This is a genomic window from Chryseobacterium sp. SIMBA_029 (assembly GCF_046535275.1).
Classification (GTDB): domain Bacteria; phylum Bacteroidota; class Bacteroidia; order Flavobacteriales; family Weeksellaceae; genus Chryseobacterium.
Genome location: NZ_JAWRXA010000015.1, coordinates 57,672 through 114,155 on the forward strand (window position 1 = coordinate 57,672; position 56,484 = coordinate 114,155).

At 36.3% G+C, this 56,484-nt stretch carries 51 protein-coding genes; 22 read left to right on the forward strand and 29 right to left on the reverse strand.

Annotated elements, in window-relative coordinates; all coding sequences use genetic code 11:
- Positions 1-158 precede the first annotated feature (158 nt).
- The 3 genes from SB679_RS21715 to SB679_RS21725 are packed head-to-tail and all read left to right on the forward strand — an operon-like array spanning position 159 to position 2,170.
- Positions 159-701: a phage tail protein gene (locus SB679_RS21715; RefSeq protein ID WP_410704388.1), complete on the forward strand. Its 543-nt coding sequence runs from the start codon at positions 159-161 to the stop codon at positions 699-701.
- 55 nt (positions 702-756) lie between these two features.
- Positions 757-1,299: a phage tail protein gene (locus SB679_RS21720; protein WP_317741796.1), complete on the forward strand. Its 543-nt coding sequence runs from the start codon at positions 757-759 to the stop codon at positions 1,297-1,299.
- A gap of 34 nt (positions 1,300-1,333) precedes the next feature.
- The gene (locus SB679_RS21725) at positions 1,334-2,170 is read left to right on the forward strand and encodes a T9SS type A sorting domain-containing protein (RefSeq protein WP_410704389.1); all 837 of its coding nucleotides are present in this window, start codon (positions 1,334-1,336) and stop codon (positions 2,168-2,170) included.
- A gap of 219 nt (positions 2,171-2,389) precedes the next feature.
- On the opposite strand, the gene SB679_RS21730 is transcribed toward SB679_RS21725, so the two are convergent.
- The 21 genes from SB679_RS21730 to SB679_RS21830 all read right to left on the reverse strand — a co-directional run bounded on the left by SB679_RS21730 (position 2,390) and on the right by SB679_RS21830 (position 23,513).
- A complete protein-coding gene (locus tag SB679_RS21730) occupies positions 2,390-5,059 on the reverse strand; it encodes a DEAD/DEAH box helicase family protein (protein WP_410704390.1) in 2,670 nt (889 codons plus the stop codon).
- Positions 5,060-5,131: 72 nt separating this feature from the next.
- Positions 5,132-5,830 (reverse strand): SMUG2 DNA glycosylase family protein, encoded by a 699-nt coding sequence (locus tag SB679_RS21735; protein WP_410704391.1) that lies wholly within the window; start codon positions 5,828-5,830, stop codon positions 5,132-5,134.
- Positions 5,831-5,832: 2 nt separating this feature from the next.
- Positions 5,833-6,618 (reverse strand): DUF4241 domain-containing protein, encoded by a 786-nt coding sequence (locus tag SB679_RS21740; protein WP_410704392.1) that lies wholly within the window; start codon positions 6,616-6,618, stop codon positions 5,833-5,835.
- Between the two features lie 50 nt (positions 6,619-6,668).
- Positions 6,669-7,205, reverse strand: coding sequence for an SMI1/KNR4 family protein (locus tag SB679_RS21745; RefSeq protein ID WP_410704393.1), 537 nt, complete (start codon positions 7,203-7,205; stop codon positions 6,669-6,671).
- Positions 7,206-7,363: 158 nt separating this feature from the next.
- Complete coding sequence (gene paaZ, locus SB679_RS21750) at positions 7,364-9,859, reverse strand: phenylacetic acid degradation bifunctional protein PaaZ (protein ID WP_410704394.1); 2,496 nt, start codon at positions 9,857-9,859, stop codon at positions 7,364-7,366.
- A 123-nt stretch (positions 9,860-9,982) separates the two neighbouring features.
- Positions 9,983-10,810 (reverse strand): alpha/beta hydrolase, encoded by an 828-nt coding sequence (locus SB679_RS21755; protein WP_410704395.1) that lies wholly within the window; start codon positions 10,808-10,810, stop codon positions 9,983-9,985.
- A gap of 269 nt (positions 10,811-11,079) precedes the next feature.
- Positions 11,080-11,673: a transferase hexapeptide repeat family protein gene (locus SB679_RS21760; protein WP_410704396.1), complete on the reverse strand. Its 594-nt coding sequence runs from the start codon at positions 11,671-11,673 to the stop codon at positions 11,080-11,082.
- Between the two features lie 128 nt (positions 11,674-11,801).
- A complete protein-coding gene (gene pcaF / locus SB679_RS21765; protein ID WP_410704397.1) occupies positions 11,802-13,007 on the reverse strand; it encodes a 3-oxoadipyl-CoA thiolase in 1,206 nt (401 codons plus the stop codon).
- Between the two features lie 82 nt (positions 13,008-13,089).
- Positions 13,090-13,503, reverse strand: coding sequence for a PaaI family thioesterase (locus SB679_RS21770; RefSeq protein WP_410704398.1), 414 nt, complete (start codon positions 13,501-13,503; stop codon positions 13,090-13,092).
- A gap of 1 nt (position 13,504) precedes the next feature.
- Positions 13,505-13,819 (reverse strand): hypothetical protein, encoded by a 315-nt coding sequence (locus SB679_RS21775; protein ID WP_410704399.1) that lies wholly within the window; start codon positions 13,817-13,819, stop codon positions 13,505-13,507.
- Between the two features lie 103 nt (positions 13,820-13,922).
- Positions 13,923-15,053: a 3-hydroxyacyl-CoA dehydrogenase NAD-binding domain-containing protein gene (locus SB679_RS21780; protein ID WP_410704400.1), complete on the reverse strand. Its 1,131-nt coding sequence runs from the start codon at positions 15,051-15,053 to the stop codon at positions 13,923-13,925.
- A gap of 132 nt (positions 15,054-15,185) precedes the next feature.
- Positions 15,186-15,986, reverse strand: coding sequence for an enoyl-CoA hydratase/isomerase family protein (locus SB679_RS21785; protein ID WP_410704401.1), 801 nt, complete (start codon positions 15,984-15,986; stop codon positions 15,186-15,188).
- 90 nt (positions 15,987-16,076) lie between these two features.
- Positions 16,077-16,541: a 1,2-phenylacetyl-CoA epoxidase subunit PaaD gene (gene paaD, locus SB679_RS21790; RefSeq protein WP_410704402.1), complete on the reverse strand. Its 465-nt coding sequence runs from the start codon at positions 16,539-16,541 to the stop codon at positions 16,077-16,079.
- A complete protein-coding gene (locus tag SB679_RS21795; RefSeq protein ID WP_410704403.1) occupies positions 16,534-17,217 on the reverse strand; it encodes a hypothetical protein in 684 nt (227 codons plus the stop codon). Before SB679_RS21795 ends, paaD begins: the two co-directional genes overlap by 8 nt.
- A 12-nt stretch (positions 17,218-17,229) precedes the next feature.
- A complete protein-coding gene (paaC, locus tag SB679_RS21800; RefSeq protein ID WP_410704404.1) occupies positions 17,230-17,979 on the reverse strand; it encodes a 1,2-phenylacetyl-CoA epoxidase subunit PaaC in 750 nt (249 codons plus the stop codon).
- A gap of 91 nt (positions 17,980-18,070) precedes the next feature.
- Entirely contained in the window at positions 18,071-18,352 is a 282-nt protein-coding gene (paaB, locus tag SB679_RS21805; protein WP_039364405.1) for a 1,2-phenylacetyl-CoA epoxidase subunit PaaB, read from the reverse strand.
- A 31-nt stretch (positions 18,353-18,383) separates the two neighbouring features.
- Entirely contained in the window at positions 18,384-19,106 is a 723-nt protein-coding gene (locus tag SB679_RS21810; protein WP_410704405.1) for a hypothetical protein, read from the reverse strand.
- A gap of 1 nt (position 19,107) precedes the next feature.
- The gene (paaA, locus tag SB679_RS21815) at positions 19,108-20,046 is read right to left on the reverse strand and encodes a 1,2-phenylacetyl-CoA epoxidase subunit PaaA (protein ID WP_410704406.1); all 939 of its coding nucleotides are present in this window, start codon (positions 20,044-20,046) and stop codon (positions 19,108-19,110) included.
- 74 nt (positions 20,047-20,120) lie between these two features.
- Complete coding sequence (locus SB679_RS21820; protein ID WP_410704407.1) at positions 20,121-21,206, reverse strand: 2Fe-2S iron-sulfur cluster-binding protein; 1,086 nt, start codon at positions 21,204-21,206, stop codon at positions 20,121-20,123.
- Complete coding sequence (locus tag SB679_RS21825; protein WP_410704408.1) at positions 21,203-22,522, reverse strand: phenylacetate--CoA ligase family protein; 1,320 nt, start codon at positions 22,520-22,522, stop codon at positions 21,203-21,205. The genes SB679_RS21820 and SB679_RS21825 overlap by 4 nt, the downstream gene beginning before the upstream one ends.
- Before the next feature lie 412 nt (positions 22,523-22,934).
- Complete coding sequence (locus SB679_RS21830) at positions 22,935-23,513, reverse strand: TetR/AcrR family transcriptional regulator (protein ID WP_410704409.1); 579 nt, start codon at positions 23,511-23,513, stop codon at positions 22,935-22,937.
- 529 nt (positions 23,514-24,042) lie between these two features.
- Here SB679_RS21830 and clpB point away from each other — a divergent pair.
- The 6 genes from clpB (at position 24,043) to SB679_RS21860 (ending at position 31,133) form a co-directional block, all read left to right on the forward strand.
- Positions 24,043-26,637 carry an ATP-dependent chaperone ClpB gene (gene clpB, locus SB679_RS21835; protein ID WP_410704410.1) on the forward strand — a complete coding sequence of 865 codons (2,595 nt, stop codon included), beginning with the start codon at positions 24,043-24,045 and terminating at the stop codon, positions 26,635-26,637.
- A 542-nt stretch (positions 26,638-27,179) separates the two neighbouring features.
- Positions 27,180-27,746: a hypothetical protein gene (locus SB679_RS21840; protein ID WP_410704411.1), complete on the forward strand. Its 567-nt coding sequence runs from the start codon at positions 27,180-27,182 to the stop codon at positions 27,744-27,746.
- 21 nt (positions 27,747-27,767) lie between these two features.
- Complete coding sequence (locus tag SB679_RS21845) at positions 27,768-28,412, forward strand: hypothetical protein (RefSeq protein WP_410704412.1); 645 nt, start codon at positions 27,768-27,770, stop codon at positions 28,410-28,412.
- Positions 28,391-29,176: a sensor histidine kinase gene (locus SB679_RS21850; RefSeq protein WP_410704413.1), complete on the forward strand. Its 786-nt coding sequence runs from the start codon at positions 28,391-28,393 to the stop codon at positions 29,174-29,176. Before SB679_RS21845 ends, SB679_RS21850 begins: the two co-directional genes overlap by 22 nt.
- Complete coding sequence (locus tag SB679_RS21855) at positions 29,173-29,811, forward strand: response regulator (RefSeq protein WP_410704414.1); 639 nt, start codon at positions 29,173-29,175, stop codon at positions 29,809-29,811. The genes SB679_RS21850 and SB679_RS21855 overlap by 4 nt, the downstream gene beginning before the upstream one ends.
- 314 nt (positions 29,812-30,125) lie before the next feature.
- The gene (locus SB679_RS21860; RefSeq protein WP_410704415.1) at positions 30,126-31,133 is read left to right on the forward strand and encodes a zinc metalloprotease; all 1,008 of its coding nucleotides are present in this window, start codon (positions 30,126-30,128) and stop codon (positions 31,131-31,133) included.
- 81 nt (positions 31,134-31,214) lie between these two features.
- Here SB679_RS21860 and SB679_RS21865 read toward each other — a convergent pair whose 3' ends face one another.
- From SB679_RS21865 to SB679_RS21875, 3 genes are all read right to left on the reverse strand, one after another.
- A complete protein-coding gene (locus SB679_RS21865) occupies positions 31,215-33,080 on the reverse strand; it encodes a M1 family metallopeptidase (protein ID WP_410704416.1) in 1,866 nt (621 codons plus the stop codon).
- Between the two features lie 101 nt (positions 33,081-33,181).
- The gene (locus SB679_RS21870; RefSeq protein ID WP_410704417.1) at positions 33,182-35,551 is read right to left on the reverse strand and encodes an outer membrane beta-barrel protein; all 2,370 of its coding nucleotides are present in this window, start codon (positions 35,549-35,551) and stop codon (positions 33,182-33,184) included.
- Positions 35,552-35,803: 252 nt separating this feature from the next.
- Positions 35,804-36,178 carry a GLPGLI family protein gene (locus tag SB679_RS21875; RefSeq protein ID WP_410704418.1) on the reverse strand — a complete coding sequence of 125 codons (375 nt, stop codon included), beginning with the start codon at positions 36,176-36,178 and terminating at the stop codon, positions 35,804-35,806.
- A gap of 268 nt (positions 36,179-36,446) precedes the next feature.
- Between SB679_RS21875 and SB679_RS21880 the strand changes: the two genes are divergently transcribed.
- Both SB679_RS21880 and SB679_RS21885 read left to right on the forward strand, forming a co-directional pair.
- Positions 36,447-37,688 (forward strand): sensor histidine kinase, encoded by a 1,242-nt coding sequence (locus SB679_RS21880; RefSeq protein ID WP_410704419.1) that lies wholly within the window; start codon positions 36,447-36,449, stop codon positions 37,686-37,688.
- Positions 37,678-38,364 carry a response regulator transcription factor gene (locus tag SB679_RS21885; protein ID WP_410704420.1) on the forward strand — a complete coding sequence of 229 codons (687 nt, stop codon included), beginning with the start codon at positions 37,678-37,680 and terminating at the stop codon, positions 38,362-38,364. Before SB679_RS21880 ends, SB679_RS21885 begins: the two co-directional genes overlap by 11 nt.
- 6 nt (positions 38,365-38,370) lie before the next feature.
- Here the strand turns inward: SB679_RS21885 and SB679_RS21890 are convergent, their stop codons facing one another.
- From SB679_RS21890 to SB679_RS21905, 4 genes are all read right to left on the reverse strand, one after another.
- Positions 38,371-39,198, reverse strand: a complete 828-nt coding sequence (locus SB679_RS21890; RefSeq protein ID WP_410704421.1) for an endonuclease/exonuclease/phosphatase family protein — start codon at positions 39,196-39,198, stop codon at positions 38,371-38,373.
- A gap of 99 nt (positions 39,199-39,297) precedes the next feature.
- Positions 39,298-41,496 (reverse strand): M1 family metallopeptidase, encoded by a 2,199-nt coding sequence (locus tag SB679_RS21895; RefSeq protein WP_410704422.1) that lies wholly within the window; start codon positions 41,494-41,496, stop codon positions 39,298-39,300.
- Positions 41,497-41,577: 81 nt separating this feature from the next.
- Entirely contained in the window at positions 41,578-42,459 is an 882-nt protein-coding gene (locus SB679_RS21900; protein ID WP_410704423.1) for an SDR family oxidoreductase, read from the reverse strand.
- 202 nt (positions 42,460-42,661) lie between these two features.
- Entirely contained in the window at positions 42,662-43,072 is a 411-nt protein-coding gene (locus SB679_RS21905) for a DUF1573 domain-containing protein (protein ID WP_410704424.1), read from the reverse strand.
- Positions 43,073-43,242: 170 nt separating this feature from the next.
- Here SB679_RS21905 and SB679_RS21910 point away from each other — a divergent pair, with 170 nt between their 5' ends.
- The 3 genes from SB679_RS21910 to SB679_RS21920 all read left to right on the forward strand — a co-directional run bounded on the left by SB679_RS21910 (position 43,243) and on the right by SB679_RS21920 (position 47,565).
- A complete protein-coding gene (locus SB679_RS21910; protein ID WP_410704425.1) occupies positions 43,243-44,490 on the forward strand; it encodes a sensor histidine kinase in 1,248 nt (415 codons plus the stop codon).
- A gap of 19 nt (positions 44,491-44,509) precedes the next feature.
- On the forward strand, positions 44,510-45,190 hold the full coding sequence (locus SB679_RS21915) for a response regulator transcription factor (RefSeq protein ID WP_410704426.1): 681 nt from the start codon (positions 44,510-44,512) through the stop codon (positions 45,188-45,190).
- 77 nt (positions 45,191-45,267) lie between these two features.
- Complete coding sequence (locus SB679_RS21920; protein ID WP_410704427.1) at positions 45,268-47,565, forward strand: GH92 family glycosyl hydrolase; 2,298 nt, start codon at positions 45,268-45,270, stop codon at positions 47,563-47,565.
- A 256-nt stretch (positions 47,566-47,821) separates the two neighbouring features.
- On the opposite strand, the gene SB679_RS21925 is transcribed toward SB679_RS21920, so the two are convergent.
- The gene (locus SB679_RS21925) at positions 47,822-49,159 is read right to left on the reverse strand and encodes a dihydroorotase (protein WP_410704428.1); all 1,338 of its coding nucleotides are present in this window, start codon (positions 49,157-49,159) and stop codon (positions 47,822-47,824) included.
- A gap of 150 nt (positions 49,160-49,309) precedes the next feature.
- On the opposite strand from SB679_RS21925, the gene SB679_RS21930 reads away from it, so the two are divergent.
- The 8 genes from SB679_RS21930 (at position 49,310) to ribA (ending at position 56,347) form a co-directional block, all read left to right on the forward strand.
- Positions 49,310-50,731, forward strand: a complete 1,422-nt coding sequence (locus tag SB679_RS21930) for a lipopolysaccharide biosynthesis protein (RefSeq protein ID WP_410704429.1) — start codon at positions 49,310-49,312, stop codon at positions 50,729-50,731.
- A 144-nt stretch (positions 50,732-50,875) separates the two neighbouring features.
- Positions 50,876-51,892, forward strand: coding sequence for a sugar phosphate nucleotidyltransferase (locus SB679_RS21935; RefSeq protein ID WP_410704430.1), 1,017 nt, complete (start codon positions 50,876-50,878; stop codon positions 51,890-51,892).
- A gap of 107 nt (positions 51,893-51,999) precedes the next feature.
- Positions 52,000-52,848 carry a DUF4292 domain-containing protein gene (locus tag SB679_RS21940; protein ID WP_410704431.1) on the forward strand — a complete coding sequence of 283 codons (849 nt, stop codon included), beginning with the start codon at positions 52,000-52,002 and terminating at the stop codon, positions 52,846-52,848.
- A complete protein-coding gene (locus tag SB679_RS21945) occupies positions 52,845-54,407 on the forward strand; it encodes a peptidoglycan DD-metalloendopeptidase family protein (RefSeq protein ID WP_410704432.1) in 1,563 nt (520 codons plus the stop codon). Before SB679_RS21940 ends, SB679_RS21945 begins: the two co-directional genes overlap by 4 nt.
- 29 nt (positions 54,408-54,436) lie before the next feature.
- A complete protein-coding gene (locus SB679_RS21950) occupies positions 54,437-54,649 on the forward strand; it encodes a twin-arginine translocase TatA/TatE family subunit (protein ID WP_410704433.1) in 213 nt (70 codons plus the stop codon).
- A 14-nt stretch (positions 54,650-54,663) separates the two neighbouring features.
- On the forward strand, positions 54,664-55,278 hold the full coding sequence (locus tag SB679_RS21955) for a DUF4254 domain-containing protein (RefSeq protein ID WP_410704434.1): 615 nt from the start codon (positions 54,664-54,666) through the stop codon (positions 55,276-55,278).
- Complete coding sequence (locus SB679_RS21960) at positions 55,275-55,733, forward strand: hypothetical protein (protein ID WP_034712803.1); 459 nt, start codon at positions 55,275-55,277, stop codon at positions 55,731-55,733. The genes SB679_RS21955 and SB679_RS21960 overlap by 4 nt, the downstream gene beginning before the upstream one ends.
- 17 nt (positions 55,734-55,750) lie before the next feature.
- Positions 55,751-56,347 carry a GTP cyclohydrolase II gene (gene ribA / locus SB679_RS21965; protein WP_410704435.1) on the forward strand — a complete coding sequence of 199 codons (597 nt, stop codon included), beginning with the start codon at positions 55,751-55,753 and terminating at the stop codon, positions 56,345-56,347.
- The last annotated feature ends 137 nt before the right edge of the window (positions 56,348-56,484 follow it).

A 56,484-nucleotide genomic window follows, 5' to 3' on the forward strand; every position in this document is an offset into this window, starting at 1 on the left:
TTCATCATCAGTATAAATACGGAAAGACCAATTTGGTATTTTCTACTCTACTACCGCCCTGTTTTATATTGTTCCTTTGACTTGTTAATAAAACCTAAAGGCGGAATCCGAAAAGCCAATATAAGAGTAGGAAATGTATAACTGAAAAAATATTTACCATGGACGAAATGATCGGAGTTATTAAATTATTTGCTGGCAACTTTGCACCCAAAGGTTACCTGATGTGCGATGGAAGTTTATTAGCTATTCAAAGCAATTCTGCACTTTTCTCAATTTTAGGGACTACCTATGGTGGCGACGGTGTAAGAAATTTTGCTTTACCCAATTTACAAGGACGTTATCCTATAGGAGCAGGAAATGTAAATGCAAATGAATATTATCCTTTAGGAACACAGGCGGGTACCACTCAGACAACTCTTAATCAGCAGAATCTACCCAGCTTCATCAGCCAAATAAAGGTTGCCAATACCAATGCCAATGCTGTAACCCCTTCTGCTACTTCATCAATTGCTATCACAGGAACCCCGAATGGTAGAGAATTCAATCCTGTACCTAGTTTTGTAGATGGTGATCCTAACACAACGATCAATGCAAAATCAGTTTCTTTTACAGGTCAGAATCTACCCATCAATAATATGCCTCCATACTTAGGATTAAATTATATCATCTGCATATCAGGTATTTATCCTTCAAGACCATAAATTTTGAAAACAACAACGTACTAAAAAAATTAACAACTGAAAAAACTATTTTATCATGGAAGAATTAATGGGCACAATCAAATTATTCGCAGGAAACTTTGCACCTAGAGGTTTTTTATTATGCAACGGAGCTTTATTAAGCATCGCAAACAATACTGCACTTTTTTCAATTTTAGGAACTACCTACGGTGGCGATGGTCAAACGACTTTTGCATTACCTAACCTTAACGGGCGCTATCCTATTGGATCAGGAAACTCAAGCACTGGAAAGTCATATGAACTTGGTGAAATGTCGGGTTCTGCACAAACAACACTACTTAATTCAAACTTACCAAGCTTTACAAGCCAGGTAAAAGTAGCCAACGTTAATGCTAATTCTACGACACCATCTGCCAATTCTTCTTTAGCCATTACAGGCATCCCAAACGGAAGAGAATTTAGTCCTATACCAAGTTATGTAGATGGTGATCCTGATACTGTAATTAATCCAAGATCTGTTTCCTTTATCGGTCAGAATTTGCCGATCAACAATATGCCTCCTTATTTAGGGCTAAACTACATTATTTGTGTAGAAGGTATTTATCCTTCAAGGCCATAAACAAGAATTTATAAACAACCTAAAAATTAAAATCATGAAAAGAACTACTTTTTTTACGATTTGTAGTCTGCTCATTTCCCTTTTCACCTTCGCGCAGACAAGTACAGAAGTATTCGAAACTGAATCCAGTGGAAGTACGAGTTTCACAGATAACGGCGTAATCTTTAATATCATTTCGCATAATGCTCCGGCTTCGCTTTTTGACATTGGAAACTTCGCCAACACAGGATGGAACGGTACAGCGAATGACAACAGATATATTGATAATACAGGAACTGCAACACTGGCCAATGCCAACGTTTCTTTTAGTATAAAAACCACTTCAAATTTGTTTAAAGTCAACAGATTCTGGGTGTTTTTAGCCAATTATCTTATTAACCAAAATGCTGCGGGTACGCTTACCATTACAGGTAAACTGTCTGGTGTCACTAAGTTTACCCAAACTAAAAGCAATGGCTTTGCAACATCTTTGGGAACTACCAACGGGTATACATTGATTGATCTGACCAACCTGAACGGGCAAAACTATTCGAACATTATTATTGATCAGCTTCAACTGACTATTGGTGGAGATTATCGTTATCTTGGTGTTGATGCCTTTACCTGGGTAAAAGATACGGGTGTAGTTTTAGCTACTGGCGAAACAAAAGCCTCATCGAAAACAATGAGTGTTTATCCTAATCCTACTAAAGGAGTCTTTACCATCAAAACGGATGAAAGCTCAAAGGCAGAAATGTATGATCAGACCGGAAAACTTGTGAAAACTCTGGAAGTAAAAAAGGGAGTGAATGAATCCAACATTACTGAATTACCGAAAGGAGTATATATTCTTAAAACCTTATCAGAATCTCATAAAATCATTAAAGATTAATACGAAGCATTTCATTGTAGCAGTCTGCTTTCTGAATAAATAAACAATAACCATGAAAACTTTATTCTCTCAATGAGCAGTCATGATATGAACAAAAATGCACTCAATGTTTCTACTGTATTATAAAAACGCTTGTAAACAGTATGAAAAAGATTCAGCTTCCCTGCGATTCTAATGCATAAATGATAAATCCCTTGATAATTTTCAAGGGATTTTATTTTATCTGGTCCATTTATGAATATGTTCAATTCTTGTATTTCTTTTCATCAAAGAATGGAACCTTAATTTCAGCAGTATTTTTCTTCCTTCTACAGTTCTCGTAAAAACCAACTCAGACTTTTCCATTAAATCATTCCAGGTTGCATTAAAAAATTCTGCACTTTTCTTGTTCTTCGCAAAGATTTCAGGAACCGGATAATAACTGCTTTGCCCTCTGAACAATGAATACACTTTTTGTTTAAGGAGATATCTGGGATTATCGACCGGAGCAATCAGCTCCTGCAAAGTTGTAATAAATTGTGACTGTTCATAATGAGTTCCACCTTGTAAATAGCAAACGGCTCTTCCTTCAGCATCTTTATTGCTTACCACAGATAAATTTTCTACAGGAGTCCGGATTACCCTTTCATTTACCAGGTTTTTCACAATTACATTCCCCAATATTACGATATTCTTTGTGATATTTTTATATTTAAAATATTGTCTTAGTGCTCTGTAAAATCTACCGCCATACACTGTAAATCCAACAAAGCCGAATATAAAACCAAACAAGGAAAAATGTAGTGTAGAATGTATGGATTTTGATGATCTGAAAATCCCCAGAAAAACATCCCACCAAAACATTACAAAAGAAGATATCAAAACCATTGAAAGGTTACCCATCATTTTATTGAGATATTTCATCTTCATCTGGCTGGCTTCACGCTGATTTTCGCCGGGAATTTGAATTTCTTCAATAAGAATATTACCTTTTGCCAATGCCGTCTGCCACCTGCTTCCGAGGTGATTTCTGCTATTAGCCAACATCAAGGTCTCCTTATTAATTATTTGTATTTCATCGCTGCTTTCAATGGTTTTGATATTGAGTCTTTCAAAGTTGTTTTCAATAGCAGGATTTCCATTATTTGAAATCCCTACGAAGGTTTTAAAACGCTTTTTCATGACATTGAGGTCTTCTCCCCCTGTTTGGCTTTTTTCATCAAAGCATATCAGGTGCCAGATATTACCTGTCTTAGAGGGTTCATCTTTTTGGGTTCTCATTACTCTTCCCCTCATCTGATTGGACAGGACAAAAGAACTTATAAAACTTGCCAACACCAGTGTATTCATTTTAGGCGCATCCCATCCCTCTCCTAACAGGGATTTTGTTCCTACTAAAATCTGAATTTCTCCTGACTGAAAAATTTCGGTAACAATGGACACAATATGATGACTTAACTGATCATTGCTGTGAATGATAAGATAATTCTCATCATAGGAAAGTGAAGAAACGGTAACGTTTGAAACCGAATTTTTACTGCAAAGCTCATCAAAAAGGGGTTTAGACAACTTGGGTATAATCACAATACTTCCTGTAAGTACTCCAATTTTTTTATCATTATGGTTTTCCCGTCTCAATTTTTCAAAAATAGAAATGGCACCTATTTTATCCAGTTCAAAATTATTTTGTTGTTCCGTACTGATGTATTCTTTTCTGATAAAATCAGTAAGAATCACCATTTTCAAATCTTCTTTCAGTGATGCATATTCGGAATCAGCAATATCTTTGATTCCCTGCAATTTTCCGATACTTGAATTTAAAGCCTGAACAAGATTTTTGTTAGTAAAAAAGCTCACTTTTTTATTTTCAATAAATCCATGCCTTCTCAACCTATTTTCAAGATCGAGACGGTGTTCCGAAACATCTGTTTCATTTAAAAACAAATAAAAATCGAGCAATTCTTCCAGCCAGAAAAAATCAAATTCGGGAATGTATTTTTGCTGATCGCCGATAATCTCAAAATGCAGATCTGGTATTTTCCTTCCTCTATCATTCAGATATATTAATACTGATGAATAAGACGACATATTTTCATAGATCCAATCCAGATGTCCTGCAGGATTCTGATACACAGGATGGGTTTCAATTGTTGTTAAAAGCAGCCCATCATTTTTAATCTCTTTAAAAAATTCGTCGGCATGGGTATAGTAGTATTCTATTTTCTTCTGCTCTTTTTCTGTAGGAAGGTTAAAATATACCAAATCTTGATGGGGACATAAATCTCCTTCAAGCATGAGTTCAGGAACCGAAATTTCCAGATCTACAGGACCGTTCAGTTGTATATACCGCTGCCATTCCAATGCAGAAATATCAAAAGGAGGGGTTGCAGTAAGGGCTACGATAGTTGGATTGATTTCACTTTTTATATCCATTAAACTTCTCCACCATGCATTTTTCAGGTGATGAGCCTCATCAAGAATAATAGTTCCCACTTTCTGTTTTTTAAGACTTTTCACAATTGCTGAGATTGTATTATTGGAAGAAATATCATCTGAATCTTCTTTACCATTATTACAGGCTGCATGCACACCCTGATAGGTGGTTACCGTCATAAAACCTGGATTTCTGATATCCGTAGATATCCATTCCGGAACGGCATCTGTACCCAAAAACAATTCGCAAAAACGCTGTATCCATTGATTCCTGATCGCCAAGGTAGGGGCTACGATTAATGAGGGCTTATTAAGTCTAAGCATAACTTCCAGTCCCAATACTGTTTTTCCTGAACCCGGTGGCGCCACAACATGCAGATGATTATCGGTAAGATAATCATTGAGATGACTGAGAAAGTTTTTCTGATAGGTCCGCCAGGGATATTTAAATGTTATGTTTTCAGGGAAAAAATTCATGATACAATTTAATAAAAAAGAGGTAATTCAATGGATAGAATTACCTCTTTTGTTATATTTAGATTTCAGGAGTTAAGATACTATGGCATTTTTTAAAGCCAGTACATACTTATCGATATACATTTGTTTTTCTTTCAGCTTATACTGCTGAATATATCTTGGATGTTCCAGAATAGTCATTCTTTCAAAAAGCTTTGCTTCTTTATTCAGTTTAGAGATGAATTCCGCATTCTTTTTTCCGAGAACAAACACCTCTGAGGTATCGAGATTTAAACTGACGTGATTCTTTAAAGAATCAATCATAAAATCTTTTACCGCTTCAAACAGCTTTTTATCGTCATAATAATTTGCATTGACTTCACCGTTTTTTGTTTTTCTTACAATAGCCAGCGGAAATGGTGAATTGATATAACAATCATTGTAAAATTCATCTGCACCCCCATATTCTGCAATCATATCATACATAAAGACGGAAGAAATTTCGTGGGTATGGGCTGATTTCATGGTAATTCCACAAACGCTTTCTAACCGTTTTGTATCGGTAAACGGAACTCCTGTAACTCCTGCTCCATGACGACTGGGATTAATTCCGATGATGAATCTTCTCTGATTGGAATCGTTATAATATTTTTGATAAAACTTCTGCATAACTTCCATCGTTTCCGGATTATCTACATAGGGATTTAATACCTGAAAACCTTCAGGTAGATCCCCTGCATATTCCAGATTTTCGTTAAACTGAACAACCTGATCAGCAAAAGTTTTATTCATACCTAGTCTTTAAGAAAAACGAAATCTTCAGGTTCATTGTTATCATCGTCATTTTCTTCTTCGTATTCTTCCTCATCGTCATCAGACAATGCCAGTTCAATATCAATAAACTGAATATACAACCCAGAGATCTGATCTTGTGCATCGTAAGCAAAATATACCGGATAAGCACCATCACCAAAACCACTTGCAAAGATTGGTATATGATAAGATGTGTTAGGAATCATCCAGTTGATCCAGTCTCCGAGATCTCTTTGATTGTCAGGGTGATCTTTATAGCTCTGTGCAAAAAGACCCGCAAAATAATCATCGTAGATATTATCCGCATTGATTTCTGTAAGGAATTTATCAAATGCAGGAAGCACAGTAACATCCGTAATACACGCCAATCCGGCGTCTACTGCAAATCCAAAATAATCACCTTCCCCCACTTCTTCAATGTCTTCGTTACCCAAGAGTGCTTCGCGATAAATAACGGGCTTTTCATCGGTAAACTGTACTTTGGCAACGGCATACCTGTCTCCCCATTCTTCTGATTTTACCACAGCAATCTTTACGGGAAAATCTCCTTTCGGAGTTTCAATGAAATAAGGTTTTTCTCCTGCATTCAAATAGACCAACGGATCTCTTACAATTACTTTTCCGGAAGGAAGGGAAACGTTTCCTATTTCCATCACTTCCATTTTTTGAGAAAGAATTTCCTCAGAGGTAAAATAAGATTCTAAATCTGTGGGACATACGAGAACATCTTTCTGTTCTTCCCATTTTTGCATCCAACTTTCGTTCATTGTTTTTTATTTTATGATTTGATGAATTAAGAGTTAAAAATACTGATTATTTAATCTAAATCAAATTCATCTTCGTCTTTTAATCCTTTAATGAAGGTTTCAAAATCTTTTGCCAGAAAGGTTTTCTTATAATCATCTTCCTGATCTACATGCACAACTTCAGGTTCTCCCTCTTTCCCGCATATGGAATAATCCAGCATCACCATATCGTGTCCTGCGGAAGGACAGTCGGCAATATACACTCCTGTATCCGGATATCCCCATTCATCCATCATAAACCGACTTCCAAGTTCGCCACAAAGAGAATATGTTTTTTCACGTCCAATCCCCATAATTCCGGTAATTGCGATGTGATCATCTGCCCAGGAAGTACTTTCAGCAGTAGGAAAACAGGATTTGTTTACTAAGCCGCCATTCTGATACCTCATCAACTCAATATAAGAAGCGGGAAGTTTATATCCCAGTTCACTTTCCACTGATGCAATCATTTCATCATTGGGGTAATCTTCAATATAATCTCTTACTGAATAGCTGCTTTCATTCCAGAAATTGGTAAAATCGAAGTCTTTGAAAAATTGTAATTCCATATTTTTTGTAAATAAATGAGATTCTGATATTAGTATTCCTGTAAAAGTACTTATCATTTTTAAGAAAAGCCTTTATTCAACTAAGATTTTATCAGGGACAACAAAAATCCCTTCCGGTAAAAACCAAAAGGGAGTATCAATTTATATTTTATTTTGAATTAAATCAATCCAAACTGCTCAAAATGATGGGTAAAATGCTTACTGTGCATTAATTCCCACATTTCTTTGTTTAATTTTCCAAAAACAAAATTCATATGTTCTGCCTGTGGATTTTCTTTATAATACACTGAAAATTTCTTCAAATTATCTATGAAAGACTGTTTTGCAGCTTCAAGATTTTTATGTCTTAATTCTAACAATTTTTCATCTTCCGCCAGAAAAGGAGCCGGGAAATCTTTCGGCATTTTTCTGTGATTATAAAGGGAATCCTGCCATTTTTCAAGCTGCTCTTCCGGAGTATAGCATTTTTCTGCTTCGGGTTCGCCTAAACTTACCAAAACGCCATGTTCCAAGTGCTCAATCATTTGCTGAGGAGACATTTTACCCCATTTTGCCGAAGTGTGATCTGTTAAACCGTTCAGAATTTTCTCAACAGCTTTTACTTTCAAATCGATAAATGGAGATTTCTTCGCTACCAATGTTAAGATCGTAGCTACACAAACTACTTCTTCACGCTGATTAACAACTTCAACCAGCCATTTTACCACTCCTGAAGGTATGTTTCTGCCTTTTACACCACGGTTTACCTTTTCTTTTGCCGTTAAGTATACCGTAATGGTATCCCCTGCGTATACCGGTTTAAAGAAATTACAATTTTCTAATCCATAATTGGCAATAACAGGGCCTTTTTTACCGGAAACAAATAATCCTGCCGCCGCTGAAAGGATGAAATATCCGTGTGCTACGGTTTTATCAAAAATAGTTCCTGTTAAACTTGTTGCATCTGTGTGGGCATAGAAATGATCCCATGAAACATTGGAGAAGTTAACGATATCTGCATCGGTAACTGTTCTTCCTGCCGTTTCTAATGAATCTCCGACTTCAACATCTTCAAAATATTTTTGGAAAGGATGTTTGTCTGCGAATTTTTTCTCTGCTCCCTGCTGATAAATTTTAGTAATCGCTGTCAGAACATCCGGTGATCCCTGAATCGCTGTTTTTTGAAGGAAGAAATGTAAGCCGTTCAATCCGCCCATTTCTTCTCCACCTCCTGCTCTACCAGGTCCTCCATGCATTAAAGTAGGAAGTGGCGAACCATGTCCTGTGCTTTCTTTTGCATTATCTCTGTTCAACACAAAGATTCTTCCGTGCTGGGAAGCCATTTTCCATGAAGTTTCAGCGATAAACTGGTCATCATGAGAAATGATAGAACCTACCAAACTTCCTTTTCCTCTTTTTGCCAGCGCAGCTGCTTCTTCGGCATCTTTATAAGGCATCAGAGTAGAAACGGGTCCGAAAGCCTCCACATCGTGAGAGATATTTTTTTCGAAAGGCTTGTCATTCAGGAATAATTTCGGACTCATAAATGCTCCGTTTTCGTAATCAGCATCTACTAATTCATGTTTTCCGTCGTATACAAGCTCTGTTTCGGTTTTTAAAATATTAACTTTTCTAAGAACTTCATCGTATTGTTGTTTTCCCACTAAAGATCCCATTCTGGTTTCTCTGCTTAATGGATTTCCTATTTTGGTTTGATCCAACGCTTTGGATAAGGCATTCTGAACGTCACCTATCAAATGTTCAGGAACGATAATTCTTCTGATCGCCGTACATTTCTGACCGGCCTTTGTTGTCATTTCCGTACGAACTTCTTTAATGAAGAGATCAAATTCAGGGGTTCCCGGTTTTGCATCTAATCCAAGAATGGAACAGTTCAGGGAATCGGCTTCCATATTGAAACGCACAGAATTTCCAGACACTGAAGGTAAAGATTTCAATTTTCTACCTGTCGTTGCAGAGCCTGTGAACAAGACAGAATCTCCATCCTGTACGTAATCCAGAATATTTCCGGGTTCACCGCAAACCAGTTGAAGGGCACCTTCAGGAAGGACTCCACTTTCAATCATATCCTGAAAAACAGCATTGGTTAAATAAGAACCGTAAGGAGATGGTTTTACAATACTTGGAACTCCCGCCAATAATGAAGTTGACAGCTTCTCCAGCATTCCCCAAACCGGAAAGTTATAGGCATTGATCTGTACAGAAACTCCTTCACTAGGAGTTAAAATATGAGTTCCCAGAAAAGTTCCGTTGGCAGAAATCTTCTGAGTTTCACCATCTACCCAAAACGGAGTATTCGGAAGCATTCTTTTTGCCAATCCGGAATAGGTGAAAAAGGTACCAAACCCTCCTTCAATATCTACCCATGAGTCTGCATGCGTAGCTCCTGTTTTATATGATAGTTCGTAATATTTTTTCTTTCTTTCTAAAAGATATAGTGCTACTTTTTTCAACATTTCTCCACGATCGTAGAACGTCATAGAAGAAAGGTTCTTGTACCCTATTGTTCTTCCATAATCAAGAGCCTGTTCAAAATTAAGGCCTTCTGTATCTGAAACAGCAACCTGCTCTCCCGTTACAGCATTGTATAAAGGAATTCCGTTTCCGGTACCTTCTACCCATTCTCCGTAGATATAGTTTTTTAATTTTTCCATAAAATATTTAATTTAACAATGTGTCCATCTAACAGTTTGGCAGTGAGTTACTCCTATAAACTTGACATGCAAGCACATAATGATTAGATTTTCACATTGATATATTGTTACATTTATTTATTTTTATTTCGGTTCTTTATAAGGAAACATTTTTACCAGTCCTTCATACAGACTTCTGTGAAGAATGGTTGCATGGTTATCACCTTCCATCATTTTATATTCTACCGTCCAGTTTTTCTTGTTCGAATTTTTAAGAATATCATAGATGGATTCTGCATCTTTTACCATCACAGGATGTTCGCCTTTTCCTACAGAAACATACACAAACTTTTTCGTGTCAGGACTTTTAGAAAGCAGCTGTTTTGCCTGTTTAATCAGACTTTGATCATCCCACCACAAACTTGGGCTTATGATGAAATAATTATTGAACATTTCAGGCTTTTTTAATAAAATTTCCGTTGCCAGAAGTCCACCCAAAGACTGTCCGAATATATAGGTATCTGCTGTTTTGTAATGACTTTCTACATAAGGTTTCAATTCTTTCTCAAGAAAGCTGATAAAGACATCAGAATGTCCTGTAGTAGGATAGTCTTTTTGTAAATCTTTTAAATCTGTATGGTAGGTAAAATCTCTTTTACGGTCTACGTTGGCTATTCCCACAACAATCGTCTCCGGCATAGCATACATTTGATTAAAGAACTGAACCAGTCCTGAAACATGGATAAAATCTTCATTCATGCTTCCATCCAGAAGATAGATTACGGGATATGATTTAGCTTTATCAAAACCCAAAGGAAGATAGATATTTAAAGTTCTCTCTTCTTTTAAGATCGTAGACTTTAAGGTGACTGTTTCCCCAATGGTAAGTGGTTTTACTGTTTCATTCTGCGCTAATACCATAAACTGAAATGCAAACAGAATACTGCAGAAAATTAGAAGTTTTTTAATCATACTTTATTTCATTTTTAATCTTTAAAAAACTATGAGCTTTTCTTTATGCTTTTAACCAGGTCTTTCCATGTTCTGTTGCCATTGCCTAAAACAAAATTTATAAAAAAAAATGTAAAGAACATGATTACATAGAGCATATAATCTTCATGATCATGTGTAAAAATAATTTTAAACAGATAATAAAGCACCAAATTTATAATCCCTAAAACTAAGGAACGTAAGAAGTTTCTTAAAGTAAATATATTTCCCATAAATTTCAGCAAGAGCAATTATTTCAAATCTGCCCAGATGCTATAATCCACCACTTTCGTAGGGATCTGTTCTACATATTCTGAAAACGGCTCGCACGAAAGAATGGCATCCTTCCCTTCTCTTGCCAATTCCTGATACAGTTTTGTACCCTGTGTTTTCCAATGAATCATATCATCAGAAACATCCCTGATAATTTTTGCCGGACTTCCAACAATTAATTTTCTTGGCCCACATGTAAAGTTGGCAGGAACAAAAGCTAATGCTCCAATGATGCATTCATCACCGATCACAGCTTTATCCATTACCACAGCATTCATTCCTACCAGACAGTTCTTCCCGATATGCCCGGAATGGATAATAGCACCATGCCCAATGTGTGCTGATTCTTCTAAAATAGTTTCAATATTGGGAAAAACGTGGAGTGTACAGTTTTCCTGAACATTGGCTCCGTCTTTTATAATAATTTTACCCCAGTCGCCACGGATGACCGCATTGGGACCAATATATACTTCTTCGCCTATTTCTACATTTCCAATGATTACGGCCTGCGGATGAATATAGGCCGATGGTTTTATGATAGGGCGAATCCCGTGATATGAGTAGATATTCATGAAATTTTATTAAAAATTTAATTTAACAATGTATCAATCTAACAGTTTACCAATTGAGATTCTTCACTTTGCTCAGAATGACAGGAATTGTTACATTGATACATTTTTAGATTGTTATAGTAAAAAAGCTATACTTTTTCAATTACCATTGCATAGCCTTGACCGACACCGATACAAAGCGTACATAATGCATATTTTTTATTCTGCTTTTGAAGCTCTATCGCTGCAGAACCAATGATTCTTGCTCCAGAAACTCCAAGAGGATGCCCAATCGCAATCGCTCCTCCATTTGGATTTATTCTTGCATCATCGTCTTTTAGTCCTAAGCTTCTTGTTACTGCCAATGATTGAGCTGCAAACGCTTCATTTAATTCGATAACATCCATATCTTCTAAAGACAGGTTTAATCTTTTTAAGAGTTTCTGTGTTGCTTCCACAGGTCCGATTCCCATAATTCTTGGCTCAACACCTGCTACCGAAGATCCTAAGATCTTAGCTTTTGGTTTTAATCCGTATTTTTTTACTGCTTCTTCACTTGCCAGGATCAATGCTGCTGCACCGTCGTTCATTCCTGAAGCATTTCCGGCTGTAACGGTTCCTTCTTTTCTGAAAGCAGGACGAAGTTTCCCTAATCCTTCCATAGAAGATGTTGGCTTGATAAATTCGTCTGTATCGAAAATTTTCGGTTCTCCTTTTTTCTGTGGGATTTCAACTTTTACAATTTCTTCCGCCAGTCTTCCGCTTTCCTGTGCTTTTGTAGCTTTCTGCTGAGACCAAAGCGCAAATTTATCCTGATCTTCTCTGCTGATCTGGTGCATATCCGCAAGGTTTTCAGCGGTATCTCCCATTCCGTCAACACCGTACAATTCTTTCATTTTGGGGTTGATAAAACGCCATCCGAAAGTGGTGTCAAATAGTTGGCTGTCTCTTCCGAAAGCGGCACTTGGTTTTGACATTACATACGGAGAACGCGTCATATGCTCTACTCCTCCTGCAATGTAAATTTCACCCTCCCCTGATGCAATCGATCTGAAAGCATTGGCTACAGCTGACATTCCTGAAGCACATAATCTGTTGACGGTTTCACCTCCTATTTTGTAAGGAAGTCCGGCCAGTAAAAGTCCCATTCTTGCAACATTACGGTTATCTTCTCCTGCCTGATTGGCACATCCGAAAATAACGTCTTCAATTTCCTCAACAGGAACTTCAGGGTTTCTTCCCACAATTTCTTTAAGGACAACCGCCGCCAGATCATCAGCTCTAACTTCTGATAATCCTCCCTGCAGTTTTGAAATAGGAGTTCTTATGTAATCTATGATGTATACGTTGTTCATTTTTATTAGATTTTTAGATGCTAGATTTCAGGTTTCAGACAAACAAGAATCTGTTATCTGACATCTGACGTCTATATATCTTTTATAGTTCTGTTACTTTTTTTCCGATTTTATAAACTGTCCCGACAAATTTTGCAATCAGTTCTTCATGTTGATTGGTAATATTGATGTCGTAAACAGCGGTTTTTCTTGTATTGTTTACCAGTTTACTTTCAGCTCTGAAAATATCGCCTTCTTTTCCGGCTTTGGTAAAACTGATGATACAGTTTAATGCTACTGCCGCCTCTCCAGAATTGTTGGACGAAAATGCTAATGCCGAATCTGCAAAAGCAAATGTAACTCCTCCGTGAACGGTTTTAAGGCCATTCAACATTTCCTGCCTGATGGGCATTTCTAGTAAACAATAATTTTCTTGTACTTCAATCATTTTGATATTCATCCACTGGGAAAAATAATCCTGATCGAACATATAGTCTGCAACTTGTCTTGGATTCATTTTACTCTATACTTGTTATTTCTTCATATAATTCTTCAACCAACTGATCATAAATACTCATGGTTTTACCAAGAATTACTTGTTCATAGGAAAGATTTTCTGAATTGGATGAATTTTCAATTGGATAAGGAGCGTTTAAGTCGATTCCGTTTTCATGGGCTAACCGTTTTACCAAGTCTTTATATTTTTCATTAAATTTCCCTAATAATCCAAGTCTCTCTTGATCATCACAGATCGAAGCAATTTCCTGAATTACATAGTTTTTTTCAATTAAAAGCCTTGTTTCCAGCTCAATTTTAAATTCATCTATATCCATTAATTTTAATCTAAAATTTAACATTGTAACTCTTTACCAATTGAGATTCTTCGTTTTCCTCAGAATGACAGTAAGATTGCTACATTGTTAGATTAGTATATTGTTACATTTTACGAAGTAAAGGGCTTTGCCTGTATCTTTCTTCCTGATATTCTTCGTAAAGGTTTTGCAGGGTTTCAGAGATTTTTGCATATCCGATTTCTTTTCCCCAGCTTAATAATCCTTTTGGATAGTTTACTCCTTTCTGCATTGCCAGTTCCAGGTCTTCATCATTGGCAACTCCCAGTCTTTTTGCTTCAACAGCTTCATTGATCAACATGGAAATAATTCTTAAGAAAATCTGCTGATATAAAGTTTCATCCTTTTGAGGAATCGGCTTTTCAGCACCTTCTGTATAATCGTAGAAGCCTTTTCCGGTTTTCCTCCCATGAAGTTTTGCTTCGGATATACGCTGCTGCAGTAAAGATGGTTTATATTTAGGATCGTAAAAATAATCTTTATAAACGGTAGTTGTTACAGAGAAATTCACATCTACACCAATGAGATCCATTAATTCAAAAGGACCCATTTTGAAGTTACCCAGTGTTTTCATAGCATCATCCACCTGTTCCGGAGTTGCTATATTTTCCTCAACGATTCTTAATCCCTCACCGTAGTATGGGCGGGCAATTCTGTTAACAATAAATCCGGGAATATCCTTGGCAATCACGGGAAGTTTACCCCAATCTTTCATGAGGGTGTACATTTTTTCTGCTAAAGACTTTTCTGTCAGTAAAGATGGAATTACCTCAACTAAGGGCATTAACGGTGCCGGATTGAAAAAATGAATTCCGATGAAACGCCCCGGTTTCTTTAATTCTGCCCCTAAGGAAGTAATAGAAATGGATGAGGTATTAGAAGCGATGATACAGTTCTCAGAAACATATTCTTCTAATTCTGTAAAGACTTTTGTCTTAATTTCTTTATTTTCAATAATCGCTTCAATCACAAGATCAGAATCTTTTAGATCCTGTAACGTCTCGCCTTTCGTGATATTGTTTCTGATTTCGGTGGCTTTTTCCTGAGAAATTTTAGCTTTTTCAACTAATTTCTGAAGGGTTTTCTCCAGGCCTGAAAGTGCTTTATCTATTTGCGGTGTCTGTGCATCGTATATAACGACTTTACATCCCGCTGTTGCAGCCACCTGAGCAATTCCTACGCCCATAGTTCCTGCACCAATAATTCCGATATTCATTTTTATTTGTACAATGTATTATGTAAAAAGTATTCATGTACATGCTAAAAACAGATTTGCTTTTTGATCATTAGTTTTTAAAAATCAGCAGCAGAATCATGAATACATCTTACATGAATACTTTACTACGAATTATTTTCCTTTATAATCAGGTTTTCTTTTTTGTAAAAAGGCATTCACTCCTTCTTTGAAATCTTCTGTCTGAGCAGCTTCCTGCTGTAGATCACCTTCTAATTCAAGCTGTTCTTTCAACGTATTGTTGTATGAATGGGCAAAAGCTTTTTTAGTTAACTTTATAGCAACAGTCGGCATATTTGACATTCTTTCAAGAATTTCCATAGATTTTGGAGCAAATTCTTCTTCATTGAAAACTTCTGCAACTAAACCATAAGATTTTGCTTCTTCAGCGGATAATTTTTTACCTGTGAAAGCTAAATAATTTGCCAATTGTCTGCCCAATAATTTTGGTAAGAAGTATGTTCCTCCTGTATCAGGAATCAATCCTATATTAGAAAATGCCTGAGCAAAATATGACTTATCAACTGCTAAAACGAAGTCACAGATTAATGCCAACATAGCACCAGCTCCTACTGCTGGACCATTTACCAAGGCAACAACCGGTTTTTTGCAGTGTGTGATCTCCGTAACCAAAGGATTATAATAATCTACTACAATTTTTCTGATGATGTCGTTATCATGGTGTTCATTTCCCTGTACAAAAGCATCATCCAGATTTTGGCCAGAGCAGAATGCTCTTCCTCTTCCGGAAATAGCCACACATCTTACGGTATCATCTTCGTTGCATTCTCTAATAAAATCTTTCAAATCTCCTAAAGAAGGCTTTGTAAGCGCATTCATTGTTTCCGGTTGGTTGAGGTAAGCAATTTTAAGTTTTCCGTCAAAATGCGTTTCAATATCAAGTTGTGTATACATGGTTTTAAATTTAAAAATTAAATGATTAAAGAATTAAAAAATTACACTGCTCTAATTTAACAATATTAAATCACGTAACAATGCCTCATTTTAATGGCACTTAAAATAGTCAAAAGGCTCCAAACAATCTAAACACTGATAGGAAGCTTTGCATAAGGTAGACCCGAATCTACTGATCTGTTTCGAATGCATCGATCCACAACGCGGACATTTTTTAGGTTTCCCGATGTGATGTTCGTCGGCTCCTTTTTCGGGAGGTGTAATTCCGTACACACGGAGTTTTTCTCTTGCTTCATCTGTCAGCCAGTCTGTCGTCCATATTGGAAACATTTTGGTGACCACTTTTGCATCCCAGCCGTTTTCCTTCATCATTTTAATGATATCTTCCTCAATGGTAAACATAGCAGGACAGGCAGAATAAGTGGGCGTAATTATTACTTCACAAGCATTCTCGCTGGTAACCTTAGCCGCTCTTACAATGCCTAATTCCACGATATTGATTACCGGAATTTCCGGATCGGGGATCTGAGATAGTATGTTTAATAAATTATTCAATTTTTTCTCTAAAATATATTGTATTATCTCCTACAAGAAGACTATCCTTACTCTTTGGATTTTTTAACAGTGCAAAATCACTAAAATATCCTTTTATTTTATCACCTTTCTTAAAGTCATATTTAATATAGGCAAAGTATTTTCCGTTTTTGATGTTTTTGTAAACGATCGAATCTGTTTTAATTTTTTTTGATCCTCTATATATTCTGTATGCAACCTTTGTATTATTTGAAAGCATATCTTTCATTTTAGGTGAGAAAAAATATAATATAAGTTTGTTGAGATTTTTATCTTTTAGCACATAAAATTTACTTACAGAAGAATCAATTTTATTATGTTCTTTAAAAATAACCTGATTTTTGAAGATATCATTTTTACTAAAAACTAAATAATCGATCTGAATTATTTTGGAATTCGTACTATTTGTTACAGTCCAGATTCCAGTTTTACTATCCATTTTAGTGCTAAAGTTACCTGTTAAAGTCAAATTATCTAAATGAGCTGTTACACGATCTATAGAATCATTGACTTTTATTCTAACCTGAGTCTTATAGTTTTTTAATTGAAACATCTCATCAACATCTGTAATGTTCTTGATTATTTTAACTCTCTCTTGTTTCTTTTCACAAGATATTACAGTTAAACTAAACAATAAAAAAATTATAAAATTCTTCATATAAATTTTATGCTACCATGTACATCCCGGATACGCTCTCTGCATATATTGTAATTCACAAAGCATAAATCCGAAATATTCTGTATGATATCCTGTTCTTGATTTAGGCTGCATGAAATGGTCTTTCGGATATTCTAATCCAAAATCTGCGAAATCTTTTTCTGTAATGGAGATAAACTGGTTGTATAATTCATCCACATTCGGAGTGATATTTAAAGCAATTAAATCATCTTCTCCTTCCACTTTTGCGAATAATCCTTTAGTATATTCCCAAACATTTTCGATTGCTTTTACTAAACGGGTTTTACTTTCTTCTGTTCCCTGTGCAAAAATTTTCATCCATGAAGAAGCATGGGTATAATGATACCTAACTTCTTTCAAAGACTTCTGTGCTAGAGCAGAAAGTTCTTCATCAGCAGAATTTGATAATGCTTCATACATCAATTTCTGATAGACAGAGAAAACATATACTTTAAGAATGGTCTGTGCGTAATCTTCATTCGGAAGTTCGGTTAAATGCGCATTCAGATATTCGTGTTCATATCTTAGAAATGCCAAATCATCCTCACTTTTACCGTTATCGGCAACTCTTGAAGCATAAACATAGAAGTTATTGGCCTGTCCAAGTTCGTCCAATGCGATATTTGTCAATGCAATATCTTCCTCCAGATAAGGACCTTCACCGCACCACGCAGACAATCTTTGTCCCATAATGAAACTGTCGTCCGCTAGTTTTAATAAATAATTATATAATGAATTCATTGTTTAATAGATTTCAGATTTCAGACATTAGATTTCAGATGCAGACATTGGGTCTGGTATCTGATATCTCCCATCTTAAAGTCTTTATTAATTACATGTTTTTTACATCATTCGGAATGTCATAAAAAGTCGGGTGACGATATAATTTATCATCTGCCGGATCAAAGAATGCTTCTTTGTCTACTCCTTCTGAAGTCACAATATATTTACTTGGAACTACCCAAACAGAGGTTCCTTCTTTTCTTCTAGTATATACGTCTCTTGCATTCTGCAAAGCCATTTCTGCGGTTGGCGCCTGTACAATTCCAACGTGTTTGTGAGATAATCCCGGTTTAGTCTGAATAAACACTTCCCACATATCTAAATTTGCCATAGTCAAATTATATTTATTTTAAGCTTTTAATTTAATTTTCTGATACATATTTAACAAACGAAAATCCATAATCCGTAATTAAGACAATATCAAAAGGTTTTACTTCTATTCCACCCATACCTGCATCATACAAAAGTGATTTTGAAATTAAATCTTGAATTAAAAATAAATATTCTTTTTTTTCAAGATTATAGTTTTCAGGACATTGAAAATTTTTAAATAAGTTTTCTCTTTTATTTTCAAATTCTTTTTTTTCATAAGAATGAATATGCTCTGCAAAACCTCCTTTATTGATTTGAAATTGAATAATCTCATCAATCTTTTCAGATAGCTCTATATATTGTTTAGCATATTCGCTTTGCTTAATTAGTATTTCAAATTGCTTATCCGTAATTTTTGACACTACGTCTAAAAATGATTCAATATATTCGCGCTTTTCAGGAACTGAGATTTGTTTTATTAGTATTTGCCTAAATCTTTTTAACTTTTCTTCATTCTGAGTCCTTCCCACTTTTTCAATAATACTTTCAAATATATCCCCAAACTCTTCGCTGTTTATATATGATTCATTAATTGAACTCTCACTAACGGTCTCAAGGTAATCTTTAAGATTTTGAACGAATTTATTTAAACGTTCCTGTTTGATTCTCCCTCTATGTTCAAACAAAATTTCATTTAGCGGAGTTCCTATGTATGGGATACTTTGAATAAGTATTTTTAGCCCTGTAACTTGAGTATGATTATCTATTTCCAATTTAAATTACTTCCTTTTCCTGTTTTTCTGCAAAAGCTGCAGCCGCTTCTTTCACCCAAAGGTTTTCTTGCTGCGCCTTTACTTTTGTCTGTAATCTTTTCTTGTTGCAAGGTCCGTTTCCTTTTAAGATAGTCATGAATTCATCCCATGGAAGTTCTCCGAAATCATAATGCTGTCTTTCCTCATTCCATTTCAGATCCTTGTCAGGAATTGTTAATCCTAAGAATTCAGCCTGAGAAACCGTAACGTCAATAAATCTCTGACGAAGACTGTCGTTACTTTCACGCTTTACTCTATAATTCATAGAGATTTTAGAGTTGGGTGAACTGTCGTCATTCGGACCAAACATCATTAGAGCCGGCCACCAGAAACGGTTTAGAGAAGCCTGAGCCATTTCTTTCTGTTGTTTTGTACCACGGCAAAGCGCCATCAGGATTTCATACCCTTGTCTTTGATGGAAAGATTCTTCTTTACAGATTTTCACCATTGCTCTGGAGTAAGGACCGTAAGAGTTCCCCATCAACATTACCTGATTCATAATGGCAGCGCCATCTACCAGCCAGCCGATTGCTCCGATATCCGCCCAGCTCAACGTTGGATAGTTGAAAATACTTGAGTATTTCGCCTTTCCTTCCAGCATATCTTCATAAGTCGCATCTCTATCTGCTCTGATAGTTCCGTTTCCTAAGGTTTCAGTGGCAGAATACAGGTATAAACCATGTCCTGCTTCATCCTGAACTTTTGCCAGTAATGCCATTTTTCTTCTTAATGAAGGGGCTCTGGAAATCCAATTGGCTTCCGGCAGCATCCCTACAATCTCGGAATGGGCGTGCTGTGAAATCTGACGAACCAATAATTTTCTGTAATCATCAGGCATTACATCTTTTGGTTCTACTTTATTTTCTTCGTGTACGTATTGAACAAATTTTTCTAAGTCCATATCTTTGTTTTTTGTAAAATGTAAAAAGTATTTACGTATTCATGAATACATTTTACATTAAATCGTTAATACAATTAAACATCATAATTAAGCATCACCACATTGGTTGTCGGGTGACATTGGCAAGTAAGAACAAATCCTCTTGCTACCTCGTCTTCGGTAAGCGCAAAGTTTTTTTCCATGAAAACTTCTCCTTCTAATACTTCGGCCTTACACGTACAACAAACTCCTCCTTTACAAGCAAAAGGCACAGGAAGATTGTCTTTCAATGCTTTATCTAAGATACTCTCTTTTTTAGAATTAAGGTGGAATGAATATTCATCATCATCGATGATTACCGTTACCATACTTTCAATATTGGCAATCGCTTTGAATTCATCACTCATTTCTGCAGAGTTCTCTTCGTCAGGAGCCGTGAAATATTCAAATAAAACCTGAATAGCAGGTACTTTTTTATCTTTCTTTAAATAATCGGCGATGCCTTTGATCATTTCCGCAGGTCCACAGATGAAATAAGTGGCTTCCTTTACGTCGATATCAGCATATCTTTCAAATAAATGATCCAGTTTTTCCGGAGAAATTCTTCCTTCAAAAATAGGGTCTTCATGTTTTTCACGGCTTACCAGATAAACCACTTTCAGTCTTCCCTTGAAATGCTCTACCAGCTTTTCAATTTCAGCTTTCTTCATAATATGGTTCATGCTTCTGTTACTATAGAACAGATACGCATTACTGTTAGGTTCCTGGTAAAGGCTTTCTTTGATATTGGATAAAATCGGACTGATTCCACTTCCTGCCGCCAAACCGATATAGGTTTTCGTGTTGGAGGGATGATAAGATGTATTGAAACCTCCCATAGGAGGCATTACTTCCAATACTTCATCCATATGAAGATGTTCATTGAAATATCCTGAAACCGTTCCGCCTTCCAGTAATTTCACCAATACTTCAAGCGTGTTGCTTTTTTCGCTTGGCGCATTACAGATAGAGTAAGAACGTCTCTCTTCATTTCCGTTGATCATCATCCGGAAGTTAAGATACTGTCCCTGTTTGAATCTGAATTTATCTTTCAGTTCTTCAGGAATTTCTACCGCTACATTCACTGCATCGTTGGTATCTTTCTGAACTTTTACCGTTTTTAGTTTATAAAATGAATTCATTTTTTCTTTAGTATTCTATTAATTTTTCCACCTTCGCACTTAGGCAAACTGTCCTGGGCATGAATTTTCACTTTCGTGGTGATTCCTACCCGTTTTTTTATTTCGTTTTCTATACTTTTTCCAAAGTTCCCGACAAAAATAGTATAATCATCGGTATTTATTACCTGCTGGGCTTCTTTTACAAAATCATCATCAATTTCTATGTCAATATCCAGCGCTACACACATCTGTTCTTTTTCAATCGGAGTCAGATAATAATTCGGTACAACCCCTTTCACATGAGAAAAAGCTTCTTCTATTTGGCTTGGATATACATTTACACCTCTTACAATCAGCATATCATCAGCTCTTCCGAGGATAGGTTTCATTTTAACCATGCTTCTCTTGGCATTGTCATCATAATAAAGACTGGTAATATCATTGGTCCAATACCGTAAAAGCGGCATAGCTCTCTTTGTTAACGTGGTGATCACTAACACTCCTTCTTCCCCGAAAGGGACCGGTTGTTTTGTAATTGGATCTAAAATTTCAGGATAAAAATGATCTTCCCAGATGTAAGAACCCCCTTTTTCCTCAAAATCTTCCATAGAAACTCCGGGACCGATAATTTCACTTAAACCGTAAATATTGGTCGCGTGAACTCCTAATCTTTCTTCAATATGATGTCTTATGATTTCCGTCCAAGGCTCTGAACCCAACACTGCATATTTTAAACTTATTTCATCTGCAGAAATCCCTCTGTTAGCGAATTCATCTGCAATGGTAAGCGCATAGGAAGGAGAACAGCAGATCACTTCAGGTTTGAAATCCATAATGAGATCCACCTGTCTTGTGGTCATTCCTCCTGAGATCGGAAGAACGCTCATACCTAATTTTTCAGCTCCGTAATGAAGTCCAAGTCCCCCGGTGAAAATTCCATATCCGTAGGCATTGTGCAGCTGCATTCCGGCTCTAGCACCGGCTGCATATAAAGATCTTGCGACCACTTCACTGAAGAGATCAACATCTTCTTTGGTATACCCCACTACTGTAGGTCTTCCCGTAGTTCCACTTGAACAGTGAATTCTCTGCAGTTCATTTTTCGGAACGGTAAATAAACCAAACGGGTAATTATCTCTCAAATCCTGTTTATAGGTAATCGGCAGTTTTGAAATATCTTCAATTGACCTTATCTCCTGAGGTGATATTCCTGCTTCATTAAATTTTCCTTTATAAAAATCCGATCTCTCCCCAAGATACTCTACCAAAGCTGATAATCTCTCGGATTGAAGCTGTCTCAATTGGTCGAGCTTTAAGTATTCAACTGAAAAATCCATATCTAACTAACTAACTAACATTTGTTAGGTGTAAATTTATAAAGATTTTACCACCTGACAAAATTTTTATGATTTTCGTCATATTTTGAATGATTCTAAATAAAATTTCAAATTAAGGTTGGGGTTTATACTAGGATCAGTTTTACATTTAATTTGTCATTCTGAACGGAACAAAGTGGAGTAAAGAATCTATTTTAATATAGAAAATTAATAGATTTCTCCTTTCGTCGAAATGACAAAATACTGCTAAAGAATATCCATACAGTTTGTAATTCTGAATGGAATGAAGTGGAGAATCTATTTTATATAAAATGAATATAGATTTCTCATTTAGTTGAAATGATAACACTCAACAAGAATATCTACTATAATTATTGACATTTTTCCTTCGTCAGAATGACAAGGATGCTGTTTATTTTTTTTGATTTCCTAATAGACCAAAAAGTATCTTATCTCTTATCTCATCGGTGATTTCATTGGTTGAATCTATATTTCTTTTGAACCAGAAATAAGAATTATTTAAGGTATGAAGGATAAACCTGGTGGTAAAAGTCGGTGACTTCAATTCCCAGTCTTGAGCCTGGAAAATTTCAGAAATTAATTTTTCCACCTCAAGCTGATATTGTTTTCTCAATTCTATGAATTCGGGAAGTCTTTCTTCCAAATGCCTCCATTCATTGGAATAGATATGAGTAACATCGCGGTTTTTAAGAACAACAGACAGGTGTTTATCAATAAAGAGGTCCAGCTTTTCTTTTGGATTTACAGGGGTATTTTTTACAGTCTGAAGTTCTACAAAGAATTCCTGTGCAATTCCAAAGCAAATCCATTCCAGAATTTCCTCTTTGGAACGTATGTGCGCATAGAGAGAGGCTGCTTTAATGTTCAGTTTGGTCGCCAGATCTCTTACAGAACTGCCCATATACCCTTTCTCTTTGAAAAGTTCTACAGCAACGTCTAATATTTTTCTTTGTTTTTCTTTTAACTCCATCGGTGAAATGCAAAAGTAATTATTCTGATTTTAATATATTGGTTTTGACTAAATGATTTTTTAACGCTGCCGGAGCGGAGGGTATTTATCGTTATTATGCTTATTTTCTTTTAAGAAGGATCATAAAAGGTTTTATCAAGTAGGAGCTTATTGTTTTTTTACCACCCCGTCAAAAATTCTATGAATTTTCGACACTCCTCCAAAAGAGGGGAATTTTTACTGCGTTGTTTTCAAAATTAGCTCTATTAATCTTTTATCATTTTATAGGATATGACGATTTTTCCATCATTTTACTACAAATAATTACGAATCGGAAATTTTGTCTTTCTGTTTTTACGTTAAAAATACATAATTCGGAAATTTTGTCTCAAATTTTTATAAATTCAACAATAGAACACTTTTTGCGATAAGCTAATCGAATTAAATGATAAATAATTGATAACATTAAGAAATTGAGCCTTAAAATTTAATTTCTTGATGTTTTTTAGAAAAATTAATCGGAACTTAACCTTACCAAAATCATAAAAATATGAACTTAAACCAATATACCGTAAAATCACAGGAAGCCATCCAGGCAGCACAGCAGGTTGCGATGGAATTAGGCAATCAAAGTATAGAACCTCAACATCTTCTGGAAGGAATCTTTCAGGTGGATGAAAATATATCGCCTTTCTTATTAAAAAAATCTGAAGCAGATGCTAATTTAGTGAGAGAGCGTAATCGTGAAAATTTAGAAAAGCTTCCTAAAGTACAGGGAGGAAACATTTATCTTTCACAAACTGCCAATAAAGTTTTATTGGACGCTCCCAATATCGCTAAAAAAATGGGCGATGAATTTGTAACGATTGAACATTTATGGTTATCTCTTTTAGAAACCAGTTCGGAAGTTTCCAAAATGCTGAAAGATATGGGTGTAACCAAAAGTCTTTTGGAAGGTGGAATTAAAGAATTAAGAAAAGGAAGCAAAGCTACTTCTGCAAGTTCGGAAGAAACATACCAGTCTTTAAATAAATATGCTAAAAACTTTAACGAGTTAGCCGCAGAAGGAAAACTGGATCCCGTAATCGGACGTGATGAAGAGATCAGAAGGGTGTTGCAGATTCTTTCAAGAAGAACAAAAAACAATCCGATCTTAATCGGTGAACCTGGGGTGGGTAAGACTGCCATCGCAGAAGGAATTGCCCACAGAATTATCAGTGGGGATATTCCGGAAAACCTAATGGATAAAACGTTGTATTCATTGGATATGGGTGCACTGATTGCCGGAGCAAAATATAAGGGTGAATTTGAAGAGCGATTAAAATCTGTTGTTAATGAAGTGATTAAATCAGATGGGCAGATCATCCTTTTCATCGACGAAATCCACACATTAGTGGGTGCTGGAGGAGGTGAAGGGGCAATGGATGCTGCCAATATTCTGAAACCTGCTTTGGCAAGAGGAGAATTAAGAGCGATCGGAGCCACCACATTGAATGAATACCAGAAATATTTCGAAAAAGATAAAGCGTTAGAAAGACGTTTCCAGAAAGTAATGGTGGAAGAACCGGATACTGAGTCTGCAATTTCTATTCTTAGAGGTATTAAAGATAAATATGAGGCTCACCACAAAGTAAGAATCAAAGATGAAGCGATTATTGCGGCTGTTGAAATGTCTCAACGATATATTTCAGACCGGTTTTTACCGGATAAAGCGATTGACCTTATTGATGAAGCGTCTGCTAAATTAAGAATGGAGATCAATTCAAAACCCGAAGAACTGGATGTTTTAGACAGAAAGCTGATGCAGATGGAAATTGAGCTGGCCGCTATTTCAAGAGAAGGCAGCCAGACCAAAATTGACCATTTAAAAGAAGACATTTCAAAAATTTCAGAAGAAAGAAATGAAATTAATGCTAAATGGCTGAAAGAAAAACAGAAATCTGAGGATTTAACATCGATCAAAAAAGATATTGAATCTCTGAAACTGGAAGCAGAAAGAGCTTCAAGAGCAGGAGATTACGCAAAAGTTGCTGAAATTCAGTACGGAAAAATAAAAGAAAAGGAAGATGCTTTGCAGAAACTTGAATTGGAAATGCAAAACCATCAGAATGAATTGATTAAAGAGGAAGTAACCGCAGACAACATTTCAGAAGTAATCGGAAAATGGACAGGAATTCCTGTTACGAAGCTACTGCAGTCTGAAAGAGAAAAGTTATTACATCTGGAAACGGCACTTCACCATAGAGTTGTAGGACAGGAGGAAGCTATTCAAGCGGTTGCAGATGCAATCAGAAGAAACAGAGCGGGATTGAGTGATGAGAAAAAACCTATCGGTTCATTCCTTTTCCTCGGAACAACAGGTGTCGGAAAAACTGAGCTTGCAAAAGCACTTGCGGAATTCTTATTTGATGATGAAAACAATATGACGAGAATTGATATGAGTGAATATCAGGAACGTCACAGTGTTTCAAGATTGGTAGGTGCTCCTCCGGGATATGTAGGATATGATGAGGGAGGACAATTAACGGAAGCAGTACGAAGAAGACCTTATTCTGTAGTCTTGCTGGATGAGATTGAAAAAGCACACCCTGATGTTTTCAATACGCTGTTACAGGTTTTAGATGACGGCCGTCTTACGGATAATAAGGGACGTGTGGTGAATTTTAAAAATTCGATCATCATTATGACTTCGAATTTAGGATCACACCTGATTCAGGAGAATTTTGAAAACATTACGGAAGAAAACCAGGATGAAATTGTTGATAAAACGAAAGATGAGGTTTTTGATCTGCTGAAACAGACTTTACGTCCGGAATTCCTGAACAGAATTGATGAGATCGTTCTTTTCCAGCCTTTAAGAAAAAAAGAAATCGGAAAAATCGTTCAGTATCAATTGAGAGGATTCAATGATATGCTGGCCAAAAGAAATATTATTATGACTGCTACACAGGATGCAGTAGATTATTTAATGAACAAAGGGTATGATCCTGCTTTCGGAGCCAGACCATTGAAAAGAGTTATTCAACAGGAAGTATTGAACAAATTGTCCAGAGAGATTCTTGCAGGAACAGTAAATGAGGGAGACCGAATCACATTGGATTATTTTGAAGAAACAGGGTTGGTATTCCGACCTGCAGAACAATAAATAGTTTTTTTCATATATATTATTTTTGTAGTAAGTGGCGCAGATCAGGTCTGCGCCACTTATTTTTTGGACCTGAATGATTACAATTCTTATTCATACATTTACAATAACCAAACACCATTAATCAAAACAAGTAAATATTATGAAAAAATTAAAAAGAAACGAATTGAAGGAAATTATTGGAGCAGGTCCGGCACCTATTTATTGTGCTCTTGACGGTTCATGCCCTTCGGGGCTTTGCTGCAGTAATGGCACCCTCTGTAAGGATCCTAAAAAGTATCCTTGCATCTAAAAAAGATTCTATGATAAGAGCGGCGAAATTAATTTTTTGCCGCTTTTTTTATGTTTTTTCAGGAAGCATCAGAAAATATAGTGAAGCACTCATTTTCTTTTTAAAAAGTCAATAATACTTTATACTTTTAACACCCAAAATACAATCCGTGAAAACACGGATAATAAACAGGAAAAACACCTATCGCTTACCGCGTATTTTTTGCGAAATTTGCGTTACTAACTGACATTTTATCTTAAACACTAATATTATGACAACAGACTCTACTTCTAATTCTGAAAACAATGATTTACCGACAGCTCCTAATACGATGCTCACTCCGTTTATCCAAGGTTTAATAGACAATTACCGTATTCGTCAGCTCAATGTAATCAATGATGCAATGAATATCGATGATGCGCATTCTATCTGGTTTGATTTACCTACTTTAAAAAAATTCATCGCCGATATAGAAGCTGAAACTCAAAAAGTAGATACGGCTATAACAGAAAGCAATTTAGGGGTAAGATTTCATTACGCAGCCTACCCGAGAATTGAAGACTGGGATCAGATGGCAGATCAGCCGATTGTACAGGAATATGCAGGAAAACACACGTTAGTAATGATTCCTACGTTGAAGATCGAAGATGAAAACGGTGAAATGTTGAATTATGACTTCAATCCGATGGATTCTGCTACTTATTCCAACACAGATATAGTTGAAAAGGACGCAGATGTTATGGCATTAAGTGCAAGAGGAGGTGTGGGAGGTTCTTCCATTGCTCAAAACCATGGTCAGCTTATCCCTCCTTCAAACAGCAAAGTAGAAAGATTTTAATTAAAGAATTGATATAACACAATGACCGAGTTCCAAACAATTTTAAGTGAAAGTATGCTCTGGATCGAAGGACTTGCTGCTTTAACATCCGTTTTATACTATAATCGTTTAAAAAATCAATATTGGAAATATTTTGTGTTTTTTCTGATCTTCATTTTTCTATGCGAATGTGTAGGAAAATGGGGAGACCATTTTTTAAAGTATAATAAAGCTGCTTTTTACAATTATTTTGTAATCCCCGTACAGTTTATCTTTTTTTATTGGCTGTATGCTGCAAAATCTCTCGGTAAACCCAAGCTTTTTGCTTTATTATCTTTCATTTATCTATTATCTTTCATTCCCAGTGAATTTATTTCAACAGATAAGATCATGTTTTCTTTAAATTATACGCTGGGATGCCTCATACTAATGATTCTGGTAGTGATGGAGTATTATAAACAGATCAACTCTTCCGATATTCTTCATTTTAATAAAAACAGAATGTTTTATATCAATTTGGGGGTAACGTTATTCTATATAGGAACATTACCATTCTGGACATTTCTGGATTATATCAGGGAGTATCGCGGAATTTTCAATATTTATTTCAGTTACTTTCTGATTTCAGGGATCATTATGTATCTATTATTTACAATTTCGTTTATATGGGGAAAACAGAACTCTTAATAACGATTATCTTGTTCAATATCTTTTTTGTGCTGTTTGTTGCCGCTGTGATGGTGTACATCAGACAGTACAGACAGCGCAAGAAAGAATACCTCAATGAAATTGAAGTAAAGAATGAGATCCATAAAAGGGAACTTCTGGCTACACAGCTGGAAATTCAGCAAGCTACCATGCAGCAGATCGGGCGTGAGCTTCACGATAATATAGGACAGAAACTGACGCTTGTAAGCCTCTACACCCAACAGCTGCTCTATGAAAATAAAGTCACTGAAGTAAGTGAAAGGATTGAGCAGGTTTCCCAGATCATCAACCAGTCTCTGCATGATCTCAGAAGCCTTTCGAAAACTTTGACCGATGACAATATCAATCAAAAAGAAATTGTAACTTTAATTCAGGAAGAAGCGGATAACACCAACACTTTTAAAAAGTGTATGGTAAGTTTTGAACATAATTTCAAACAGCTGGATCTTGATTTTGTTCATAAAAATGTACTGCTCAGGATCACACAGGAATTTATTCAGAACAGCATCAAACATGCAGACTGTAAAAATATTTTCATTACCCTTAATACGTCCGATGATGCACTTTGGGAACTGAATATCAAGGATGACGGTGTCGGGTTTGATACATCAGACATAAGGTCAAGCGGCATAGGCCTCACCAATATGAAAAACAGAGCGGCTATCATTGGTGCTGACTTCAGTCTTATAAGCCAGAAAAACATCGGAACTACGCTCAATATTATTTTAAAAAGACAGCCATGAAAAAAACAATAGTTATTGTTGATGACCATATCCTTATTGCCAAAGCGCTGGAAGGAATTATTGGTAATTTCAACGATTTTGAAGTGATCTACGTATGTGAAAACGGACAGGACCTCATCGATAAACTTGAAAACAATGGCCAGATCCCTGATTTCATCCTGTTAGACATCAGTATGCCCATCATGAATGGTTTCGAAACAGCGGCCTGGCTTACAAAAAATCATCCCGGCATCAAAATTATGGCTTTAAGCATGCAGGGTGATGACAACAGTGTAATTAAAATGATCAAAAACGGAGCAAAAGGATACCTACTGAAAAACACCCATCCGAAAGATCTCGAAACAGCACTTACCAAATTAAATACTGATGGCTTTTTCTATCCTGAATGGGCAACACGCATTATACTTTCAAGTCTCAACAATGAAAAGGGTGCTGAGAATACAGTAAGAATTTCCGACCGCGAAAAAGAATTTCTGACCTATACGGTTACGGAGCTCAGCTATAAAGAAATCGCAGATCGCATGTGCTGCAGCCCCAGAACGGTTGAAAGCTACCGCGATCAGCTGTGTGAAAAATTGGATTTAAAAACCCGTGTAGGACTGGCTGTATTTGCGATGAAGAATGGTTTTGCCTAAATGATTTGAACGAAACTCAAATCAAAAATCTTCTCATAATGATGTCAATTGCCTAACAATTGTTAATTATGCAATGAATAACGAATTTCATTACATAATTATATTCAAACAACGTATGATAACATGGAAATTATGAAAAGTTAAAAATCAAAGAAAACCCTATAAATAAAGAAAATAGCTATAAAAACGAACAAAAATATAAATATTTAGTCTCAAAAATCCAGCTAAACCTATCAACTTATTAAAATTCAAATTTTGCAAACTCATTGAAAATAATATAATTTCGTCTCACCACAAAATATAATATTTAAACAATGAAAAAACTACTATTCGGAATTCTTGCCTTAGGATTCCTATCATCTTGCAACAATGATAATGTATCTAATCAAACCGAAGATCCGGGAAAAAGCAATGAATCTTCAACCAGTTTTGCGAATAAAAGAAGCTGTCCTTCTGAAGAAATCAGAAAACAGGCACTGCAAAGCAGTTCAGAGCTACGACAAAAGTATAGTGATTTAGAGGCTAGTACTGAAAAATTTGCAAACGATATCTCTTTAGGAAAAGTTCTTGCAGATGGTACCGTTGAAATCCCTGTCATAGTGAATGTATTATACAGAACCACTGCAGAAAACGTTTCCGATGCAAGGATCACAGAACAAATTGCGGTATTGAATGCTGATTACGGAGCTACAAATACCGATGTAAGCAAAATTCCTACAGAATTTCAGACGGTAAAATCAGGTGATGTTAAAGTAAGATTCAAATTAGCCAATACGGTAAGAAAATCTACTACTAAAACAAGCTGGACGACCAATGATGCGATGAAAAAAGCTTCTACAGGTGGTATTGATGCTACCAATCCTACCAATTATCTGAATATCTGGGTAGTAAGCAGCATGCCTAGCAGCCAGGGAGAAACCTTAGGATACGCCACTTTTCCTGAGTCTGCAGGTCTTTGGAATGATGGTGTTGTAATCGCAGCTCCATTTTTTGGAAAAACAGGGACTTCTTCTCCATTTAATTTAGGAAGAACAGCCACTCATGAAGTGGGCCATTATTTAAACCTAAGACACATCTGGGGAGACGCTAACTGCGGAAATGACCTTGTTGCTGATACTCCAACACAGACTACTTCTAATGTAGGAAAGCCAACTTATCCATTATACAATACTTGCAGCGGGGTTCAGAGATCGGTAATGTTTATGAACTTTATGGATTATGTAGATGATGCTGCCATGTTTATGTTCTCAAGCGGACAGAAAACAAGAATGCAGGCGGTTGTAGCTTCATCAGGTTCAAGAGCAGGCCTAAGAGTACTTTAGAATATATCCTTTTTATTTTTATAATGAAACATCCTTTCTCAGGTTTTGAGAAAGGATGTTTGCTTTTCGTAAGTATGGAAATTATAAAACTTTTGTATTGTCAGCTGGAGTGTAGTCCATAAAAAGACCGCCATCCAGATTAATCGATTTTACTTTTTTCTTGATAGGAATTGTCAAAGCGGTTTGTTTCTGATCTTTTTCCCAAATAGAAGGAGAAAAATGAAGCTTTTCTGTAGTACTATCTTCGTAAGTTAATGTCGCATCAAAAGGTACTGCAAAACCACCTACGTTGTCAATGTTTACCGTAAGAAGATCATTTTGCTGAGCGGTTCCTGTAATCTTAAGATCAATATAATTATTGGTATAAAACCAATTATTGAAGAACCAGTTCAGGTTTTTGCCGGAACCTGTATTCATTGAATTAAAATAATCCCATGGAACCGGATGTTTCCCGTTCCAGTTATCCATATAATGATGAAGTGCTTTTTTAAACAGCTCATCCCCTAAATAATCTTTTAAAGCTAAATACGATAAAGATGCTTTCACATAGGAATTGTTCCCATATCCTGCTCCGCTTACCTGTGTACTCATCGTAATAATCGGCTGATCCTGTTCTGCAGATGGATCATTGATCCATTTTTTCACCCTGAAGTTCTGATAAAATTCTTTTGCCGGCGCTTCACCGTTTTCATCAATCCCGATAAGGTATTCCAGTGTGGTGGCCCAACCTTCATCCATAAAGGCATATCGTGTTTCATTAATTCCCATATAAAAAGGGAAATAGGTATGAGCAATTTCGTGATCTGCCGTCAGTCTGGCATCCTGAAGATTATCGGGAATACTGCTATCATTAATCATCATCGGATATTCCATATCGGCATATCCCTGAATAGCCGTCATTACATTATATGGATATTCTACCCCCGGCCAGTTTTTTGAAAACCAATCCAGGTTATAACGCATCCAGTCTACATAATGCTCGAAATCTTTTGCTCCGGCTTTATATCCGGCCTGCACACTGGCTCTTTTTGTTTTCAGCTGAACACTGGCAGCATCCCACACGTAGTGATTGCTTAATGCAAAGCAGAAGTCGGTGATATTATTAGCTTTAAATTTCCAGATATTCTGTTTATTCTGCTTGGTCACCTTTCCGGATTTCATTTCGTGTTCGGTAGCAACATGCATTACTTTGTCGCTTTTTAAAGAAGCTTTGTATCTTTTTAAATATTCAGGCTGCAATACGGCATCAGGATTCAGGAAATCTCCGGTAGCCCAAACGACATAATTTTTTGGAGCAGTAATCTCAAAGTTATAATCATTAAAATCATTATAAAATTCCTGTCTGTCTGAATGCGGCAACATATCCCAACCGTTGTAATCGTCGTATACGGAGATTCTTGGGAATGAATAGGCCACATAGAAGGTTTCAGCATCAATCTGTCCTTCTCTTCCGCTTTGTACAGACAGTGGATATTCCCATTCTATAGCAATCTGGGCTTTTGATTTTGCTTTTAAGACAGTTTGCAGTTTTACTTTTTCCACCGTTCCCCAGTCCTCACTATTGATGTCATATTTTTTACCATCCACTGCAAATGATTTGATATGCAATCCTGAAGACAAAAAATCTTTGGATACAGAACCAGACCTTGGGGATTCCGGTTTATGAAGATTGTTGACAAAGCGAATAGCCAGATCATTCAGGTCATTCGGACTGTTATTGCTGTACACAATAGTTTCTTTTCCGGAAACTACTTTTGTTGCAGCGTCTACTTTCACCTCTACATTATAAATTCCTTTGTTTTGCCAGTAGTTTTTCCCGGGTGCACCGGATGCATCCCGCGTTCCATTTTCATATGCTTTTTTAATGTTTCGCGGCATATACAGTTCCTGAGCGGAAACTTGATACAGCGAAATAATCATCATAAACCCGGAAAAAATTCTCTTCATATCTCCAATTTTAAAAATTAGCATCAAAATTAAGGAAAATGCGACAGAGAAAAGCAAATTAATCCGGTTAATAGTTAATATTATTCTACGATAATTGTTTTTTACATTCTATCCTGCTCATCCGCTTTTTTAATGGTTTTAGTATTTTTCACCGATTGATTTCCAAAATTGAATTTTAAAGAGATGATAAAGTTTCTTGTATCCCTGTAATCCAGAAAATAATTATCCTGATTGGCATATTTTGTACTTATTTTTTCTCCTGAAGTTCTGAAAATATCATTAAAGAAAAGGCTGGCTTCTAATTTTTTGTTCAAGAATTTCCTGTTCATGACCAGATAAGTAGATGATGAACCTGAAATCCTAAACGTTCCCTGTATGGAAGGTGAATTGTACTGATGTCCCAGCTCCAGTTTCCAGTCACTGTTCTTATCTAAGGTGAAACTGGTTGAAACATTGGATGTCCAGTTCCAGACTTTATTTTTGTATAAAAGATCATCAACTCCGATAAAATAGTTCTCATTATGTTCAAGATTTTCAGACAGACTTAAGCTCCACCATGGTTTGATCTGAAAGTTTTTATACAGACTTAATCCATAGGCCTGTGCTTTTTCTATGTTGGTATAATGATAAATAAGCTGGTTGGTACTCGGTTCCTGAAATGAAATTTCCATGGATGGATACAGCTCTTTACGGTAATAGAAATCGAGATTCCATTCTTTCCAGGTATACGTAAGGTTAAGGTTATGAATGATCGTCGCTTTCAGTTTGGGATCGCCCTGGAAGTAAGAAAACAGGTTGTAATAAGACTTTGCAGGATTCAGCCATGAATAGGAAGGCCTGCTGATTCTTTTCCCATACGATAATCCGAACTGATGTTTACTATCTGTGGTATATTGAGCGTATGCAGTTGGAAATAATTTCCAATAATCGTTCTTATTCATCTCATAAGGTTCTGAAACAATACCTTCCAGATCGGTTTTCTCCGCACGAAGACCTGCTTTAAAATTCCATTTTCCCGGATTATAAGCCAATGAAGAATAAAGAGCGAAATTATGTTCTTTATAATCAAAAACATTGCTTTTATCGGCTCTGTATTGAAGCTGCCCGTTTTCATTATCTGAGAAATCCAGCTGGCTGCTGGTCTTCACAAAACTGTATTTTGCCCCTGATTCCAGTTCCCATTTTTCATTTTTCCATTGATAATCTGCCTGCGTGGAATACAGCTGGACATCACTTCTGTTATTGGTCAGAAAATTATTTTCTTTAGGCGGCTGATTGACAAAATCCAGATAGGTCAGCACATTTTGATATTTGCGGATATTATTTCCTGCAAAATAATTGGTCCAGGTCAATTGGCTTTTTTCATTGAGCTTCCGGTCTGTCTGAAAGCTCAGTGAGTTATTAATCGAACGGGAATCATGATCATTTACTGTTAGATAATTGGATTCAGCAATATTCTGGCTGTTATAAATTAAAGTAGGAACATGATAGGTTCCGAAAGATTTCGGACTAAATGATCCTGAATAATTCAGACTGATGTTGGTAAGGCTGTCTATTTCATATTCAAGATTCACATTTACGGTATTCTGGCTTTTATTCTGATCTTTACGGTTCATGGTACTGATCCATCGCGTCTGATCTTCTATATAATTCACATAATCCGTTCCTTCTCTGTAATACGTTCCAGTTCCGCGGTAATAACTTCCCATGACCGAAAGTTTATCTTTTTTATAATATTGTGAGATCCCTGCTATCCCCTTTGCATACTGACTTTGTATATATTTGGAATACAGAACGCCACGGTATCCTTCTATTTTATTTTTATTTAACACGATATTCAATACGGCACTTCCGGACGCTTCATATTTTGCCGGTGGATTGGTAATAACTTCTACGGATTTCACGTCATCACCCTGTGTATTTTCCAACAGACTCTTCAGTTCATCTCCCGTCAACATCACCTTTTTATCATTAATCGTTACCAGAATACTCTGGCTTCCTTTTATGGCTAATACATCATTTCCTGCTGTAACACCAGGGGTTTTCTTTAGGATTTCCCATGCATTCAGTGAGGAAATATTACTATTTTCCACATTAAACTCCAGACGGTCGATTTTCCTCTTGACGACTGGTTTTTGCTTGGTCATCACTACTTCCTGAATTTCCTGAATCTCTTTTTTCAAAACAATCTGGATTGCCTCCTGCTTTTCCATATCCACATTTTTTTCTACCGTTCCATATTCCAGGTCTTTCACCACCAGTTTCACAGTCTTTTCTGAAATGCCTTCAAGGGTAAAACCTCCGTTTTCATTAGTTGTCAGGGTTTTTAGTAAAGCATTCTGGGAGGTATAGACCTCAACAGAGACCAGAGCCAGTTTTTCATTCTGAGCATTGACAACAGTTCCCTCGATTTTTTGCTGCTGCGAAAACATCAGAATGGGGAGAAACAGAAAGACAAGCAATTTATACATGATTCATTTTTTAAGGTTACATACTCTTCCGAAAACAGGATATCCTGTCCGCGAAATTTCTGATACAAAAGTCCATGTTGCTAAGGGAAATATGGGTTAACAGAAGGTTAATGATGGGTTAATAGCTTTTAGAAAACAGCCGGAATTAACTTATTATGAAAATATAAAATGGCCTGAATAGAATTCTCTATTCAAGCCTCGAAATATTATTTTTCAATTGATGTTATAAATATGATACGTGATACAGCAAACCTAAGAAGCTATTGCTTTTTCTGCTCTTCCATTCGTCTTCTTCAGATTGGATCTATATACAAAATCTTTCTGACTGTCTTCCACATACAATATGGCACCCGGAAGTCCTCCAAGCCGATAATGTCCCGTCGAAATTTTCGTTTCAGCGGTAAACCATGCGGTAAGTTCTCTTCCTTCAAACACAGCTGTTGCTTTCTGAAGATTATAATTATTCAGTGTTTTTGTTTCTGATTCAATTTTCCATTGAATATTTTCTTCAGCATCAGTATGAGCCGTCACTTCTTGAGACTGTTCAACAGACACTGATCTATCAGTATTTTGGGCATTGGCCAAAGCGCCTATTGATACCACGAAAAGAAAAATTATTTTTTCCATTGAGTAATTTTTTATTAAAAAGTACAATCAGAAAACTGTGCGAATATGTTTTTAAGTATCCCGTTGTAATGAGTAGATTAAAACTTTTATCTGCGGTACAAAGGTGATTATTTAATCTGAAAAACTCGGTTAATGGAAGGTTAATGATACGTTAATGGCCCTATGACAAAGACTAAAGTTTTATATTTGTTACTATGATTTTGAAAAGTAAAAATCTTATTGCTCTTTTTGCAGCATTATTCCTGCTTCTGTTGGGGAGGCATATTTCATGTATAAAACCTATCAGGTAAAAGAGCGGGAAATTTACAGAAACGTACACAATAAACTCACCGGATTCACTGATGATCTGGAAGATAAAAAAGGAATCAAAAAAAAATCAGACGACTCGCTGCAGCATATTTTCATCCGGTATAACAATAAGGAAATCAGCAAAAAAAAGTTTCTAGAAATTTTTGAGGAAAACAGAAAAAAAAGCCAGGATTATTTCAGCCGGTATGTAGATAATCAATTCAAAAAAGAAGGGTATAAAATTGCTGTTAAAATTCAATACTTATCCATCGTTTTTTTACCTGCTAAAACCCAGCTCATTGACCATCCAATCACCCTGTTTGAAACAAAAAATAAGGTTGTAAAAGCAGGAATTACCAACACGGGAAACTGGGAAACCTCTTCCAAATCAACCTCAGATGATGAAAAAAAGATCGTCAAGAACAATAGCTTTCATGTGAAAAGCAAAACAGAATTTGAAATTTTAAACATCAAAAGTATTGTTTTCAAAGAACTCACCCTGCTCTTTCTATGTTGTATTGCTTTACTGGCAAGTGTTTTAATCCTTTATATTTTTACGGTTAAAAATTTAATCAGGCAGCAGAAACAGGTAGAAGTTCTCCACACTGTTGTGGATAACATTTCCCACGAATTTAAAACACCTATTGCCACGCTGAAAATTGCATCCAAAGCACTGAATAAGGAATGGAATCCTGAAATACTGCCTCTTATTGACCGACAGATTATCCGCCTGGAAAGCCTGATGCAGCAGCTTCACAAAGATGAAACAGAAGAAGAAATCATTCGCATACAGCCCGAAGATTGGAATTTTTTCATTCAGGACTTATCTTTTGCTTACCCTCACATAGATTTTGAAATCAAAAACCAGATTACACAGCAGCTTCCTTTTGATAAAACCCTGATGGAAACCGTTATTAAAAATCTTTGTGAAAACAGTGTAAAATATGGAGCATCTTCTGTAAAAGCCAATATCATCAACCAACCACACCATATAGAAATTGAAATTTCCGATAATGGCCAGGGTATGGAAAAGAAAGAACTTAAAAATATATTTGAAAAGTTCTACAGAATACAGTCCAATAATATTCACAACAGCAAAGGATTGGGGTTAGGACTTTATTTTGTAAAAAAAATAATTGATCAGTATGCCGGCAGAATAGAGGTTTCAAGCCAGCTTCAAAAAGGAACAACTTTTACAATACGACTGCCCTATGAAAACTAAAATTTTGCTAGCAGAAGACGACATAGATTTTGGAATGATTCTTAAACAGTATCTTGAACTCGAGGATTTTGAGGTCGAATGGTTCCAGAATCCTGCTGATATCGTTCCTGTTTTATCTGCCGATTTTACGTTTCATATCGGGATTTTAGATATCATGATGCCTAATATTGACGGATTTTCTTTAGCTAAAATGATCTTAAAGGAAAAACCTGATTTTCCCATCCTGTTTTTAACAGCCAAAAACCAGAAAATAGACCGCCTGACAGGCCTGAAAATAGGCGCAGATGATTACATCGCCAAACCCTGTGATCCGGAAGAACTCATCCTGAGAATCAAAAACATTCTTAAAAGGGTACAGCCCGCTACTCCGGAAAACATCATCAGTATAGGCAGCTACCAATTAGATACAGAAAAGCTTTTGCTGTCCCATGCAGAAGGAAACATCCGGCTTACCATCCGTGAACAGGAATTGTTGCTTCACCTTCTGAAACATAATAAAAAAGCCATAAAGCGGGATGATATCCTGGACAGCCTTTGGGAAACCAATGATTATTTTACGGGAAGAAGCCTCGATGTTTTCATCAGCAGACTTAGAAAGTACCTCAGTAATGATCCTGAAATAAAAATCCAATCCCTGAGAGGAATTGGATTTGAAGTTGATTTTCCGACACCCTAATATTGTTTAGAAAGAAATATCTACCAATACCGGAAAATGATCGGAAGGATACAGTAAATTCTCTCTTCTGTCATTGATGTGGCGGTGTGATTTTATGTTGAATCCTTTTACAAAAATATAATCGATTCTTTCTTTTGGAATTTCATTCACATTGAAATCTGTGAATGTTCCCACAGGCCCATAGTGTTTTGTCTCCGAATGATAGAAACTATCTTTCATATGTTGTGACATAATTTTAATCGGTTCTGAATCATCCGTTAAATTAAAATCACCACTCACTGTTACCGGCAGGTTTTTCGGATTGATTTCTTTGATTTTCTTTAGAATTAATTCTGAAGATTTTACTCTTGCCACATTTCCGATATGATCGAAGTGAAGGTTGAGCGCCATGAATTCTTTTTTAGATTTCTTATCTTTAAATACAGCATAGGTACAAACCCTGTTGTATGCTGCATCCCAGCCTTTTGAAGGAACATCCGGAGTCTCAGAAAGCCAGAACGTTCCCGATTTGATGATCTGAAGTCTGTTGGTATCATAAAAAAGTGCTGAAAATTCACCTTTTTCTTTTCCGTCATCTCTTCCTACTCCTACATAATCGTAATTCTTTAATCCGGTCTTGAGATCTTTCATCTGCTCAGGAAGCGCTTCCTGAACGCCAAAATAATCCGGGTGATAATACTCCAATAAACTAACTACATCCTGCTTTCTTTCTGTCCAGGCATTCTGCTTATCAGATTCCACCTGGAGCCTGATGTTAAAACTCATTACTTTAAGATCCTGCGAAAATCCCAACGCAAAAAACATCAAAAAGACCATAGAAAATCTAAAATTCATACTCATATATTTAAATAATAAATAACAAAAATAAAGCTTCTCTACGAGAGAGAAGCTTTAAAAAGGTAACAATATTGTTAATTTAAACAAATGGAAATTCTATTCTCTCGTGAATTTGAATTCTCTCTCCCCTTGCTTAAAAGTGATTGCTTTTTTGTCTTTACTGAAAACGATGGAAATAGTTGCCTGATCAAAAGTGAATGTATTGTCACCAGCATATTCCAGAGGAAACTCAGACTGCCCGCCTGCTTTTCCATACAACTGTCCGTTTTTCTCAGAAAATATGATTTTAACCGGGGCTTCTTTGCTTCCAAATGTTCCCGTGAAATCTTTCGCATCAATTTTATCAACCGGTTTCGCCTGTGCAGAGCTCCAGCTGTTATTTTTCACATTGATATCCGGAATCTGGGAATTCGGATCCAGTTTCACCTCATCAATTTCTTTATTTGAATCTACTTTGAAAGTCCATTCTGTATTTCTTTTCCAAAGCTCGATAGGAAGCTGGATAATCTGCTTGGTTCCATCTTTAAATTTCACCTGAACCGTAGTCGGCATCGGAAGCTGTCCGATATTTTCAACTGTAACCTGTGCCCCGTTCTTAAAGTCTCCGTTGATGTATTTTACTGACTTAACACTCTGATCGATTTTCCATTTGCCGAAAAACCAACCTCTCCAGAACCAATTCAGCTCTTCTCCGGAAACATTTTCCATCGTATGGAAGAAATCCCATGGCGTAGGATGTTTGAATGCCCAACGCTGGATGTATGTTCTGAAAGCTTTATCAAATTTTTCAGGTCCCAAAATGGATCCTCTTAAAATTTCAAGACCCATTCCCGGTTTATAGTAAGCCAGAACACCGATGTTTCTTTCTTTCATATTATCAGCTCCCACCATAACAGGTTCAAACTGATCACTCATCAGAAAACTTCCTGTTTGGGCAACATTCTTCTTTTTATAATATTCTCCTTTGTTGAAAGCCTCCGTGGACAATTCATTGATAAAGGTATTAAACCCTTCATCCATCCAGGCAAAAAGTCTTTCATTAGAGCCTACAATCATTGGGAACCAGTTGTGTCCGAATTCATGATCCGTCACTCCCCAAAGGTCTTCTCCTTTAGAATCCATATGACAGAATACGATTCCCGGATATTCCATTCCGCCTTCATTTCCTGCAACATTCGTCGCTGCCGGATAAGTATATTCATACCATTTTGCAGAATAATGTTCTATAGCAGCCTTGGTATATTCCGTAGATCTTCCCCAAGCTTTATCGCCACCGGTTTCTGCCGGATATGCGGAAATAGCCAATGATTTTTTACCACTAGGCAAATTGATTCTAGCAGCATCCAAAACAAATGCAGCGGAAGATGCCCAGGCAAAATCTCTTGCCTGATCAATTTTAAATTTCCATGTTTTAGTTCCGGAAGACTGGTTTTTGCCGATCTCAGATTCCGGTCGGATCATAACTGTTTTATCACTGTTTCTGGCTTGGCTCCAGCGGGAATTTTCTTCTTTGCTATAAACTTCTTTTTCATTAAGAAGTTCGCCGGAAGCCACTACATAATGATTGGCAGGCACCGTGATATTAGCGGTGATATTACCATATTCCAGATAAAATTCCGCGGCACCAAGGTAAGGAAGGGTATTCCATCCCATTACATCATCATACACACACATTCTTGGATACCACTGGGCCATGGTAAAGATTTTACCGTTTTTGGTTTCCTGTACTCCCATTCGGTCAGAACCATATTCAGGTGATACAAAAGAATATTCAATTTTAATTTTCGCCGTTCCTCCTTTGGCTTTAAGCTCTTTAGGAAGATCAATCTGCATTCTTGTATCGGTAACGGTATATTTTACGTCTTTACCGTCCATTTTCACCGATTTAATAGTATATCCGCCATTCAGCTTTTCTCCATGAGCACCATTTCTGCTTCCAGCCATAGGAACGACTGCATTTCCTCTGGAATCTTTATTAAATAAATTCTGATCCAGCTGAAGCCAAAGAAAGCCTAACTGATCGGGACTATTGTTGGTATAGGTAATTTCAGCAGTCCCTGTAATTTCATTTTTAGCCTCATTCAGGCTGACATTGAGATTATAGTAAGCGGAATTCTGCCAGTAAGCATGTCCCGGCTGCCCGCTCGCTGAGCGTGTTTCCGTACCGGTCTGAGGATAGAAAAAAGGTTTGAATGCCTCTACATAATCATATTTTGGAGCTTCCTGTGCAATGGCAGATCCTGAAAACATAAGGACTGCAATAGCGGAAACAAGCGTGGGGAATTTATAATTCATTGGTAAAAATTTATAAGCTTATAAACAGATAGGTAAAAAAACTCCCGGATTTGTTACAAATCCGGGAATTTTTATTATCATTTAATTAGATTTCTTTGCTTTAATCATGGCTTCGAGCATATCCCACATTTCCTGGGGAACATCTTCCAGCATGTTAAATTCTCCGGCTCCCTGCAGCCATTCGCCGCCATCAATAGTTACTACTTCCCCATTCATATATGCTGAATAATCGGATACCAGGTAAGCTGCTAGATTAGCAAGTTCCTGATGTTCACCTACTCTTCTTAACGGAACTTTCTTTTTCATATCAAATTTTTCCTGAAGATCTCCCGGCAGTAATCTGTCCCAGGCTCCTTTGGTAGGGAAAGGTCCCGGAGCAATCGCATTGAAACGGATTCCATATTTCGCCCATTCTACCGCTAATGATCTGGTCATGGCCAATACACCTGCTTTTGCACAAGCAGAAGGTACAACATAGGCAGATCCGGTCCATGAATACGTCGTTACAATATTCAAAACAGTTCCCGGGGATTTAGTATCAATCCAGTGTTTACCGATAGAAAGTGTACAGTTTTTGGTTCCTTTCAGAACGATATCCAGAATAGAATCAAAAGCTGAATGCGTCAGTCTTTCGGTTGGTGAAATAAAATTTCCTGCAGCATTATTCAACAGGATATCAATTCTTCCGAATTCTTTTAAAGTGGCCTCTTTCATAGCTTCCACTTCATCCCAGTTTCTTACATCACAAGCTACACACAGAACTTTCCCGCCTGTTTCATCTTCCAGTTCTTTGGCAGTTGCCTGTAGTTTTTCAATATTCCGGGAAGTGATCACTACTTTTGCACCCAAATCAAGAAAATACTTGGTCATAGCCTTTCCAAGTCCGCTTCCGCCCCCTGTTACAATCGCTACTTTATCGTTCAATGCGCCTTCACGAAGCATCGGCTGTGTATATAGATTCATACTTTTTATTTTTCCTAAAAATACTAAATATTGAACGGATGACCTTTAAAATTCCAGTATAAATAATGTTATAAATAATTATTCTCTTGTCATTTTTAAAAACAACACAAAAGATCACATTAAAACATGAAATAATATAAACAAATAACCTGATCATTAATGATCAGGTTATTTGTTAGGATGAGTCAAATCATCATATTAATTAGGAAACAACTACTCCTTTGAATGAAAGTGTTTTAGGAGTTTTACTTTCGCTTGTTGTAACAACAACTGTTTTCATAAATGCCCCTGGACTCGCTGCATTAAAACTTGCCTCAACAAATCCTTTTTTACCAGGAAGAATTGGAGTTTTAGTATAATCTGCTGTAGTACATCCACATGATGGCGCTACATTTTCTATAACAATTGGTTTGGCTGATGTATTGCTAAATTCAAACCTGATCAATTTAGGTTTTCCCTGAGGGATATTTCCTACATCTATAGATTCTGATTTCCATTTAATTGCATCTGCGATCATCTTTACTACAGGATTGTTTTCACCAGGAAATACACTTGCATAAAACGGAGAGAATGCTAAAACTGCCAGAACAGCTGAGATTTTTAATTTTTTCATGAGTATAAATTTTTATAGTTAAAAAATCAAAGGAACCGATTATTATCTTTTGATTTAACAAATATAATCCAGATTTTCAATACAAATTGTTAACTGCTATCAAACATTTGTTAACAAGTTGTTAATGATAAAAGATTAATAGATATTTTTGGATAATATTGCCTCTGAAAATGGAAATAAAGAAACTCAATATTATTATAACTCTCGGGTTCATTGCTATTATAGGAATTTTGATAGCGCAGCTTCTATGGACACGGCAAGCCTATAATCTTGAAGATAAAAAATTCAACCAAACGGTAAATATCGCTTTACTGGAAGTGGTAGAAAAACTATCCGGAGGAAAAACTTCTTTTACTGAAAGTCCGGTAGAGAATATTTCCAACGATTATTATGTAGTTAATATCAATAATGAGGTTCATCCCGCAGTGCTCGAACATTATCTGAGAACAGAATTTACCCGTTTTCAAATCAATACAGATTATACATATGCTTTATACAATTGCCATAGTGATAAAATGATCTATGGGAAGTATATCTCGAAAGAACAGGAAAGTCCTAAAAATAAAGGCATAAAATTCCCAAAACATAAAAATCTGGTGTATTATTTCTCAATTCGTTTTCCTGATAAAACCAGTTATCTGATAAGTTCGTTACGGTTCTGGTATTTGCTTACTTTTGCCCTTATTATCATTCTTCTTGTATACGTCTACTCTATCTATACGATTATTCAGCAAAAAAAATTCTCGGAACTGCAGCGGGACTTCATTAATAATATGACACACGAGTTCAAGACTCCCCTTTCTTCGATAGTTTTGGCTTCAGAAGCACTCACCAAACATGACATCATACAGGGAAATCCTAAATTACAGACCTACACCTCTATTATTACCAATCAAAGTTATAAACTTAATAATCACATTGAAAAGATATTGAATATTGCAAGAAACGATGCTTCCGGACTTTCATTAAAACCTCAGAAAATAATTTTACTTCCCCTCATACTGGAAATTACCAACACCATCAAGCAAAAAAATGAAAACATCACTATCCAAATAGAAATTGATAACAGCGCTTCAATCATTGCGGATGAGTTTCATTTTACAAATATCATCTACAATATTTTAGACAACTCTATAAAATATTGTGAAACAAAACCCCATATCATTATTTCAGCATATAAAGACTCAAAAGGATTATATTTAAAGTGTAAAGATAATGGAATGGGAATCTCTGCTAAAAATCTTCCGCATATTTTTGATAAATTTTATAGGGTAAATACAAAAAAAAATGAGGAGATCAACGGTTTTGGATTGGGATTATTTTATGTAAAAAAAATAGTACAGCAACATAACTGGAAAATTTCTGTTGAGAATAATACAGATAAAGGAATTACCATGATTCTATTTTTCCCGTTTTAAATTTAATAAGGTACAAGTAATGGAAAAATCTAAAATTTTATATGCAGAAGATGACAAAACCATAGCTTTCCTCATTCAGGATAGCCTGGAGCCCTATTATAAAATTGATCATTATGCTGATGGAAAATCGGCACTTGATGCATTCAACAGCCAAAATTTTGATATTTGCTTACTGGATATTATGATGCCCGAACTCAATGGCTTTGAACTGGCACAACAAATCCGTGATAAAAATTCTGAAATTCCTATTATTTTTATTTCGGCAAAAGCTTTGAAAGAAGACAGAATTAAAGGACTAAAAATCGGAGCAGATGATTACCTGGTAAAACCTTTCAGTATTGAAGAACTCATTTTAAAAATTGAAATTTTCTTAAGACGTACCAAGAAAACGGATCCTTCACCGATACAATACAAAGTCGGTCAATATAACTTTTTCCCTAAAAACTACACGTTACAAAATTCAGAAAACACCATCACTCTCACCCAAAGAGAATCTGAATTGCTCCTTTATTTTATAAGTCACAAGAATATGGTTGTAAAAAGACAGGAAATTCTGAAGGCAGTTTGGGGGGATGATGATTATTTTATGGGGCGAAGCCTTGATGTATTTATTTCAAGATTACGAAAAGTATTTGCACATGAGCAAAATATAGTTATCGAAAATCTACACGGAATAGGTTTCCGGTTTTCTGAAAAATAATAGGCCGCATTCATTACCCCGATACTTAATTATTATTTGATTTTAATTAAATTCACCCTTCTAAAAATTACTCATCCATGAAAAATCCGGGAACCTCCGCTGTACTGATTCTCTTACTTTTTAGTGTACATTCCAAAGCTCAAACATTCGAAAAGCTTTATCAATATATCAATCCATTAATAGGAACTGAAAAAATGGGGCATACTTATCCTGGTGCGACCGCTCCCTTCGGTGCCATTCAGCTGAGTCCTGAAACAGACACGATTTCTTATGAACTTAACGGGAAATACAACGGTGAGGTGTATAAATATTGTGCAGGATACCGATATGAAGATAAAACCATTGTAGGATTCAGTTCTACACATTTCAGCGGAACCGGACATTCTGATCTTGGTGATTTTCTACTCATGCCTACCGTAGGGAAATTACAGTTGACCCCTGGAACCGCTTCGAATCCAGAAAGTGGCTATAGAAGCAGGTTTTCCCATCAAAATGAAAAAGCAGAAGCTGGTTATTATAAGGTAAAACTGGATGACCACAATATTCTTGCAGAAATGACTACAACTACCAGAACAGGCGTTCACCGGTACACTTTTCCAAAATCTGATCAGGCACATATCATTCTTGATCTGATAGCTGGAATTTACAATTATGATGGTAAAAATGTATGGACGTATGCGCGGGTAGAAAACGGCACCACTATTACAGGATACCGGCAGACCAACGGCTGGGCAAGAACAAGGACGGTTTATTTTGCCATGACTTTCTCTAAGCCATTTAAATCTTACGGTCAGAAAAATTATGATGGCAAACAGGTGTATAATGGATTCTGGAGAAAATTTGACCAGACCAAAAACTTCCCTGAAATCGCCGGAAAAAACCTGAAACTATATTTTGACTTTGATACGAATGAAAATGAAGCCATAGAAGTAAAACTGGCAATTTCACCGGTAAGTCAGGCCAATGCCCTTGATAATTTACAAAAAGAAACCGGAGGTTTATCTTTCGATCAGGTCAAAGCAAAAACCCAGCAGGACTGGAATAAAGAATTAAATAGAATCGTTATTGAAGGTACCGAAACTGAAAAGACCAATTTTTATACAGCCATGTACCATACTTTTATCAATCCTACCACTTATACGGATGTGAACGGAGAGTATAAAGGACTCGACCAGAATATTCATAAAGCAGAAGGATTTACCAACTACACTACATTTTCTCTTTGGGATACCTATCGTGCACTTCATCCCTTCTTTAATATCATTCAGCCAAAGCGTAATAATGATATGGTTCAATCGATGATGGCACATTACCGCCAGTTTTCCATGAAAATGTTACCGATCTGGTCACATTACGCCAATGACAACTGGTGTATGAGTGGTTATCACAGTGTAAGCGTTGTTGCCGATGCAATTATCAAAGGAAATTATACCGGAGATCCAAAAGAAGCCCTTAAAGCTTGTGTCGAAACAGCGAACAAAAGAGATTATGAAGGAATCGGACAGTATATAGACCTTGGGTATATTCCTGCTGAGAAAAGCGGAACCTCGGTTTCCAATACATTGGAATATGCTTATGACGACTGGGCCATTGCGCAACTGGCAAAACATCTAGGTGAAACCGACATTTATAACCAGTTTATGAAACGTTCTGAAAACTGGAAAAACAATTTTGATCCAAGTATCGGTTTTATGCGTCCCCGGTTAGCCGATGGCAGTTTTAAGAAAGATTTTGACGTGTTGAGTACCCACGGCCAGGGATTTATTGAAGGAAATTCATGGAACTACAGCTTCTTTGTTCCTCAAAACCCGGATGAACTGATCAAAATGATGGGTGGAAAGAAGAAATTCGCATCAAAACTGGATGAATTGTTTACCATGCATCTTTCTGATGAATTTTTTGCCGACACTGAAGACATTACCCGTGAAGGAATCATTGGCGGTTATGTTCATGGGAATGAACCTGCTCATCATGTTGCTTATTTTTACAACTGGGCGGGACAACCGTGGAAAACGCAATCCCAGATCCGTCATATTTTGGAAATGCAGTACAAAGTGACTCCCGATGGATTGGGAGGAAATGATGATGCAGGTCAAATGAGCGCATGGTATATTTTAAGTTCATTAGGATTCTATCCTATAGCGCCTGGTTCAGAAGATTATTCTATCGGAAGCCCTGCCATTGATCATGCTGTTCTGAATCTGGAAAATGGAAAAACTTTTGAAATTGAAGCCATCAATCAAAGTCCGAAAAACGTATATGTTCAAAAGGTTCTTTTGAATGGAAAGGAGATCAGGAATTTCACTCTGAAACATTCTGAGATTATGAATGGTGGGAAATTGAGTTTTTACATGAGTGCTAAACCCAAGAAATAAGCATCTGGTGTGTTATTCTGAACGAAGCGAAAGCGGAGTGAAGAATCTATTAAAATAATTTAATTGCTCCCACAGATTTCTCAGATTTTCACAGATGATTGTATTTAAAATCTGCATAATCTGCGAGATCTAATAATAAGTTTGGCTAAAGCCAATGGAAAATAAAATATAAAAAGAGCGGGCTAAAGCCCGCTCCTATTGAATTATCTTGATAATCTCCATTAATTCAGAGATTATATTCTATGATTTAATTTTATTAATCTCTTTCTTCAAAAAGTAATCTTTCTCCAAACTTCTCTTCTGTAATTTTCCCATTATCATATACCAGATTTCCATTCACAAAAGTATGGGTAACTTTAGAATGAAAATTCATCCCTTCCAATGGACTCCAGCCACATTTATATAAGATATTTTCTTTGGCAACCGTCCAGTTTTCATTTAAATCAACCAAAACAAGGTCAGCCTTGTACCCTTCTCTCACAAAACCTCTTTTTCCAATTCTGAAAAGGATGGCCGGATTATGACTCATTTTTTCAACAATTTTTTCCAGGGAGATTTTACCGTTTTTATAATTTTCCAGCATCACTACTAATGAATGCTGTACCAAAGGTGCTCCTGAAGGACATTTAGTGTATACATTTTGTTTTTCTTCCCACGTATGAGGCGCGTGATCTGTTGCGATGACATCAATTCTTCCATCTAAAAGCGCTTCCCAAAGACCGTCCTTGTCCTTTTGGGTTTTTACGGCAGGATTCCATTTAATCAACCCTCCTTTTGTTTCATAATCTTCGTTAGTGAAGGTTAAATGATGAACGCATACCTCTGCGGTTATTTTTTTATCCTTTAAAGGAATATCATTTCTGAAAAGTCCTGTTTCTATCGCAGTCGAAAGGTGGAACACGTGAAGTCTCGCACCGGTTTTCTCTGCAAGCTCAATTGCTTTTGAGGATGATTTATAGCAAGCATCTTCACTTCTTATCAAATGATGAAACTTCATTGGAATATCTTCTCCGTATTCATCGATATACTGCTGCGTATTCGCTCTGATGGTCGCTTCATCTTCACAGTGAACTGCGATCAGCATTTTTGTATTGCTGAAAATATTTTCCAAGGTTTCAGGGTTGTCTACCAGCATATTTCCTGTTGAAGACCCCAAAAACAGTTTAATTCCAGGAACATTTCTGGGATTTGTTTTTAAGACTTCATCCAGATTATCATTGGTTCCGCCCATCATAAACCCATAATTCGCATAGGCTTTTTGAGCCGCAATCTCATATTTGTCTGCCAGCAATTCCTGCGTTACTGCATTGGGAACTGTATTGGGCTGGTCGATAAAACTCGTTACGCCTCCTGCGATAGCAGCTCTTGATTCCGTTTCAATATCTCCTTTATGCGTTAATCCCGGATCCCGGAAATGCACCTGATCATCAATAATTCCTGGCAGAAGGTATTTTCCGGCAGCATCAATAATCTGGTCGGCTTCCTCAGAAATAGAAGAATCTATTTTAGAAATGATATCGTTTTCAATTAAAATATCGCTTTCAAAGATCCGGCCTTCGTTGACGATTTTTACATTTTTGATAAGGGTCTTCATTTTACTTTTAGGCTTTAGATATTAGATTTCAGGCAGCAAAATGCTATCTGTATTTTCATTGATTACAAAATTAAGATTTATGAATGAATTTTAATCCCTCCGATAATAAATCAATTTCTAAATATTTACATTTGCATAAAATTTCACATCTTGAAAAAACTTCTTAACGAGACTATTATCTATGGAATTGGGGCGATTATGCCCAGAGTGATTGTAGTACTCCTCAATTATTTATTCATTAAAAACATCAATAATAGTGACTTTGCTATTTTCACCAATTTATATGCACTGATTTCATTCATCAATATTGTTCTTTCATTTGGTTTTGAAACGGCTTATTTCAGATTTTCTTCAGATAAGAATAATGAGCAGAAAGTCTTTAATACTTCTTTCTGGTTTTTAACGATCTTCTCTTCCGTTTTTCTCATCCTGGTATTGCTTTTCAACCAGCCTATAGCAGATGTATTTGGCTACTCAAAAACTCCGGAGTTCATCAGATGGTTTGCCTGGATTGCCTTTTTTGACAACTTGCTTGTCATTCCTTTAGCATGGCTCAGATTTCACAACAAACCTATAAAATATACCGCTGTACGAGTAATACAGGCGATCTTCCAAAGTATTTTCGTTATTGCCCTGTTTCTTTATATACCCCAAAATATCATCTTTAATTTTGGATTGAAAGAAAAAGTAGCCTATCCTTTTTACAGTAATCTTGCGTCCAGTTTTCTTGGATTCCTGCTGGTACTACCGATTATTTTTAAGGTTAAATTTCAGTTTTCTAAAGATCTCTTTCTTCAGATGATTAAATATTCATGGCCGATCATGATTGCAGGATTGGCATTTATGGTGAATGAGAACTTTGATAAGTTTATCCAAAAATTTATTATTGATGACGGCGCAGCGGGAGCGTATGGCGGCTGTTACAAGATGGCTGTTCTTATGACCCTTTTCGTTACCGCCTACCGAATGGGAATTGAACCGTTTTTCTTTAAACAGATGCAGAATGAAAATGCTAAACTGACTTATGCAAAAGTGACAGAATATTTCTCATTTTTTGCCTCTATCGTTGCATTGGGAATTATTGCTAACGTTTCCTGGCTTAAACTTTTACTGGTTCCTAACAGTTCTTACTGGATCGCCATTAACATCATTCCTATTATTGTCATCGCCAATTTATTTTTTGGCATCTATTATAACCTTTCCACCTGGTACAAAGTAACCGACAGAACAAGGGTGGGAACGTATATTTCCTGGGCCGGGGCGATTATCACCATTGTTTTAAATTTTGCATTATTGAAAACTTATGGTTTTATGGTCTCTGCATGGGTAACACTGGCTGCTTACTTTACCATGATGGTCCTTTCTTATTTTCTGGGTCAGAAGTACTATCCTATTCCGTACAGAATGAAAAAAATAGTATCTTTTATTATTCTCCTGGGAATATTCACTTATATTATTTCAGGTATATTCAACTATAATTTCTGGATCGGCAATATTCTGTTCCTTATCTATACAGGAATATTGCTCTATACAGAAAAGGATATGATCTTATCAAAAATCAGAAAGAATTAAAACTGGCCTCTAATTTGATGCAGTGAATTCCTAATATATAAACACAGACTAAAGATGATAAATATTACCGACAAGCATGGTTTTAATTACTATCTTTAACCTAAGAAAATTAAAACTAACAAATAAAACATCCTCATATCATTTATGAAAATTATTGTTCCTATGGCTGGACGTGGTTCCAGATTACGTCCACATACACTCACCGTTCCAAAACCTCTTATTCCTATTGCAGGAAAACCTATCGTACAGAGATTGGTGGAAGACATCGCTAAAGTAGCCGGAGAAAAAATTGAAGAAGTAGCCTTTATCATTGGGGATTTTGGACCGGAGATTGAAAAATCCCTGCTTCTTATTGCCGAAAAATTAGGAGCAAAAGGAAGTATATATTACCAAACAGATCCGCTGGGTACCGCTCATGCCATAAAATGTGCTGAAGCTTCTATGCAGGGAGACGTGGTCATTGCTTTTGCAGATACCCTTTTCCGTGCAGATTTCCAGCTGGATAAAAATTCAGATGGAGTGATATGGGTAAAAAGTGTGGAAGATCCTTCTGCCTTTGGAGTCGTAAAATTAGATAATTATGGTTTTATCACAGATTTTGTAGAAAAACCACAAACATATGTTTCGGACTTAGCAATTATTGGGATATATTATTTCAACAGTGCTGAGAAATTGATGAGCGAAATTAATTATATCATGGATAATGATATTAAAAATGGCGGCGAATATCAATTAACAACTGCACTGGAAAACCTGAGAGCGAAAGGAGCCAAATTCACTTTAGGAAAAGTAAATGACTGGATGGACTGCGGTAATAAAAACGCAACCGTAGAAACCAACAGCAAAATCCTTGAATACGAAAGAGAAAACATGAAGAATTTCCCTGCTTCTGCGGTGATTGAAAATTCTTTAATTATCCAACCTTGTTTCATTGGAGAAAATGTAAGGATTTCCAATTCAAAAGTAGGTCCTGGAGTTTCATTGGGAAATAATACAGTTATCGTTAATTCCAATATTGAAAACTCATTGATTCAGGAAAACACAAAGATCAACCATGGAAATCTTTCCAACTCAATGATCGGTAATTCCGCCCAGTATTTCGGAGTAGCAAGAGAAATTTCTTTAGGAGATTTTTCCGTATTGGATTTTTTATCCAAATAAAGTTAGAAATTATTTAACATAAATAAAGATATGTCTAGGCCACACAATATATTTTGTGTGGTTTGGCGTTAATATTGCAAAGTATTTGTAATTGAAAAGATTAATACATGAAAAATTGGATATCCGTACTACTATTACTTCTCGTTGTAACGTCTTGTAAAACCCGTAATGCGGCCAGAAATAAAACAGGCACTCCGCAAGACAGCACTACTACTGTTGTTGGGGACAACAGAGATCCAAAAGATGTCAATGAACCTGTAAGTGATAAATTCGCTTTCTTTGAGCATGTGATTATTCCGCCTAAATTTGAGCAGATAAAAATCAGCAGCAAAATAAATGTAGAGACAGGAAATTTCATTCCTACCCTTGATGCAACTATTTATATTGAAAATGATAAAAAAGTATGGATGAATCTTCAGGCATTCTTTTTTACGGTAGCGAAAGGTATTGCTACTCCGGAAGGAATTAAAGGCCAGGATAAAACAAGTAAAACCTATATTGATTCAGACTTTGATTATCTTAATCACCTGCTAAATGTTAATTTTATTGATTATAAATCACTGGAAAAAATATTACTGGGGCGAACTTTTGTAAAAATCAGCGATTCTCAGTTCAATCTTACCCAGAATGCTCAGGGCTTTAAAATGGCCTCAAAAGTAAACCAGAAAATTGTCACCAATGAAAAAACGAGAGAGTATAAAATCGTTTTACAATATGATACCAATTACGACCTGTTAAGTGTCAATTTAAAAGATGTACTATCTCCCGATGAATTAGAAATATCATACAGCAATTGGGATGAATATAATGGAATACGTCTTCCAAAAAATGTTAAAATAATTATAAAAGGCTCAAAATCTAGCCAAATTTTAATGGAAAATACGAAATTTGACTTTTCGAGGATGGAAACAGCATATTCTGTACCTTCCAGTTATAAGAAAATAGAGATTAAATGATTAAAAAATTTAGCTTTTTAATAGGTATTTTGTTCTTTGGTCTGCACCAGGGGCAGCAAAATAAAGAACAATTGCAGAAGCAGAATGCCGATCTTAAAAAACAAATTGCACAAATAAATTCAGATTTAGCTAAAACAAGAAGCGAATCCAAGCTTTCCGTAGGCTATCTTATGAATGTCAATAAAAAACTGGTCTTAAGAGAAAAGGTTTACAACAATACTCAAAAAGAAAAAAGATTTATTGAAGACGATATTTATCTTCGTCAACTGGAGATCAACAGGCAAAATAAGGAACTCGGTGTTCTGAGGAAAAACTATGCCGAAGTTTTAGTAAAAGCCTATAAAAACAAAGGTGTACAAAATAAAGTAACCTTTATTCTTTCTGCCAAAAACCTTGGAGAAGGAATAAGAAGGGTTCAATACCTGAAACAATATTCCGATTTCCAGGATAAAAAAGCAGCCGAAATCACAGATGCTGCGAATCAAATCAAAAAGACCATTACGCAAAGGCAGAATTCAATAAAAGACAAAGAAAATCTTTTAGTTAATCAACAAAAAGACTTAACCACCATCAATGCTGAAAAAGCACAGAAGGAACAGCTGGTTACAGAATTCAAGAAAAATGAATCTAAACTGACGGTAGAGCTTAAACAGAAACAAACTCAGTCTAAAGTTCTTGAAGGCCAGATCAGAGCCATTATTGCGGAAGAAATAAGAATAGCCAAAGCGGAAGAAGAAGCCAGAAGAAAAGCGGAAGCGGAAAAAATCCGTCTTGCAAAAATTGCTGCAGAAAGAGAAAAGGCAAGAATTGAAGCCGAAGCCAAAGCCAGAGCGGAAGCCTTGGAAAGAGAAAGAAAAATAGCAGAAGCAGAATCTAAAAAAGCAACAGAATTAGCCGCTAAAAGAGCTGAAGAAGAAAGAAAACGTACTGAAGAAGCCGCCAGAGCTGAAGCTAATGCGAAAGATGCTGCCCGAAAAGTCGCCGCAACAAAAGCCTCTGAAGAAGCCAACGCTAAAGCTAGAGAAGCAGCGAATAAGCTAATCGCCGCAAGAGCCGCAGAAGCAGCACTTGAAAAAAGAAAAGACGAAGACAAAAAGGCGGCAGAATCTAAAGCTATGACCAGTTATGGAGTAACCACTCCGGCAGGAAATAATTTTGCAGAAAGTAGAGGCCGATTAGGCTATCCGGCAGACAGAGCAGGACAGATTACCCACCGTTTTGGAAGACAGCCACACCCTATACTCAAGAATATTGTTGAAGAAAATAACGGGATCAAAATTTCAGTTCCCTCCGGAACCCGTGCAAAATCGGTATTCCCGGGAACCGTTTCTTCAGTATTGGCAAACAATGACGGAACAAAGACTGTAATTGTAAAACATGGAGAGTACTTTACCATTTATTCCAACTTAGGAAATGTAAGTGTTTCCAAAGGGCAACAAGTTTCATCAGGCACTCCTGTAGGGACTATAGCACAGGATTTCGATGGTTCCTATACGCTTGATTTCCAAGTATGGAAAGGAAGTAATCCAGTCGATCCATTAGGTTGGATTGCATATTAAAAAAAGCTAACTTTGTAAAAAATTTAGAAATGGAAACATTAACAATATTATCCTTATCATGGCAGCACATCCTAATTGTTGCAATACTTCTTGTTTTGCTTTTCGGAGGAAAAAAAATTCCGGAATTAATGAGAGGAGTAGGTTCTGGTATTAAAGAATTTAAAGATGCCGTAAAAGAAGAAGATAAGCCGGACTCTGAAAAGAATCCATCTTCAACGAATAATAATACGCCTAGCAACTAAATTCTACAGAATTAATGAATTTCACTGAGACTGCATGGAAAGTCTTCAATCAATCTATTGAAGACTATCACGTGTTTGATGATGTTAACGCTCTAGTTAATAACCCTTTCGAAAAAGACAGTTTGGAACGGATTTTGTATGCAAAGAACTGGATTGATACCGTTCAATGGCATTTGGAAGATATAATTAGAGATGAGAATATAGATCCGACCGAAGCTCTTCAACTGAAGAGAACAATTGATGCCTCTAATCAGAAAAGAACTGATTTAGTGGAATTTATTGATAGTTGGTTTCTTACAAAGTTTGAAAATATAACTCCGAACCCTGATGCAAAGATAAATACTGAAACTCCCGCTTGGGCAGTAGACAGACTATCCATTCTCGCATTAAAGGTTTATCATATGTCATTAGAAGCTAATAGAGAGTCCGCTTCTGAAGAGCACCGAACGAATTGCCAGGCAAAACTGGACGTGCTTCTTACTCAGAAAGAGGATCTTTCAACTTCTATAGATCAGTTGCTTGCTGATATTGAGAACGGTAATGTTAAGATGAAGGTATACAGACAAATGAAGATGTATAACGATGAGAGTCTTAACCCAATCCTTTATCAAAAGGGGCAACAGAAATGAAAAAACAATTTTTTTTTGGAGTACTATTAATAATAACTGCTTCCTGCGCAACGGAAAAGCTTAACCTTTCCCCGTTGTCCAATAATTTTTACAGCGAAACGAAGGGTTCAGATTCAGGTAGAGATAAAAAGAAGGGCTTTGATATTAATATCAAAGAAAATGTAAATGCTTCTGAAATATCAAATCTTATCTCAACTTTTCCCAAGTTTAAAAATGTCGAAGTAAATGAGGAGATCACCAGCCTGAAATACAGCCTGCAGAACTATTTATATGCAATCGACGCCAACAATTCACCAGGAAAAAACAGAGCTATTAAGAGCTTCGAAAAATCTTATAAAAAAATCCAAAAATTAAGACAACGTCTCGATAAAGATGATGATGAGGTACTCAACAGGTATCTGGTTCGTCTAAAGACCAACATCTCTGTTATTGAAGATTCTTTAAAAGGAAACTAAAACTAATTGCACTATTAATGATTAAAATTCAGGCGGAATCCAATGTTCCTACAGAACACGGCAATTTCCGAATGATTGCTCTCTCTGAAGATGCCAATGACTGGATGCCTCACATGGCCATAATAGCAGAAAATACAGATTTTTCAAAACCTGTGAATGTACGCTTCCACTCAGAATGTATTACCGGAGAAGTTTTCCATTCAAAAAAATGTGAATGCGGACAGCAACTTGATGCCGCAATGAAATATATCCATGAAAACGGAGGCATTATCGTCTATCTTCGTCAGGAAGGAAGAAATATAGGGATTATCAATAAACTAAAAGCATACTCTTTACAGGAAAAGGGACTTGATACTGTACAGGCCAATCTTGAACTAGGTCTTCCTGCAGATGACAGAAACTTTGGAGTGGCTATTGAAATTTTGAACCTGCTGGATGTAAAAGATGTCAATCTATTGACGAACAACCCTGAAAAGGTAAAATACGTCGTAGAAAGCAATATTCATCTGAATTCAAGGATTCCACTGCAGATTCCGGCTAATGAGAATAGCAAAGGATATTTACAAACAAAGAAAGATTATTTTGGCCATCTTCTGGATGACAATGATAATTAAAGAACAATACATAAAAAAAGCTCCGAAAGAATATCTTTCGGAGCTTTTTTATATTAAGCTTGTCTAGTCCTGAAATATCGATACACAAAAAAAGAATCGTTATGGAAGAACATTTAGAAACCCAGTATGTCAAGCGT

What these genes read in the sequence shown, in the direction of transcription:
- SB679_RS21715 (WP_410704388.1), top strand. Translation starts at nt 159, where the DNA reads ATGGACGAAATGATCGGAGTTATTAAATTATTTGCTGGCAACTTTGCA.
- SB679_RS21720 (WP_317741796.1), top strand. Translation starts at nt 757, where the DNA reads ATGGAAGAATTAATGGGCACAATCAAATTATTCGCAGGAAACTTTGCA.
- SB679_RS21725 (WP_410704389.1), top strand. Translation starts at nt 1,334, where the DNA reads ATGAAAAGAACTACTTTTTTTACGATTTGTAGTCTGCTCATTTCCCTT.
- SB679_RS21730 (WP_410704390.1), bottom strand. Translation starts at nt 5,059, where the DNA reads ATGAATTTTTTCCCTGAAAACATAACATTTAAATATCCCTGGCGGACC.
- SB679_RS21735 (WP_410704391.1), bottom strand. Translation starts at nt 5,830, where the DNA reads ATGAATAAAACTTTTGCTGATCAGGTTGTTCAGTTTAACGAAAATCTG.
- SB679_RS21740 (WP_410704392.1), bottom strand. Translation starts at nt 6,618, where the DNA reads ATGAACGAAAGTTGGATGCAAAAATGGGAAGAACAGAAAGATGTTCTC.
- SB679_RS21745 (WP_410704393.1), bottom strand. Translation starts at nt 7,205, where the DNA reads ATGGAATTACAATTTTTCAAAGACTTCGATTTTACCAATTTCTGGAAT.
- paaZ (WP_410704394.1), bottom strand. Translation starts at nt 9,859, where the DNA reads ATGGAAAAATTAAAAAACTATATCTACGGAGAATGGGTAGAAGGTACC.
- SB679_RS21755 (WP_410704395.1), bottom strand. Translation starts at nt 10,810, where the DNA reads ATGATTAAAAAACTTCTAATTTTCTGCAGTATTCTGTTTGCATTTCAG.
- SB679_RS21760 (WP_410704396.1), bottom strand. Translation starts at nt 11,673, where the DNA reads ATGAATATCTACTCATATCACGGGATTCGCCCTATCATAAAACCATCG.
- pcaF (WP_410704397.1), bottom strand. Translation starts at nt 13,007, where the DNA reads ATGAACAACGTATACATCATAGATTACATAAGAACTCCTATTTCAAAA.
- SB679_RS21770 (WP_410704398.1), bottom strand. Translation starts at nt 13,503, where the DNA reads ATGAATCCAAGACAAGTTGCAGACTATATGTTCGATCAGGATTATTTT.
- SB679_RS21775 (WP_410704399.1), bottom strand. Translation starts at nt 13,819, where the DNA reads ATGGATATAGATGAATTTAAAATTGAGCTGGAAACAAGGCTTTTAATT.
- SB679_RS21780 (WP_410704400.1), bottom strand. Translation starts at nt 15,053, where the DNA reads ATGAATATCGGAATTATTGGTGCAGGAACTATGGGCGTAGGAATTGCT.
- SB679_RS21785 (WP_410704401.1), bottom strand. Translation starts at nt 15,986, where the DNA reads ATGTATACACAACTTGATATTGAAACGCATTTTGACGGAAAACTTAAA.
- SB679_RS21795 (WP_410704403.1), bottom strand. Translation starts at nt 17,217, where the DNA reads ATGAAGAATTTTATAATTTTTTTATTGTTTAGTTTAACTGTAATATCT.
- paaC (WP_410704404.1), bottom strand. Translation starts at nt 17,979, where the DNA reads ATGAATTCATTATATAATTATTTATTAAAACTAGCGGACGACAGTTTC.
- paaB (WP_039364405.1), bottom strand. Translation starts at nt 18,352, where the DNA reads ATGGCAAATTTAGATATGTGGGAAGTGTTTATTCAGACTAAACCGGGA.
- paaA (WP_410704406.1), bottom strand. Translation starts at nt 20,046, where the DNA reads ATGGACTTAGAAAAATTTGTTCAATACGTACACGAAGAAAATAAAGTA.
- SB679_RS21820 (WP_410704407.1), bottom strand. Translation starts at nt 21,206, where the DNA reads ATGAATTCATTTTATAAACTAAAAACGGTAAAAGTTCAGAAAGATACC.
- SB679_RS21825 (WP_410704408.1), bottom strand. Translation starts at nt 22,522, where the DNA reads ATGGATTTTTCAGTTGAATACTTAAAGCTCGACCAATTGAGACAGCTT.
- SB679_RS21830 (WP_410704409.1), bottom strand. Translation starts at nt 23,513, where the DNA reads ATGGAGTTAAAAGAAAAACAAAGAAAAATATTAGACGTTGCTGTAGAA.
- clpB (WP_410704410.1), top strand. Translation starts at nt 24,043, where the DNA reads ATGAACTTAAACCAATATACCGTAAAATCACAGGAAGCCATCCAGGCA.
- SB679_RS21840 (WP_410704411.1), top strand. Translation starts at nt 27,180, where the DNA reads ATGACAACAGACTCTACTTCTAATTCTGAAAACAATGATTTACCGACA.
- SB679_RS21845 (WP_410704412.1), top strand. Translation starts at nt 27,768, where the DNA reads ATGACCGAGTTCCAAACAATTTTAAGTGAAAGTATGCTCTGGATCGAA.
- SB679_RS21850 (WP_410704413.1), top strand. Translation starts at nt 28,391, where the DNA reads ATGGGGAAAACAGAACTCTTAATAACGATTATCTTGTTCAATATCTTT.
- SB679_RS21855 (WP_410704414.1), top strand. Translation starts at nt 29,173, where the DNA reads ATGAAAAAAACAATAGTTATTGTTGATGACCATATCCTTATTGCCAAA.
- SB679_RS21860 (WP_410704415.1), top strand. Translation starts at nt 30,126, where the DNA reads ATGAAAAAACTACTATTCGGAATTCTTGCCTTAGGATTCCTATCATCT.
- SB679_RS21865 (WP_410704416.1), bottom strand. Translation starts at nt 33,080, where the DNA reads ATGAAGAGAATTTTTTCCGGGTTTATGATGATTATTTCGCTGTATCAA.
- SB679_RS21870 (WP_410704417.1), bottom strand. Translation starts at nt 35,551, where the DNA reads ATGTATAAATTGCTTGTCTTTCTGTTTCTCCCCATTCTGATGTTTTCG.
- SB679_RS21875 (WP_410704418.1), bottom strand. Translation starts at nt 36,178, where the DNA reads ATGGAAAAAATAATTTTTCTTTTCGTGGTATCAATAGGCGCTTTGGCC.
- SB679_RS21880 (WP_410704419.1), top strand. Translation starts at nt 36,447, where the DNA reads ATGTATAAAACCTATCAGGTAAAAGAGCGGGAAATTTACAGAAACGTA.
- SB679_RS21885 (WP_410704420.1), top strand. Translation starts at nt 37,678, where the DNA reads ATGAAAACTAAAATTTTGCTAGCAGAAGACGACATAGATTTTGGAATG.
- SB679_RS21890 (WP_410704421.1), bottom strand. Translation starts at nt 39,198, where the DNA reads ATGAATTTTAGATTTTCTATGGTCTTTTTGATGTTTTTTGCGTTGGGA.
- SB679_RS21895 (WP_410704422.1), bottom strand. Translation starts at nt 41,496, where the DNA reads ATGAATTATAAATTCCCCACGCTTGTTTCCGCTATTGCAGTCCTTATG.
- SB679_RS21900 (WP_410704423.1), bottom strand. Translation starts at nt 42,459, where the DNA reads ATGAATCTATATACACAGCCGATGCTTCGTGAAGGCGCATTGAACGAT.
- SB679_RS21905 (WP_410704424.1), bottom strand. Translation starts at nt 43,072, where the DNA reads ATGAAAAAATTAAAAATCTCAGCTGTTCTGGCAGTTTTAGCATTCTCT.
- SB679_RS21910 (WP_410704425.1), top strand. Translation starts at nt 43,243, where the DNA reads ATGGAAATAAAGAAACTCAATATTATTATAACTCTCGGGTTCATTGCT.
- SB679_RS21915 (WP_410704426.1), top strand. Translation starts at nt 44,510, where the DNA reads ATGGAAAAATCTAAAATTTTATATGCAGAAGATGACAAAACCATAGCT.
- SB679_RS21920 (WP_410704427.1), top strand. Translation starts at nt 45,268, where the DNA reads ATGAAAAATCCGGGAACCTCCGCTGTACTGATTCTCTTACTTTTTAGT.
- SB679_RS21925 (WP_410704428.1), bottom strand. Translation starts at nt 49,159, where the DNA reads ATGAAGACCCTTATCAAAAATGTAAAAATCGTCAACGAAGGCCGGATC.
- SB679_RS21935 (WP_410704430.1), top strand. Translation starts at nt 50,876, where the DNA reads ATGAAAATTATTGTTCCTATGGCTGGACGTGGTTCCAGATTACGTCCA.
- SB679_RS21940 (WP_410704431.1), top strand. Translation starts at nt 52,000, where the DNA reads ATGAAAAATTGGATATCCGTACTACTATTACTTCTCGTTGTAACGTCT.
- SB679_RS21945 (WP_410704432.1), top strand. Translation starts at nt 52,845, where the DNA reads ATGATTAAAAAATTTAGCTTTTTAATAGGTATTTTGTTCTTTGGTCTG.
- SB679_RS21950 (WP_410704433.1), top strand. Translation starts at nt 54,437, where the DNA reads ATGGAAACATTAACAATATTATCCTTATCATGGCAGCACATCCTAATT.
- SB679_RS21955 (WP_410704434.1), top strand. Translation starts at nt 54,664, where the DNA reads ATGAATTTCACTGAGACTGCATGGAAAGTCTTCAATCAATCTATTGAA.
- SB679_RS21960 (WP_034712803.1), top strand. Translation starts at nt 55,275, where the DNA reads ATGAAAAAACAATTTTTTTTTGGAGTACTATTAATAATAACTGCTTCC.
- ribA (WP_410704435.1), top strand. Translation starts at nt 55,751, where the DNA reads ATGATTAAAATTCAGGCGGAATCCAATGTTCCTACAGAACACGGCAAT.